Below are 57,067 nucleotides of genomic sequence, written 5' to 3' on the forward strand. Positions count from 1 at the left end.
TGGCCCAGGGCTGGCATGTGGAGGCCGCGCTGAACAACGACATCGTGGGCAACACCCACGGCCAGAACGGCGCCCACATCGACGGCTATGTCCGGGTCTTCTCCGAGGGCGACAAGTCCATCCTGACCCCCAAGGAAGCGGCCGCGCGGCGCACCACCGGCGGCGAGGACGACAGCCCGTCCCGCGAGGTCGCCCGCTTCATCGAGGGCGTGGCCCAGATGGCGACGCCGGGCTTCAAGGCGAAGATGGTGTTTCGCACCGACCGCTACGGCCGCTCGGGCGACCAGGTGCCGATGCTCGACAAGGGCTTCCCGGCGGTGCGCTTCACCGAGGCCGCGGAGAACTGGGACCGCCAGCACCAGAACGTGCGCAACGAGAACGGCCGCGCCTATGGCGACGTGCTGGCCTGGGTGGACGTCCCCTACTTGGCGCGGGTGACGCGGGTGAACATCGCGGCGATGGCCCTGCTGGCCTCCGCCCCGCCGCCGCCCGAGGCGATCAAGGCTGACGGCGCGCTGAAGGACGACACGGCGGTGAGCTGGAAATCCGCGCCCGGCGCCGCCAGCTACCGGGTCTGGTGGCGCGACAGCACCGCGCCGCGCTGGGAGCACAGCCAGGATGCAACCGGGACCTCCACGGTGCTGAAGGACGTGCTGCTGGACGACTGGCTGGTGGGCGTGTCGTCGGTGTCGGCCGAGGGGTTTGTCAGTCCGGTGGAATATCCGGGCGCGACGGGGGCGTTCGCGGCGCCTGTTCCGGCGGCCAAGTAGTTGTGGGGCTGCGTCCTTCGAGACGCCCCTTTGGGGCTCCTCAGGATGACGTATGTGGATGGGCTGGAAAATCTTCGTCATGCTGAGGAGCGAGGCGTGAGCCTCGCGTCTCGAAGCACGCACTTTCCTTTCCCCACGCCAAAACTGCTGCGCTTAAGCTCAGGCGCGACTACATCGCTCTGATGCTCCGCCTGCCCACCACCGCCACCGCCCCCTTCTGCCCCAGCGAGGTCCAGGGGACCGTGCGCGTGCCGGCGGGCGTTCCGGCCTGGAAGCAGATGCTGCGGTTCCTGGGGCCGGGCCTGCTGATCTCGGTGGGCTACATGGACCCGGGCAACTGGGCCACCGACATCTCGGCCGGTTCGCACTTCGGCTACGCGCTGATGAGCGTGGTGGTGCTGTCCAGCCTGGCGGCCATCCTGCTGCAGGTGCTGAGCCTGAGGCTGGGCCTGGTGGCCGAGCGGGACCTGGCCCAGCTCTGCCGCGACCAGTACCGGCCCTGGGCGTCGCGCAGCCTGTGGGCTATGGCCGAGATCGCCATCGTCGCCTGCGACGTGGCCGAGGTGCTGGGCTCGGCCCTGGCGTTCAAGCTGCTGCTGCATGTGCCCCTGGCCTGGGGCGTGCTGCTGACCGGGCTGGACACCCTGTTCGTGCTGGGCCTGAAGGGGCAGGGCTTCCGCCAGCTCGAGGCCATCGTGCTGGGCCTGATCGCCACCATCGCCCTGTGCTTCGGGGTCGAGCTGGCCTTCGCCAGCCCCGACTGGATGGCGGCGGCCAGGGGGCTGGTCCCGACCTCGGCGATCTTCACCAACCACGAGATGCTCTACGTGGCGATCGGCATCCTGGGGGCCACGGTGATGCCCCACAACCTCTATCTGCACTCCTCCATCGTCCAGACGCGCAAGCCCGACGGCGGGCGCAAGGGTCTGCCCATGGCGCTGCGGATGGCGACGGCGGACACGGTGGTCTCCCTGTTGCTGGCCCTGTTGGTGAACGGAGCGATCCTGATGCTGGCGGCCGCCGCCTTCCACCGTGTGGGCGGCATGCGGGTGGACAGCATCGAGGACGCCTATCGCCTGCTGGCGCCGCTGACGGGCGTGGGGATTGCGGGCGTGCTGTTCGGCGTGGCGCTGTTCGCCTCGGGCCAGAGTTCCACCTTCACCGGCACCATCGCCGGGCAGGTGATCCTGGAAGGCTTCCTGGACCTGAAGATCCCCTGCTGGCAGCGACGCGCGATCACCCGGGTGCTGGCGATCGTCCCGGCGCTGGTGGGCGTGCTGATGCTGGGCGAGCACGCGGTGGGCAGGATGCTGGTGTTCACCCAGGTGGTGCTGAGCGCGCAACTGCCCTTCGCCATCTACCCGCTGGTGCGGTTCACCAGCAGCCTGAAGCTGATGGGCGTCTACGTCAATCCGCGCTGGTTGAGCCTGTCGGCCTGGGGACTGTTCGGGGTGATCACCGCGGCGAACCTCTGGCTGGTGGCCCAGGGCTTCGCCGGCTGAGGTCCGCCTAGTGCGTCCTTCGAGACGCCCCTCCGGGGCTCCTCAGGATGGCGAAACTAGTGGATTCTAAAAACTTTCGTCATGCTGAGGAGCGGCGAAAGCCGCGTCTCGAAGCACGCAGGCCTCGGTGCTCCGCTCGCCAACTCCAGATACGAATACGACGAAGAAAAAGGGCGGCCCTTTGGAGCCGCCCTTTCCAGTAGCGATGTTCTGGACGCTTAGAAGTCGGCGGTGATGCCGAAGAAGAAGGTCCGGCCCAGCGAGTCGTAGACGCCGGGGAAGGTGTTGCCGTTGCCGAGCGAGGGACCCGACGCCGGGAAGTTGTTGGAGTCCAGCACCGGCGGGTCCTTGTCCGCCAGGTTGTTGATCCCCATCCGCGCGGTCAGGCCGTCCTTGATCCGATAGGTCGCCGAGAAGTCGACGTAGTTGTAGGCCGGGATCTTGGCGTCTACCGCGTTGAAGTTGGTCTGGTGCAGGAAGTTGTTGGTCGAGTTGCCGTCGAATTCGGTGCTGCCGATGAAGCGCCACTGCAGCGACAGGGTGAACGGCATGGGCGGCGACCAGGTCAGGCGCGCACGGTGGCGCCAGTTGGGGATCGGGTCCCCGCAGTGGTCGCTGCCGTACAGGCCCGCGCAGTCGTAGGCTCCCCCGCCCGACACCGGCTGGCGGACGAACTCGGTGGTGTAGGTGCCCTGCATCGACAGGTCGAAGGCGCCCACGTTGGGGATGTTGAGCCAGTCGGTCGGCCGGAAGTGGTAGTTGGCGGCGACGTCGATACCCTCGGTGCGTTCGAAGCCGGTGTTCACCTTGGTGGCGGTGATGAAGCCGGAGTTGCCGAACAGGATGCCGGTGTTCGTATCGCGATGGATCAGGTTGCAGTAGATCGGCGTGCCGGTTTGCAGGCACTGGGTCAGCGTCACCGCCGCCCCGCCCACGCCGCTGACGATCAGGCCGTCGATCTTGATGTCGAACCAGTCGACGGTCAGGCTGAAGCCGCGCAGGAAGGTCGGCGTGAACACCGCGCCCAGCGTGATGGTGTCGGCCTTTTCCGGCTGCAGGTTCTTGTTGCCGCCGGTGAGCTGGCTGCACTGGCCGGCGGGGCAGGGGATGATGTTGCCGTACTCGGCCGCCGTGACCCCGGTGCGCTGGCACTGGGCCAGGGTGGCGGTGGGGGCCGAGCCGGCGCAGGGATCGGTGCCGGAGTAGTTGCCGATCGACTGGGCCGCGAACAGCTCGTTGACGTTCGGCGCGCGGACGGCGCGGGAATAGCCGCCACGGAAGCTCAGGTCGCTGGTCGGCGCATAGGTGAACTGACCCTCGTAGGTGTCTGTGCGGCCGGCGGTGGAGTACTGCGAGAAGCGGTACGCGCCGTCGAGCGACAGGTTCTTGATGAAGGGCTTGTCCTGCACCAGCGGCAGGCGGCCTTCGCCGAACAGTTCATAGACGTCGAAGGTGCCGGAGTTGCCGATACGCGGGCCGCCCTGGCCGGCGAGATCGCCGGAGGTGAACTCCTGGTCGGTGTTCAGCGACAGGTTCTCGCGACGGTATTCCGTACCGAACGCCACGCCCAGGCCGTCGGTGGCGAAGGGGCTCTTGACCCCGTACTGGCCGAGGTCGCCGGTGATCGAGGCGCTGGCCACCTGCTCGACGGTGTCGCCTTCCTGGAAGCCGGGGGTGGCCACATAGCCCACAGCGCCCGGCGTCAGGCCGTTGACGTTGAAGATGTTGAGCGGGACGCAGGTCCCGCCGGAGGTGCAGGCCCCCGTGGTGGGGTTCACCAGCAGGGAGTTCTGCGCCTTGGCCAGCGAGACGTCGCCGCGGTATTCCTCGCTGTAGATCGAGGTGCCGTACTGCAGGTAGGCGTCATAGCTCCAGCCCGGAGCCAGGTCGCCCTTGGAGCCGATGTCGATCTTGTAGTCGGTGTGGCGCAGGTCGTTGATGCGCGGGGCGCCGCCGTTGGCGAAGCGGTAGGCGGCGTTCAGGTTGGCGATGTTGCTAGTGCCCGCGAGGTTTCCGCACAGCGCGGCGGCCTGGCTGGCCGACAGCAGCGGGTTGTTGCAGTTCACGCCCACCGTGCTGGCGCCGTTGGCGCCGACGCCCTGGAACAGGCCGCTGGGGGCGATGGCGCTGACGGTGTGGTCGTCGGCGAACATGAAGTCCGAGTACAGGTCGAAGTGCTCGTTCACCCGGTAATGGGCGAAGTAGCCGGCGGTGTAGCGGTCGTCTTCGCGCTGGATGTAGTTGTAGGGGCCGAAGTTGAACGCCAGGGCGCTGGTGTAGGGCACGAAGGTGTTGGTGCCGTTCGGGTTGTCCGACAGCGTGCCGGTGTTGACGCCCCGGCCCGCGAGGGTCGCGGTGGTGTTGGCGATGTTCGTGCCGGTGGGGCTGGTCAGCGAGGTCACGACGAAGTGGCCGAACTGGGTGTTGGAGGAGCCCGCGCAGATGTGGGTGTCGGCCACCTTGGGGGTGGTGCTGACCGCGCTGGAGATCGAGCAGGCGCTGAACGAGCGGGTGTCCTGGGTGATCGGCTGCATGTTGCGGTATTCGGCGTAGGCGGTGACGTTGCCCTTGTCGTCGGGCGTGTTGGCGCCGAACATCGCCGTCACGTCCAAGGTGCGGCCGTCCACCACGCTGCTGGGCACGTGCACCGCGCTTTGCGGGTTGGACACGTTGAAGGCGGCGATGGCGCTGTCGACCGAGCTGTTGGGGCCGTTGGTGTGCTGGGCGAAGCCGCCCTGGGCGTCGATCTGCACGCCCTGGAAGTCATGCTTCATGATGAAGTTGACCACGCCGGCGACCGCGTCCGAACCATAGATGGCCGAGGCGCCGCCGGTGGTGACTTCGACCCGGTCGACCAGTTGGGCGGGGATGTTGTTCAGGTCGGCCGAGGGGGTGCCGGGGTCGCCGGGCATCAGCCGGCGACCGTCGACCAGCACCAGGGTATGGGTCGAGCCGAGGTCGCGCAGGTTGACTGTGGCGGTCCCGGTCGAGCCGTTGGACAACTGCGAGGTCTGGGCGGCGTAGGCCTGGGGCAGGTTGTTGATCAGGCTTTCGACGTTGGTCGTGCCTTCGAGCTTGATCTCCTGGCTGTTGACCACAGCCAGCGGGCTCGGGCTGGTGAGGCCCTTTTGGGCGATGCGCGAACCGGTCACCACCACTTCCTTCACGGAGGTGGCCTGCGAGGCGTCGGGCGCGCCGACGATCGGGGCGGCCGCTTCGGCGGCGCTGGGCGCGGCTGTGGTGTTCTGCGCGGTCTGGACCGTCTGACCGGAGGCGGCGCCGGCGGTCATCGACAGGGCGGCGGCCCCGAACATGACCGTCGAAGCGAGCAGCCGCTCGCGGGTGGTGTTCGCCCTCATAGATCTATCCCCTTCTTCATCCACTCGACTTGGCCGGTGTGGATTCCCCAAAACTGATTTATCGCTGACGCCGATTTTTGGGCGCCGTATTATCTTGAGATGTCAGTATCCAATCGCGTGCACGAAGCAGATTGGCCCGTAGATATTTTTGTTTTGTTCTGTCGCTTGCGGAGTGCGCCCTATATTCAAGTCGGCAAGGTCACTCAGGAATAGATATCGCAGGAGGTGCGGCTAAGGGCGCCTGCGATCGGACAAAGAGGTAACGTCCTGGCGCAAGCTTCCCCGCGAGCGCCGTGAAAACGTATATTCCGGAGTACGGGCCCCGGCGTTTGATTGGCTGGTATACAGTTACACTACAGATGTTTGGCCGTCGAAGGCCACGCTACAACGTTTCGAATCTACGCGAACCAATGCGTATACGATTCATATTCTACCACGCCAGGAAGATTGCAAACCCGCAATATGGGGTGCGACAACAAGGCGAAGTTGGGGTCGTCAGGGCGCCTTGAAGACCAGCCCCGGAACAGCTTGAGCACTATGAGGTAGAGGTTCGCATTGCAGCCGCGCGCTCAAGTTGCGCACCCAGGCACGGGGCGTTCGCCGCGCGTATCGATCGGCGAGGGGGCGGATGCATCGCGCGTGGGCGTCCGTGCGATCCTGTGCATGGTCGCGCCGCCGCTCGGCTTGTGGATCGCGGCCGGTATTCTTCCAGCGTGTTATCGAAGCCCACGCCGGGATCGGGCGTGGGCTTCGGCGCAGGCTCAGGGACGGGCGAAGATGGACTTGGGCACCATCACATGGACGCCCTTGTTGCGGTCGACCAGTTCGGTGATGTCGATGTCGCCGCTGACGCTGATCAGCATGTAGGCGTCGTCGCGGGTCATGTGCTTGTGCTCGACCAGGAAGTCGATCATCCCGGCGACCGCCTTGTGGGTCGCCACCGTCAGGTCGTCGTCGAAGCCCATGCTGATGAAGTGGGTCGGCGTCTCGGCGCGCGGATAGGGGCCGGTCTTGACGCCCTTGTGGACGATGAACTCCAGCGTGCCCGTCAGCGAGGTCTCCATGGCGGTGATGTCCACCTCGCCATTGCCCTGGCCGGCGTGGCCGTCGCCGATCTGGAACAGGGCGCCGGGGACGAACACCGGGTAGAAGACGGTCGAGCCCTCCACCAGTTCTTTGTTGTCCATGTTGCCGCCGATGATGGTCGGCGGCGCGCTGTCGTAGCGACCGAAGGTGGGCGGCGGGGCCACGCCCATGCTGCCGAAGAAGGGATGCAGCGGGATGTCGATCCCCGGTCCGAAGTGGGCGGTGCGGGTGGCGCGATCCAGCGGAATGATCTTCAGCCGCGCATAGGGGAAGTCGTCGGTCTGGAAGCCCGCGCCGTAGCGGAAGGCGTTGTAGGCGTAGGGGATGGCCAGATCGATCTTCCTGACCCGCACTTCCAGCGTGTCGCCGGGCTCGGCGCCTTCGATATAGACCGGGCCGGTTAGCACGTGGCCACCGGGGCCGCGATCCTTGGCCGCCACGTTCTGGTAGATCTCGCGCAGGCTGTCCTGGACGTCGGCGGGCTTCACGCCAGCCTTCTCCAGGCCGGTGGGGTTGTTGGTCAGCACGGTGTCGAACACCACCGTATCGCCGGATTTGACCCGCAGCACCGGGGGCGTGGTCGCATCGTAGTGGCCGAAGGCGACGGTCTTGGAGCTTGCGGGCAGCGTGTAGGTCTTGCCGGGGCCTGGGGCCGCTTCCTGGGCCTGGGCGGCGAGCGGGCCCATCAGCAGGCAGGCGGCGAGCGCGCCTGTGGAAACCGCGCGCAGGATCGATTGCATTCGAGACGCCGACATTTTTTAGTAATCCTCGTTGCCGCACGACCAAGCCGTTGCGCGGCGCAATGTTCGAATATTCGGCAGGATCAAGGCAAGGCCTTTGAGACCGCTTGCGCTTGAGGGCCCGCCGGCGCCACAAATGCTATCGTATAAAATAAACGGTCGGGAAGGGCTCAGGAATGAATACGAAAACCAAGTGGCGCGTGGCGATGTTCGCGGCGTCCGCCATGCTGACGGCGATGTCGGCGCCCACGGTTTGGGCGCAGCCGATAGCGGTCCCGCCGACCCATGCGGCCACCGCCTACACCCGCTACGAGCTGCTGGCCCCGGAAACGGGCAAGTTCTTCATCCTGTACGACATCACCGAGTACAAATCCGGCGCGACGGCCCTGTTCAACCCGATCCGCAAGGGCAGCGTCGCCACCGGCGAGAGCGTGACCGACATGGCCACCGGCAAGCCGCTGCACTTCGAGGTAGTGACCGGCGAGAAGGCGCGCACGACCGGCTATCCCAAGGCGGACCTGGCGTCCGACTATATCCGCGTCACCCTGGCCCGTCCGGTGCCCGCCGATGGCGGCGAGGGCCGGGTGCGCATCCTGAAGACCTACGAGGACAAGCCCAGCTATCACCTGGACGGACGCGACATCGTGTTCGACCGCCCGCTCGGCAACAAGCGCAACGCGGTGGTCCTGCCGGTGGGCTACACGCTGACGGCCTGCAACGTGCCGTCCCAGGTGACCCAGGAGGCGGACGGTCGCCTGCGGATCAGCTTCCTCAACAACACCCCGGCCGAGGCGCCGCTGAAGATCCGCGCCACGCCGACGCCCGGCTTTACCGGCGGCAAGTCCAGCCTGGCCAAGAAGTTCGGCGAGCGGGCGATCCAGACGCGCGACATCGTCTACTTCCTGCGCCCGCCGGAGACCCACACCTTCGACCTCTACCACGACTATACCGAGGACAAGGAAGGCGTCGGCCAGTACGTCAACGTGGTGCGTCCGGGCAGCGAGGCGTCCAATCCCTCGGCGCGTAACCTGGACACCGGCGAGACCATCCCCGCTCAGATCCTCAAGGGCGCCCAGATCACCGCCGCCGGGGTCCACGACCACGAGCTGGAAACGATCACCCCCGACACCGAGATCGTGCTGTTCAAGTTCAAGCCGCTGCAGGCGGGCGAATCGATCCGCCTGCGCTTCTCGGAGACCTATACCGATCCGGGCCGCTACAAGGTGGTGGGCGACGAGATGGTGTTCGACCGCAGTTTCGGCCGGGCGATCAATTCGATCGTGCTGCCGGCGGGATGGAAGCTGACCAACTCGGCCGCGCCGGTGGAAGTCAGCCAGATCGCCGATGGGCGCACCCGGCTGGACTTCCTCAACCCGCGTCCCGACGAGACGGGCGTGCTGTTCACCGCGCGCCGGGTTCCCTGATCGCCTAAGCGCCGTTCCCCTCCCCTTAAAGGGGAGGGGGCTAGACCCTACTCCGCGCCGTTGGCCGCTTCGTCGTAGAAGTGGGCCAGGTCGCGCTTCATCACCTTCAGCGCGTCCGGGTTCAGATAGACCATGTGCCCGGACGGATAGTATTCGTAGTGCAGGTTCTGCTGCAGCGCCTTGCTGATCTGCATGTGGGCGAGATCGTACTCGGTGCCGCCAAAGGGCGTGGCGAAGTCGTAGTAGCCGTTCAGCGACAGCACCTTCAGGTGCGGGTTCTGCCGCATGGCGGTGCCCAGGTCCAAGGCCATGTCGGCCACCGCCGAAGCGCGACGACCGCCCGGCGGGTGGTGCTTCCAGTCCCAGGCCGGGGCGATGGCCGAGTAGTAGTTCGGCCGGTAGGTCAGCTTGGTGTCGTAGTTCAGCTCGCCGCGCAGATAGCTGTTCAGCAGGCCGACATAGGGGCCGCCCACCTGGACGTCGGCGGGATCGTAGCTGGCGCCCTCGTTGCCGGTGTCGGCCTCGGTGCCGGTGAAGCGCGAGTCCAGCCGGCCGATGATCACCCCCTGGTCGCGCATCAGCTCGGCGCGGAAGCGGTTGAGACCCACCCGCAGGTCGGAGCGCTTGAGGAAGGCCGGGGACAGGCCGGTGAAGTAGCTCATCTTCGAGGCCACCTGGTCCATCTCCTCCGGCGAGATGGTGTCGCCCTTGCCCAGCGCCAGAGCGTAGGGGCCGCGGGCGAAGTCGCGGGCCTGCTGCACGAAGGCGCCGAGGTCGGCCGGCTTGTTGGGCACCTTGTCGTGGTACCAGGCCGCCGCCGCGTAGCTGGGGAAGAAGTTGATCTCGTTCTGGTCGTAGCCCGCCTCGCGCGTGCCGAAGTTCAGGATCGAGGACAGCAGGATGATCCCGTTCAACTGCATGCCCTGCTCCTGCAGGGTGTAGGCCAGGCCCGAGGCGCGGGGCGTGCCGTAGCTTTCGCCGAAGATGAACTTGGGCGAGTTCCAGCGGTTGTTCATGTCGACGTAGCGGGTGATGCCGCGCGCGAAGGCGTCGATGTCCTGGTCCACGCCCCAGAACTTCTCGCCCTTGACGTCGCCGAGCGGGCGCGACAGCCCGGTGCCGACCGCGTCGATGAACACCAGGTCGCTCTTGTCGAGCAGGCTGCTGTCGTTGGGGACCAGGTGGTAAGGCGCGCCCTGGCTCGGCTGGGGCGCTTCGGTCTGGACCCGGACGGGCCCCAGCGAACCCATGTGCAGCCACATGCTGGACGAGCCGGGGCCGCCGTTGAACATGAAGGTGATCGGCCGGGTGGCCGTACCGTGATGCTCGGCCACGTAAGCGACGTAGAACATGGAGGCGGTCGGCTTGCCGTCGTCGTCGCGCAGAGTCAGCGTGCCGGCGGTGGCCTCGTAGGCGATGGTGCGGCCGCCGATGGTGGTGGTGTGGTGGGTGGTGCGCGCCACCTCCTTGACCGGGGCGGAGACGTAGTCGGCGGGCGAGATCTTGGCCTCGGCCGCATCCATCCCGCTGGGGCCGCCATGACCGTCGCCCATGTCGTGGCTGGCGGCGGAAGCGTCGTCCGATGCGGCGGCTGCATGGGCGCCGCGGGCGGGCTTGTCGGCGGCCAACGCGCTGCTCGCGAGCGCCAGGGCCAGGACATTGGTGACGATGAAACGTGCCGTGGCGCGCATTCGTTTTCCTTCTTGTTTAGATGCCGTCGCACCGCTCGAAGCGGCGAGCTTGGCCTTATGACGAACCTCAACGCAACAGGGCGGCGGCCCTTCCGAACCGCCGCCCTGCCTTATTCACATTTACTAGGCGCCTAGAAGTCGGCGGTGATGCCGAAGAAGAAGGTCCGGCCCAAGGAGTCGTACACGCCGGGGAAGGTGTTGGCGTTGCCCAGCGACGCCGAAGAGGCCGGGAACAGGTTGGAGTCCACCACCGGCGGGTCCTTGTCGGCGAGGTTGTTGATCCCCATCCGTGCGGTCAGGCCGTCCTTGATGCGATAGGTGGCCGAGAAGTCCACGTAGTTGTAGTTCGGCAGACGACCGTCGATCTCGTTGAAGTTGGTGCTGTGGAGGAACGGGTTGGCGGAGTTGCCGTCGAACCCGGTGCCGCCGATGTAGCGCCACTGCAGCGACAGGGTGAACGGATAGGGCGGCGACCAGGTCAGACGCGCCTTGTGCCTCCAGCGCGGGGTCGGCAGGCCGCAGGTGTCGCTGCCGTACAGGCCCGCGCAGTTGTAGGTCCCGCCGCCCGACACCGGCTGGTTGATGAACTCGTAGGTGTAGGTGCCCGCGAAGTTCAGGTCGAAGCTGCCGATGTTGCCGATGTTGAAGTAGTCGGTCGGCCGGAAGCGGTAGTCGGAGGCGACGTCGATGCCTTCGGTGCGCAGGAAGCCGGTGTTGGTGTTTGACGCGTTGACGAAGCCGGAGTTGCCGAACAGCACGCCGGTGTTCGCATCGCGGTGGATCAGGTCGCAGTAGACCGGGCTGCCGCTGGCGAGGCACTGCTGCTCCGTCACGTTGGCCCCGCCGACGCCCGCCTGGATCAGGCCGTTCACCTGGATGTCGAACCAGTCGACGGTCAGGCTGAACCCACGCAGGAAGGTGGGGGTGAACACGAAGCCGGCCGTGTAGGTGTCCGACTTTTCCGGCTGCAGGTCGGGGTTGCCGCCGCTGAGCTGGCTGCACTGACCCGCCGGGCAGGGGATGATGTGGCCGTACTGGGCCGCCGTGACCCCGGTGCGCTCGCACTGGGCCAAGGTGGCGGTCGGGGCCGAGCCGGCGCAGTTGTCGGTGCCGGCGTAGTTGCCGAGCGCCTGGGCCGAGAACAGTTCGTTGACGTTCGGCGCCCGGACGGCTCGGCTGTAGCCGCCGCGGAAGCCGATGTTCTTGTCCATGTTGTAGGTGAAGGTGCCTTCGTAGGTGTCGGTGCGGCCGGCGGTGGAGTACTGCGAGAAGCGGTAGGCGCCGTCGAACGACAGGTTCTTGATGAAGGGCCGGTCCTGCACGATCGGCACCCGGACTTCGCCGAACAGTTCATAGACGTCGAACGAACCGGAGTTGCCGATGTGGGGCCCGCCCTGGCCGGCGAGGTCGCCTGAGCTGAACTCTTCGTCGGTGTTCAGCACCAGGTTCTCACGACGGTATTCCGTACCGAACGCCACGCCGACGCCGTCGGTGGCGAAGGGGCTCTTGACCCCGTACTGGCCGAGATCGCCGGTGACCGAGGCGCTGGCCACCTGCTCCGTCGTCGAGCCCGATTCAAAGCCCGGAGTGGCGACATAGCCCACCGAGCTCGGGGTCAGGCCGTTGACGTTGAAGATGTTCAGCGGCACGCAGCCCGCGGCGCCACCCATGCAGGTCCCGTTGGGGTTCACCAGCAGGGCGTTCTGCGATTTGCTGATCGAGACGTCGCCGGTGTATTCGCTCTGGAAGATGGCGATGCCGTATTGCAGGTAGGCGTCGTAGTTCCAGCCCGGCGCGAGTTCGCCCTTGGAGCCGATATCGATCTTGTAGTCGGTGTGTCGCAGGTCGTTGATCCGCGGGGCCCCGCCGTTGAGGAAGCGATAGGCGGCGGTGAGGTTGGAGGTCGCGCCGGTCCCGGCAAGGCTGCCGCAGAGCGCGGTCGCTTGACTGGCCGACAGCAGCGGGTTGTTGCAGTTCACCGCCACCGTGCTGGACCCGTTGGCGCCCACGCCTTGGAACAGGCCGCTGGGGGCGATCTGGCTGACGGTGTGGTCGTCGGCGAACATGAAGTCCGAATACAGGTCGGCGTGGTCGTTCACCCGGTAGTGGGCGAAGTAGCCGGCGGTATAGCGGTCGTCTTCGCGCTGTAGGTAGTTGAAGGGACCAAAGTTGAACGCCAGGGCGCCGTTGTAGGGAACGAAGGTGCCGGTCCCGTTCGGATTGTCCGACAGCGTGCCGGTGTTGACCCCGAGCCCCGTCAGGCCCGTGCCCGTAATGGCGGCTCCGCCCCCGGCGGGATTGACCGAGCCGACGTTGAAGTGGCCGAACTGGGTGTTGCTGGAGCCCTGGCAGACGTGGCTGTCGGCGATGCCGGGCCGGGTGGTGGCGACGCTGGAGATCGAGCAGGCGCTGTAGGAATAGTCGTTCTGGGTCACCGGCTGCATGTTGCGGTATTCGACGTAGGCGGTGACGTTGCCCTTGTCGTCGGGGGTGTTGGCGCCGAAGATCGCCGTCACGTCCATGGTGCGGCCGTCGACCACGCCGCCGGGCACGTGGATGGCGCTGGCGGGGTTGGAGGCGTTGAACGCGGCCAGCGCTCCGTCGACGGAGCTGTTGGAGCCGTTGGTGTGCTGGTCGAAGCCGCCCTGGGCGTCGATCCGCACACCCTGGAAGTCATGCTTCATGACGAAGTTGACCACGCCGGCGACCGCGTCGGAGCCGTAGACGGCCGAGGCGCCGCCGGTGGTGACTTCCACCCGGTCCACCAGTTGGGCGGGGATGTTGTTCAGGTCGGCTTCGGGTGCGGTCGGGTCGCCCGGCATCAGCCGGCGACCGTCGATCAGCACCAGGCTGCGGTTGGAGCCCAGGTTGCGCAGGTTGACCGTGGCGGTCCCGGTCGAGCCGTTGGAAAGCTGGGAGGACTGCCCGGCGTAGGCCTGGGGCAGGTTGTTGATCAGGCTTTCGACGTTGGTCGTGCCTTCGAGCTTGATTTCCTGGTCGTTGATCACCGCCAGGGGGCTGGCGCTGGTCAAGCCCTTCTGGGCGATGCGTGAACCGGTGACCACCACCTCCTTCACTGCGCTCGCCGGCGCGGCGTCGGCCGCCGGCGCGATCGGCGCGGCCGCTTCGGCGCCGCCGGGCGCGGGTGTGGCGTTCTGCGCGGTCTGGATCGCCTGCGCGGAGGCGTTGCTGGCGGTCATCGCCAGGGCCGCCGCCCCGAACATGATGGTGGAGGCGAGCAGACGCTCGCGTGCCGTGGTGCCCTTCAAAATCAGTCCCCTTTTTTACAATCCGTCGGACGGCTGCCAATGCGGCTACCGCCTTCTTTACGACAGCTCGGCAATCACGCCTTCGCGGCAGACCCTAGTCTTCCCCGCAACGGCGCCGAGTCTCGAATGACGTTTCCGTTTCCCAAAGTGGAATAAGCACAAAACTTCAGCCGATGCGCAAGTAAAATGTGCATATATGGCGAGTTTCGACGCAAAGTTGACGCAATATTTTGATGGATGTATTTGGAAAATGGCGCAAAATACACGTCACGTGGTGTTCACGTGGAAAGTAATGTTTGCAGTGCCGAAACATTTGCTGGCGATAATCCGCCAGGTGCGGATTCGTCAGCGATTGCTCCATATTCGTATACGGTAGACGGTGTTCGATCGGATGTCTGTCGCAATTTTGCTACAGTTGCCTAATTGGAGCTCAATTCGACGCTGTTTCGCCGCGCGATGGACGCAAGTTGGCCGAATTGGACGCAAATCTGCGTGCGCCAGGCGAGTTGCGCGTGGCCTCAGGGCGCGTTTTGGCGCCGGGCGTCAGTTTTTGCTGACGGGTCGCTGGCCGCTCGCCCGAACGCCGTCCGGCCTTAGGCCGTGCGGTTCTCGCCGCCGCCCTCGCCCAGGCACAGGACGCCGAACGCTGGCCCGGCGGTGTGGTCGGGATCGGGATCGAAGCGCACCAGCACCGAGGTCTTGCCGGCGGTGAGCGCGGGCGGGATCGGATAGTCCTGATCGAAGAAAACGCCGGGGTGTTCGCCGTCCAGGGTCTGGTGGGCGATGGAGGTCCCGTCGACGAGGATGCGGAAGGCGCGGTTGCGTTCCTCGCCCCAATAGGTGGCGCGCAGGGTCATCGGGCCGGGACGCACCTTCATGTGGAACTGGAAGTAGCCGCCTGAACGCGCGTCGCGTCCATTCCGGCCGCGATAGATCACCGGGTACGAGATCTTGGATTCCAGGTCGTGGTCGTGCTCCGCCTGCATTTCGCCCAGGTGCATGACGTCGGTGGAGCGGGCCTGGATTTCCCGGCGCTTGGCGTCCTCGATGCGGAACGCCGCCTGTTCCTGCGCCCAGGCCGCCTCGGTGAAGTGGGGGAAGTAGACGGCGGTGCGGCGCTCATGCTGGGCGGCGAAGGATCGCAGCACCAGGTCCTGGGGCCGTCCTAGGCCGACGGTCTTCCAGGCGCCGGGCTCGCCGTCCACGGGCTTGAGCCCTGCGAGCACCGAGGCGCCGACCAGGGCGGGTGCGGGGCCGTCGTAGGGCGTCTTGCCGGCGGGGCCGAGGTCGGCGGCCAGCACCACGGGGCCGTGCAGCAGGGCGATGACCTTGGGATCGTCCGCCGTCGGCTCCATGCGCAGGTCGAGCGGCAGGTTCAGCGTCAGGCGATCACCCGTGCGCCAGCGCCGGCGCACCCGCAGATAGCCGTCCGCATCCGCCATAACCGCCGTGGGCGCGCCGTTGACCGCGACCGTCGCCGTCCGCGCCCAACCGGGCTTGCGTAGAGCGATGGTCAGTTCGCCCGGATGCTCGCGCTTGAGCACCTCGAACGCGATCTCGCCCGAGCGGGGATAGTCGGTGGACAGGCGGAAACGCGATCCGTCCTCCGCCCAAGCCAGGGTCGAGGGGATGAACAGGTTGACCAGCAGGTTGTCGCGGCCCTGGCGCCAGTAGATGGAGTCCCCGTGCTTGGCGTGGCTCTCCATCCCCGTGCCCACGCAGCACCAGAAAGTGTCGAACGGCTTGGAATAGACGCGCGAGGTCCCCGACATCAGCGGCGACATGTAGGCGAACATGCCGGTCTTGGGGTTCTGCTGCGCCAGGATGTGGTTCAGGTGCGCGCGCTCGTAATAGTCGAAATAGGCCGCGCGCGGCTGCTGGGTGTAGAGCTGCCGCGTCAGCTTGAGCATGTTGTAGGTGTTGCAGCTCTCACAGGTCTGCTCGGTGATGTGAGCGGCGGTGGCGTCGGCGGTCTGGAAGTACTCGCGGTCGGCGTTGCCGCCGATGACGTAGCTGTGGTGCTCCACCACCGCGTGCCAGAAGGTGTCGCGCGCCACGCCGTACCTGGACTCGCCGGTCAGCTCGTACAGGCGCGCCAGCCCGATGATCTTGGGGATCTGGGTGTTGGCGTGCAGGTTGGCGAGATCGTCCTGGCCCCGGGTCAGCGGGTCCAGCACCTTGTTGTCGTAGAACAGCTTTGCCGCGCGCAGCCAGCGCCGGTCGCCGGTGCGGGCGTACAGCTCCGCGTAGCTCTCGTTCAGGCCGCCGTATTCGCAGCCGAGCGCGTCCTGCACCTGGGCCGGGGTGAGCGGGGCGAACACGCCGTCGATATAGCCGCCGAGCTTGACCGCCACCGCCAGCGCCTGCCGGTTGCCGCAATAGCGGTGGGCGTCGAGCAGCCCCGCCATCAGCTTGTGCACGGTGTAGAGCGGCGACCAGGCGCCGTTCAGGTCGAAGCCGGTGGAGTGGATCTTGCCGGCCCGCACGTCCTCGAACATCTGGTGACCGGGGGCGAAACCGCCCTCGTGCTTGTAGGTCAGGGCGCCGACATAGCCGTCCGGGAACCTGGACTGGCACAGAGCCAGCTCCGAGACGATGTAGTCCAGCCGCTTGCAGGGTTCGGTCTCGCCGGTCTGGGCGTGGAGCAGGGCCAGCGCGCTCATGTAGTGGCCGAGCGAATGGCCGGCGATGCTGTCGCCCTCCCAACCGCCATAGGCCTCGCCCTTGGGCTTGAGGCCGGCCTGCTGGCGGAAGTTGTGCAGGAAGCGGTCGGGCTCCAGGCTGTAGAGATAGGCCGTGTTGGCCTGGAGCGCGGTCAGGAAGTCGGACGGCTCCAGCCGCACCGCCTCCATGGGGAAGGGCTCCACCGTTCCCGCCTTGGCCCCGAGTACGGGTGCGGCCAGGGCGACGCCGCTGAGGGCGCCGGCCGCGATGGTCGCCGGGGCCGCCGCCTGCAACAGGCGGCGGCGGGAAACGGTGGAGCGGATCATCGTCGATCCTCCCTAGTTGGTTCCGGGGCTGATGGGCGAGGCCAGCAGGCTCTTGTGCCGGCCGTAGCTGAGATAGACCCCCATCCCGATCACGTTCCAGATCACGAAGCGGATCAGCGTCGCCGCCGGCAGGCTGATCAGCAGGTACAGGCAGCCCAGGATCGCCAGGGGGGCGATGACCCAGGCGATCGGGCAGCGGAACACCCGCTCCAGGTCCGGCCGCCGCACGCGGAGCACCAGCACGCAGACGCAGACGCAGACGAAGGCCAGCAAGGTGCCGGCGTTGGACAGCTCGGCGATCTCGTCCAGGCGGAAGAAGCCGGCGATCACCGCCACGAACAGGCCGACGAACAGGGTCAGCTTGACCGGCGCGCCACGGCCCGGCGCGATGCGGCTGAGCCCGCGCGGAAGCAGGCCGTCGCGAGCCATGACGAAGAACACCCGCGTCTGGCCGTACATCATCACCATGATCACACTGGGCAGCGCGATCACCGCCGCCCCGGCGACCAAGGTCGCGGCCAGCGGATGGTTCAGGGCGCGCAGCACGAAGGCCAGGGGCTCGCTGTCATGGGCGAAGGCCTGGAACGGCTGGGCGCCCACCGCGCAGGCGGCGACCAGCATGTAGAAGGCGGTGCAGATCGCCATCGAACCGAGGATGCCGATCACCAGGTCGCGCTTGGGGTTCTTGACCTCTTCCGCCGAGGTCGACACCGCGTCGAAGCCGAAGAAGGCGAAGAAGACCAGGGCGGCGGCCGCCATCACCCCGCGCACCTTGCCGTCCACGGTGTGGGACGGGAAGCCGTAGGGCATGAAGGGGTGGTAGTTGCCGGCCTTCACCGCCGGCAGGGTCAGGATCACGAAGGCCGCGAGCGCGACCAGCTTGATCGCCACCAGGGCGATGTTGATCGTGGCGCTTTCCTTCACGCCCTTGATCAGCATGCCCATCACCGCCAGCGAGATCAGCACCGCCGGCAGGTTGACCAGCCCGCCCTCGTGCGGCCCGGTGAGCAGCCAGGCCGGGAAGTCGATGTGGTAGGTCTTGAGCACCCCCACGACATAGGCCGACCAGCCCACCGCCACCGCGCTGCAGGTGACGGAGTATTCGAGCACCAGGCTCCAGCCGACGATCCAGGCCAGGCCCTCGCCCAGCACCGTATAGGCGTAGGTGTAGGCGCTGCCCGAGGCCGGGATCATGGTCGCCAGTTCCGCATAGGCCAGCGCGGCGCAGGCGCACACGCCCCCGGCGATGGCGAAGGCCAGGATCACCGCCGGCCCGGCCCGATCCGCGCCTACGCCCGTCAGGGTGTAGATGCCAGTGCCGATGATGGCGCCGATGCCCAGGGCCACCAGGTGGGGCCAGCTCAGGGTTTTGGCGAGGCGGCGGTCGGCCTCGACATGGGTGGCCGAGTCGAAGGATTTCCGGCGCGCCCAGAAGGCTGCGGCGGGAATGCCGGGGGGTACGATGCTCATGCTGTCCTGTGTTTCCTCAGCGCGCGTTGGGTCTGGGCGCTTTTTTGAGCGGCGATCGGGGAATCGCGGCGCCGCTCTATTATGGTCGAGCTTCGGACCCTCGCGTCCAGGGGCGCGTGATGAAAGATGCGGCGTTGTCGCGCCCGGACGCCTAGCCGGTGGGCGCCCATCAGGCGGCCTTCTCGGCGGCGACCTTGGCGATCCAGGCGTCCATGTGCGCTTGCAGCAGGTCCAGCGGCAGGGCGCCTTCGCTGAGCAGGGCGTCGTGGAAGGCGCGGATGTCGAACCGCGGTCCCAGCGCCTTCTCCGCCTTGGCGCGGATCGCCTCGATCCTCAGCTCGCCGATCTTGTAGGCCAGGGCCTGGGCCGGCCAGCCGATGTAGCGGTCGGTCTCGCGGTAGATCTCCTCGTCGGACATGGCGGTATTGTCCTTCATGCACTGGGCCGCCTGATCCCGCGTCCAGCCCATGGCGTGCAGGCCGGTGTCCATCTGCAGCCGGCAGGCGCGCCACGCCTCCATCGACAGCTTGCCGAACCGCTCGTAGGCGGTCTGGTAGACGCCCATCTCGCCGGCCAGCCGCTCGGAATACAGCGCCCAGCCCTCGACGAAGGCGGTGACGTCGTCCTTGCGCCGGTACTCGGGCAGGGCTGTGTTCTCCTGGGCCAGCGCGATCTGCAGGTGATGGCCGGGCACGCCCTCGTGCGCCAGCCAGGACGGCAGGTCGTACAGCGGGGTGCGGGTCGCGGTCCCCGCGCTCCAGGTCACGGCCCCGGCCACGCCCTTGGCCGGGTCGCCGGGATTGTAGCCGCCCGAGGTGCTTTCCAGCGCCGCCGGCTTGGCCACCACCCCGTAGGTCAGGCGCGGCAGGCGGCCGAAATAGCGCGGCAGCAGGTAGTCGATCCGCTTGGCGATCTCGTCGGCGGTCTGGACGTAGCGCAACGGGCTGGTCGCATAGAACTGCGGGTCGGCCTTGATCTGGGCCATGAAGCTCTTCAGGTCGCCGTGGAAGCCGGTCTCGGCCACGATGGCTAGCATCTCGCCATGGATGCGGGCGATCTCCGACACGCCAAGCTGGTGGATCTGCTGCGGGGTCAGCTCGGTGGTGGTCTCGCGCTTGATCTCGTAGGCGTAGTAGCGGTCGCCGTCCGGCACGGTGTGGGCGCCCAGCGCCGGGCGCGCCTTGGGCAGGTACTCGTCGCGGAAGAAGGCGGCGAGCCTGGCCTGGGCCGGACGCACCTTGTCGGCGATGATCTGCACCGCCTGCGCCTTCAGCGCCGCGCGCCGCTCGGCCGGGATGGTGGTCGGCAGGGTGGCGAAGGGCAGCAGCAGCGGGCTCTGGTCGGCCGGCTGGGCGGCGGCGATGTCCATCACCTTGACCGCATCCTTCACCACCAGGGCCGGCTGGGTGAAGCCGGTGGCGATCCCGCGCCGCAGATTGACTGTCTCGGTCGCGTAGAAGTCGGGCAGGGCGGCGATGCGGGCGATCCAGTCCTGCGCCTCGTCCTCGTTGTGCAGGTTGACCGCGCCCGAATGCTCCTCGGGCATGGTGTAGAAGCCCTCGCCGTCCTCGAACGGGATGCGATCGAGGTCCAGCGCCAGCCCCTCCAGCGCGATGTCGACCTGACGGCTCAGCACCGCCCGGCTCAGCGCGTCCTCGCTGGACAGGCTGGCGGCGGGGATGGCCTTCAGCCGCGCCTTGAAGCCTTCCAGCGCCTGCTTGCGGGTCGCCTCGACGGCGGGCGAATGGTCGGGCCAGCGCCGTTGCGCCGCCTTGCTGGCGCCGGGTTCGGTCGGGTCCACGCCGTGGGTGAAGGCGACGTAGTCCTTGGACAGCTGCGGCCAGCTGTCGGCGTGGGCGAGGGCCGGGACGGCGAGCAGGGCCAGGGCGGCGGCGAGGGCGCGGGCGATAGGCGCTGCGTGCTTCGAGACGCCCCTGCGGGGCTCCTCAGCATGACGAATGGGGGTGACGTGCAAAAGACCTTCGTCATGCTGAGGAGCGGCGCAAGCCGCGTCTCGAAGCACGCACGTCGGTTCCGCTCGCTTTCGGCCGTCGACGAAAAGTGTCCGATTCCGCATCGTCATCTCCCCCAATCCCCGATCAGCCGAACGGCTGGTCGATCGAGGGCGATGGCTCGGTGAACCAGGCCCCGCCATTCTCGGTGACGTAGAAGTGGTCCTCCAGCCGCACGCCGAAGCGATCCGGGATCACGATCATCGGCTCGTTGGAAAAGCACATGCCGGGCGCGAGCGGGGTCTTGTCGCCGCGCACCAGATAGGCCGGCTCGTGGATCGACAGGCCGACCCCGTGGCCGGTGCGGTGCGGCAGACCCGGCAGGCGGTAGTCGGGCCCGAGGTCGTGGCTCTGCAGCACCTCGCGCGCGACCTGGTCGATGTGCTCGCAGGCCACGCCCGGACGCACGGCATCGAACGCCGCCGCCTGGGCCGCGTGCTCGATGTCCCAGATGCGGCGCTGATCGTCGTTTGGCTGGCCGAACACGTAGGTGCGGGTGATGTCGGAGTTGTAGCCCTGCACCAGGCAACCGGTGTCGATCAGCACCAGGTCGCCCTCGCGCAGTTCCTGGTCGCCCGGAATACCGTGCGGAAAGGCGGTGGCCTGCTCGAACTGCACCGCGCAGAAGCTCGACCCGTTGTCGCCGCCGATAGCGCGGTGGGCGCTGTCGATGAAGCGGCGCACCTCGCTGGCCTTGATCCCGGGTTGCAGCATGGCGGCGGCGCGGCGGTGCACCTCCAGCGTCATCGCCTTGGCCTGGGACAGCAGGGCCAGCTCGGCGGCCGACTTGATCTTGCGGCAGCCGTCGATCACCGGGGCGCCGTCGACGATGCGCAGGGCCGGGGCCGCCTGGCGCACCCCGCCGAACGCGGAGAAGGGCAGGGCGGGGTCGAAGGCCAGGGTCCCGCCGAACTCGCCCGCGGCCTTGGCGGCCAGGACGAAGGGGCTCTCGTCCTCCTCCCACAGGCGGATGTCGGCGTCGACCAGCAGGCTGGCCAGCATGGAGCCGATCTCAAACGCGGGACAGATCATGATCGGGCGGCCGGTGCGCGGCAGGATCAGGGCCACCAGCCGCTCGGTCGCGCCCCAGGCGACGCCGGTGAAGTAGCGCAGGCTGTGGCCCGCGCCCACGATCAGGCTGTCGGCGCCGACCTTGTCGAGCAGGGCGCGGGCGGCTTCCTGGCGGGCGACATACTCCTCGCGCGCGATGACGGGCGCGCGGTGCGCCCAGGGGCGGATCTGGGCCAGTTCGTGTTGCGCGGTCGAACCGCCGACGCCCTTGGTCATGGCTGTGCTTCCTGAGGCTGGGAGGTCTGGATTTGAGGGATGGCCGCCGTCTGGCGCATGGCCGGCGAGGCGAAACGGTCGAGATCGAAAGGGGCCAGCGCCACGGCCGGCGCGCGACCCTCCGCCAGCGCCGCCACCAGCTCGCCGGTGATCGGGGCCAGGGTCAGGCCCAGGTGTTGGTGGCCGAAGGCGTAGATCAGGTTGGCCGCCCGCCGGCTGACGCCGATGGCCGGCAGGTAGTCGGGCAGGGTCGGGCGCGCGCCCATCCATTCCGAGATCGGGCCGTTCATCGGCACGCCCAGCTCGGCCACGTTGCGCTTCAGATAGGCCCACTTGCGCGGATCGCCGGGCGAGGTCTCGCGCCCGAACTCCACGAAGCTGGAGGCGCGGATACGCTCGCCGAACCGGGTGACGATCATCGAGCGATCCTCGAACACCACCGGCGGCAGCGCGTCCCAATCGCCCACCGGGCCTTCGATATGATAGCCGCGCTCGGCGATCACCGGGGCCGCGTGGCCGACGCCGCGCATCAGCGCGCCGGAGCCGACGCCGCCGGCCATGACCACCTTGTCCGGCGACAGCCGGGTCCCGTCTTCCAGCTGGACATGGACGCGGCCGTCCACCTGCTCCAGACCCACGACCCGCGCGCGGCGGCGCTCGCCCCCGGCCTCCAGATGCGCCTGTTCGAGCGCCTGCATCAGCAGCACCGGATCGCGCACCTGGCCGGTGTTGTCGAAGGCCACGCCGTCGGCGATGTCCACGTGCAGGCGCTGCTTCAGCCCTCCGCGTTCCCCCTCGGTCAGTTCGCGCAGCCGGGCCTCGCCGATGTCGGCGCCGGTCCAGGCCTTGCGCCCGGCGGCGGCGGCCCGCGCGCCTTCCCAGACGACGATGTGGCCGCCCTCGATCAGCAGGGCGGGCGAGGGCAGGTCCGCCGACAGCCGCCGCCAGGCCGGGCCGGCGGCCTTGAGCAGGCTGGACAACGCCACGCGTCCCCGCTCGGCGTGGGCGGCGGAGGAGCGGCCTATATATAGCCTCGCCCACGGACCCCAGACAGCGATGTCGCTCAGCCGGAAGTCCAGCGCGCCGCCGAAGGCGAACAGCCGCCGTGGCGCGCTACGAAGCGCCGCAGGAGACGCGAGCGGCGACACCTGTTCAATGGCGATGTGGCCCGCGTTTCCATAGGAGGCGGGGCGACGGTCGGAGGGCGCGTCGAGCAGCAGGGTGGGAAGTCCCGCCCGGGCCATGCGCAACGCGCATACGGAGCCAACGACTCCACCGCCGATCACCACAATCTGTGCGTTAGATTGCATGGCCAAGCGCCACGGCCCTCTTTCCTAAGTTGGAATTTCGTATACGGTAGACGAACTCAGAAAGGGTTCAAGTATAATGACTTCGATGACGTGGACGGGCGTCTTCCCCGCAGCCACCACCCAATTCAACGCCGATCTTTCCATAGACATGCCCGCCACCCAAGGGGTGCTGGACGCGCTGGTGCGCGACGGCGTGCACGGCCTGGTGGTCATGGGAACCTGCGGCGAGAACAACTCGCTGGAGCCCGACGAGAAGCGTCAGGTGCTGGCCGCCGCCGTCGAGGCCGTCGCGGGCCGGGTGCCGATCATCGTCGGCGTCTCCGAGTTCACCACCCCCCGCGCGGTCGCCTTCGCCAAGGACGCGGAAAAGATCGGCGCCACCGCGCTGATGGTCCTGCCGGCCATGGTCTACGTGCCGACCGAGAACGAGCTGGCCCACCATTTCCGTCTGATCGCACAGGCCTGCAGCCTGCCGATCATGCTGTACAACAATCCCCCGGCCTACCGGGTGAACATCGGCCTCTCGACCCTGGCCGCCTTGCAGGACGTGCCCAATATCGTGGCCGTCAAGGAGAGCGCGCCCGATCCGCGCCGCTTCACCGATATCGCCAATGCTTTCGGCGACCGCTTCATCACCATGGCGGGCCTGGACGACGTGGCGCTCGAGGGCCTGATCCTGGGCGCCGCCGGCTGGATTTCCGGCCTGACCAGCGCCTTCCCGCAGGAGTCGGTGGCGCTCGTCGCCGCCGTCGACCGTGGCGACCTGGAGACCGCGCGCCGCATCTATCGCTGGTTCATGCCCTTGCTGCATCTGGATGCGGAGCACGACTTGGTGCAGTCGATCAAGCTGGCCGAGCAGATCATGGGCCGGGGGTCCGAGCGGGTCCGTCTACCGCGCCTGCCGCTGGAAGGCGCCCGTCGCGCCGAAGTGACCAAGATGGTGGAGACCTGCGCCGCCACCCGTCCCGCACTGTCGAATGCGAAGGCAGCCTGAGCCTTTAGGTCCAAGCCTCTAGGCCCACGGCCCAATCGCGTTATCCTTGTGTCCACCGCTCCGCGCCTGCCCGCCTCAAGGGGCGGGGTGGTGGACGTCTCCATTTCCCATTGTCTTCAGTGCGCCGAGTGAACCCCCATGCGCCATACCTTCTTCTGCATCGACGGGCATACCGCCGGAAATCCCGTGAGGCTGATCGCGGGGGGCGCGCCGCTGCTGCAGGGCGGCTCGATGAGCGAGCGGCGGCAGGACTTCCTCAAGCGCTTCGACTGGATACGCACCGGGCTGATGTTCGAGCCGCGCGGCCACGACATGATGTCGGGCGGCTTCCTCTATCCGCCGACCCGGCCGGATGCGGACGTCGGCATCCTGTTCGTCGAGACCAGCGGTTGCCTGCCCATGTGCGGGCATGGGACCATCGGCATGGTCACCTTCGGGCTGGAGCACGGGCTGATCCAGCCGCGTGAGCCCGGCAAGCTGCGGCTCGAGGTCCCGGCCGGCATCGTCGACGTGGAGTATAAGGTCGAGGGCGGCCGCGTGACCTCGGTCAAGCTGTTCATTGTGGCCAGCTATCTCGCCGCCGAGGGGATCAAGATCGAGGTGCCCGGTTTCGGGCCGCTGGTCGTCGACGTGGCCTATGGCGGCAACTACTACGCCATCGTCGAGCCCCAAGGCGCTTACACCGGCCTGGATGCGCTCGGCGCCCAGCGCATCCTGCAACTGAGCCCGGTGATCCGCCAGCTGATGCGCGAGGCGATCGAGCCGGTGCACCCGCTGGACGACACCATCCGGGGGATCAACCATGTGATGTGGACTGACGTCCCCAAGACCGAGGGCGCAAACGGCCGCAACGCGGTGTTCTACGGCGAGCGCGCCATCGACCGCAGCCCCTGCGGCACCGGCACCTCCGCGCGGCTGGCCCACCTGCACGCCAAGGGCAGGCTCAAGGTCGGCGAGACGTTCGTCAACGAAAGCTTCATCTGCAGCCGCTTCGTCGGCGTGGTGGAAGCAGAAACCGAGCTCGCGGGCCAGCCGGCGATCGTCCCGTCGGTCCAGGGTTCGGCGATCTCGACCGGGTTCAACACCATCTGGATCGATCGCGACGATGTTTTCTGGCAGGGCTTCCAGGTCGTCTGACGGCCTGATCGTATAAAATTATACGAACCTACTCTGGATTGTTGCGGATTCCGGCTATGGTGCATGCGCAAAGTTGGACACAGGGTCCGACCGATTCTCGCAGCAAGGCGACGTCACACGACATGAGCATCGTCGTCCGCACCATTTCGGATCAAGCTTACGAGCTGATGCGCGAGCGCATCCTGACCGGCTCGCTGCCCGGCGGTTCGCCCGTGCGCCAGGACGCCATCGCCGGCGAGCTGGGGGTCAGTAAGATCCCTTTGCGCGAGGCGCTCAGCCGCCTGGAACAGGACGGGCTGCTGAGCTCGTTCCCCAACCGCGGTTTCGTGGTGCGTTCGCTGTCGGCCGGGGAGGCGGAGGAGGTCTACCAGCTTCGCCTCAAGATCGAGCCCGACGCCGCCGCCGACGCCTGCCTCAAGGTCAGCGAGGCGGACCACGTCGCCGCTCGCGAGGCCCTGACCATGCTGGAGCGGGAGCTGGAGCGCGGCGGCGGGGATCACATGTTCCTCAACCGCGCCTTCCACATGGCCATCATTCGTCCGGGCGTGGGCCTGGTCACCTCCCAGATCGTCGAGCGGCTGAACGTGCTGGCCGAGCGCTATGTGCGCGTCCACTTGGAGCCGGTGGGCCGCGACCTGCGCGCCAACGCCGAGCACCGCGAGCTGCTCAACGCCTGGATCGCCCGCGATCCCGACCTGGTCCGCACCCTGCTGTCGGATCACATCCGCGCCACGCTGCACGACGTGCGCGAACAGCTCGCCGTCTAGTCATGCAAGTCTAGGCGGAGCGGTTGGGGGCGCTGCTTCTGGTCACCATCGTGGTGGCCATCCTCGTCACCGTCTGCACCGGCGCGCCGGTGGCGGCCCAGCTCCGCGGGCATCCGCGCGGGCTCTATGTCCTGTTCGGCATCGAGATGTGGGAGCGGTTCTCCTACTACGGCCTGCGCACCCTGCTGATCCTGTATCTGACCCGCCACTTCCTGCTCGACGATCAGGCGGCGGGCGGGCTGTACGGCGGCTACACCACGCTGGTTTACCTGACCCCGGTGATCGGCGGCGTGCTGGCCGACCGGCTGGTGGGGGCGAGACGTGCGGTGGCCTTCGGCGCCCTGCTGCTGGTCGCGGGCCACGGCCTGATGACGGTGGAGGGCCGGCCCGCCGAACAGGCGCTGAGCTATCAGGGCGTCCACTATCCGATCCGCGCGCAGAGCGGCGCGGGGGCCGGCGCGGTCCCCAGCGTCAGCATCGCCGGCCATCTCCATGCGCTGCACGGCCTGCCTGACGGCGGTCTGGCCATCGCCGACATCCATCCCGGCGATCCGCTCCCGGCCAATATCGCCAAGGGCGGTTATCGCTTCGAGGTGGTGCATCGCGACGGCGTGGCGCTGGGCTGCCTCTACGCCGCCCTGTCCATGGTCGCCATGGGCGTGGGCCTGTTGAAGCCGAACATCTCCGCCCTGGTTGGCCGGCTCTACGGGACCGACGATCCTCGCCGGGATTCGGGCTTCACCCTCTACTATTACGGCATCAACCTGGGCTCGTTCTGGGCCACGCTGCTGTGCGCGGTGGTGGGCGAGACGGTCGGCTGGTGGGCGGGCTTCGGCCTCGCCGCCCTGGGCATGACGCTCGGGCTGGTGATCTTCCTGCTGGGCCAGCGATGGTTACCGCCCTCCGCGCCGGTCGAGGCCGCCTCGCGTCCGGGCCGGGGGCGCAGCATCTGGGGCTATGTCGGCGTGCTCGCCTGTATCCCGCTGTTCTGGGTGCTGTTGCAGCACAGTCCCCTGATCGGCTTCCTGCTGGGGGCCGGTGCGATCGCGGTGCTCGGCTACGTCGCCGTCCACGCCCAGCGCAACTGCACGCCCAAAGAACGTCGCAACCTGCTCGTGGCCCTGATCCTGGTGCTGGGGGCGGTGGTCTACTTCACCCTGGAGGAGCAGGCGGGCAGTTCGATGAACCTGTTCGCCGCGCGCAGCGTCAGGATGCCGACCTTCCACCTGCCCTGGATCGGGGCTGTGACCATGACGCCCGGCATGGCCCAGTCGTTCGCCCCCGGCTCGGTGATGATCCTCGCCCCCGTCGTTGCGGCCCTGTGGGTCTGGCTGGAGCGGCGCGGTCGCCACCTGGGCGTCGGGACCAAGTTCGCGCTCGGACTGGGACAGGCGGGTCTGGGCTTCCTGGTCCTGGCGGCCAGCGGGGCGATGCACAACGCCGGGTTCCAGGTCTCGATCCTGTTCCTGGCCGCCTCCTACATGCTGATTTCGGGCGGCGAGCTTTGCCTGTCGCCGGTCGGCATGGCCGAGATCACCCGCCTGTCGCCGCCGCTGCTGACCTCGACCCTGATGTCGGTTTGGTTTCTGGGCACGGCCTCTGCGGAATATCTCGGCGGCTTCGTGGCCCAGGCGGCGGGGGCGGAGACGGTCGGCGGCATGGCGCTCGATCCAGCCGGGGCGCTTGCGGGCTCGACCCACGTGTTCGGCGCGCTCGGCTGGATGGGGGTCGGCGCGGGCGCGGTGTTCCTGGTCGGGGCGTGGCTGGCGGGGGAACGCGTCGGGACGAAGCCATTGGCGGGGTGATGGCCTGCGTGCTTCGAGACGCCCCTTCAGGGCTCCTCAGCATGACGGACCTTGGTGGATTGCAAAAACCTTCGTCATGCTGAGGAGCGCGTAAGCGCGTCTCGAAGCACGTAGCGCCGTTCCCGCGCCTACGACCGCCATAATCCCACCCCACCGTGCTAAGAGGCGGCGATGCGTCGTAAAATGATCCGCCCGGCCGCCCCGCGTCCGCCCACGCCCCGCCCGTCCCCGCGCCCGGCCGCGGTCGCCCCGCCGCCCCAGGACCTGGAGCTGCTGATCGAGCGCGTCGCGCCCCAGGGCGAGGGTCTGGCCGAGGGGCCGATCTACGCCCCCATCACCCTGCCGGGCGAGCGCATCGCCGCCCGCGTCGTCGGCGAACGGGCCGAGGTGTTGAGCCTGCTGCAGGCCAGCCCCGATCGGATCGAGCCGCCATGCCCTCACTTCGGCGCCTGTGGCGGCTGCGCCCTGCAGCACTGGGCCCACGAACCCTACCTGGCCTGGAAGGTCGAGCAAATCCGCTCGGTATTGGCGCGCGAGCGGATCGAGACCGAGTTCGCCGCCCCCTTCGCCGCCCCGCCCGGCACCCGCCGCCGCCTCGCCCTGCATGCGCGCAAGCGCGGCGGCCGCACCATCCTGGGCTTCAAGACCCGCCGGGCCTGGGACGTGGTCGAGGTGGTGGAGTGCCCGATCTCCGACCCGCGTCTGGTCGCGGCCCTGCCGCTGCTGGCCGCCTTCGCCGCTCCCCTGTTCCAGCACCCCAAGTCTGCGCCCACCCTGCACGTCACCTGGAGCGACGACGGGCTGGACGTCGACGTCACCGGGGTCGAGGCCAAGAGCGGCGGCCTGGACGCCGACACCCGCGTGCGGCTGGCCGATGCGGCGGTGGCCGGTCGCTTCGCCCGCGCCACGCTCGGCGGCGAGATCATCTACCAGGCGCGCCGCCCCACTGTGCGCTTCGGCGTCGCCCGCGTGGCCTACCCGCCCGGCGGCTTCCTACAGGCGGTCGAGGCGGCCGAGCAGGCCATGGTCGCCTTCGCGGTCGAGGCGACAGCCGGCGCGGATCGGGTGGCGGACCTGTTCTGCGGCTCGGGCGCCTTCACCTTCCGGTTGGCCGAGCACGCCAGCGTCACCGCCCTGGATTCCGGCGCGCCCGCGATCGCGGCGATCCGCGAGGCGGTGGCCGCCGCCCCCGGCCTCAAGCAGATCGACGCCCAGGCTCGCGACCTCGACCGCCGCCCCCTGCTGGCCATGGAGATGAAGAAGCTGGACGCGGTGGTGTTCGACCCGCCCCGCGCCGGCGCAGTGGAGCAGGCCCGCCAGATCGCCGAGTCCAAGGTCGCGCGCGTGGTCGGCGTGTCGTGCAACCCAGCCACCTTCGCCCGCGACGCCCGCGTGCTGGTGGACGCCGGCTTCGTCCTGAAACGCGTGCTGCCGGTGGATCAATTCCTCTGGTCGCCCCATATCGAACTGGTCGGCGTCTTCGAGCGGTGAGCATGGACCAGGACCAGGCGGGCGAACCCCGCGCGTTTTCCAAGGCGTCGGATGGCCCCAAGGCCTTCCAGGGCGACGTTCGGACCTATCGCGCCCTGTCCACCGTCAAGGCCGCCTGGTGGAGCGCCAACAAGGCGTTGGGCCGCGCTGTGACCCGCCGCGACGAAGGCGAGGTCGAGGTCCCCGCCTTCACCGCCCCGCCGCCGCCCTCGGGCGTGGTGCGCGAGGCCTGGCTGGAGGCGTTCCGCAAGGAGGCTCGCGACGTCGCCGCCGGCCTCTATCCGGTGGACGAGGGAGCCGCCGACGACCATCCCCTACGCGCGGTGCGCCGGGCCGCCGACGTGCTCGCCGACGCCCGCCGGGTCAGCGCACGCCGCAAGCGCGGTGGGGCGACCGAGGCGCGCGAGCATGCCGACTCGCCGGCCTATCCGACCTATTACCGCCAGAACTTCCACTTCCAGTCCGGCGGCTGGTTCACCGCCGATAGCGCGCGCCGCTACGAGGCCCAGGTCGAGTCGCTGTTCTCCGGCGCCGCCGGGCCGATGCGCCGACGCGCCCTGGCGCTGCTGGCCCGGGCGTGGCGCGAGCGCGACCAGCGCGGCCTGCGGATCGCCGACGTGGCCTGCGGCTCGGGCGCCTTCCTGCGCGACCTGACCACCGCCTTCCCGCGCGCCGAGATCGGCGGGGTCGACCTGTCCCACGCCTATCTGTGCGAGGCGCGCCGCCGCGCCGGGACCGGGGTGATCCAGGCCTCGGCCGAGCGGCTGCCTTTCGCCGACGCCAGCCTGGACGCTGTCACCTGCATCTACCTGTTCCACGAACTGCCGCCCAAGGTGCGGCCCAGGGTGGCGGCCGAACTCGCGCGCGTGCTCAAGCCTGGCGGCCTGCTGGCCTTCGCCGACTCCCTCCAGACGGTGGACGAACCGCGCGTCGGCCGCCTGATCGAAGCCTTCCCCGCCTTCTTCCACGAACCCTACTACGCCAGCTACCAGACCACTGACCTCGACGCCCTGTTCGGGAAGGCGGGGCTGGAGGCGGTGGACCGGGATGCGGCGTTCCTGACCAAGGCGGTGCTGTTCCGGCGGGGGTGAGGATGGCTTGGCCCAGCCGAAAGCGGACTGACAGAAGGGCGGCTGAGGATGGGGAGCACGCCTTGGCCTAGCGCCGACAACTCGCCGTTTTCGGCCTCGGCGCGGCGCCCTCCCTTCCGCGCCCAAGGCGATTTCTCGCAAACTCATGCGGCGGTTCGAATGCCGGTCACTCCGGCGCGGAAGCGCTCGACAATGGCCAGGCAGGGCCAGAGCCAACGATCGGGCGCTTCGTTTACTTCGCCTACTTCGTGGCCGCGGGCGCCTTCGTTGCCTTTGCCTTTGCCTTTGCCTTCGCCAGCTTCTTCACCTTCGCCGCCTTCGCCGGCTTCGCCGGCTTCGCCGGCTTCGCCGGCTTCGCCGACGCATCTGACGACGGCGCCGCGGGCGCCGAGGCCGCGGGCGCATCTGACCGGGCCATCGCGGCCATGGGCGCGAGAACGATCGCGGTGAATCCGACCGAGGCGGCGAGGCCGATGGCGGCGAGTTTCTTCAACATGGCAGGGGATCCTTGTGATGGTGGGCTGGCGGGCCCAGGATGATCCCTCACCGCCCTCCAGGCTCCCTTAAATCTAGACCGCTTTTCGTCTCCATCGGGGGTGATTTCGGGTAGGGTGGAAGAGTTCGTGGGGCAGCATGAGGAATAGAGACGGGTAGGGTCCGCTTATTTTTGCGTAGAATACGGCTGATTGACCCTATCCGGCGACCGAAAACGACCCCGCTAGCCGTGCAGACGAGCGATTTGCTCTTATCTCCACTTGTTTTAACGGCGACGGTAGCTGAGGAAGAAGTGTTGGTGGCGGAATTTCCTGTACTCTTGGAAGCCAACGCTGGAGCCGATTCCTCCGCGAGCGTGATCTATCGTTTGGCCGGAGAACTCGCGCCCGTCCTTGCCGTGGGTGTGAGCCAGCGCCGGGTCTTCTTCGAACAGCACATCCCGTTTTGGAAGTATCCTGATATGCAGACCTTACGAACGTCGCCTTAGGGTCGTTAGCGGCCATTGCTTTCCACCGCTCATCCCGGCATTCGCCGGGATGAGCCGAAGTAGGGAGGGCGATCAGATTTTCCCAACCCCCGCACAGCAAAAAAGGGGCGGCGCATGACACGCCGCCCCTCCTGCGCCCGCGTCTAGGGAGCGATCAGCGGGCGAACAGTTTTCTCGGCCTTACGCCGCCTGGGCGTGGGCCGGGGCGTCGATCAACTCGGCGGTCGCGGTCGGGGCGGGACGCGCGCCAGCGGCGATCTCGATGCGGCGGGGTTTCAGGCTCTCGGGCAGCTCGCGCTTGAGCGAGATGGAGAGCAGGCCGTCGGCGAGCTGGGCGTCGATCACCGCCACATGGTCGGCGAGCTGGAACCGGCGGTCGAAGTTGCGCTCGGCCAGGCCGCGATGCAGGTAGCGGCGGCCCTCGTCGGAGGCGGCCTTGCGGCCGGCGACGGTGAGCACGTTCTCCTTCACGTCCACGGTCAGCTCGTCGGGATGGAAGCCCGCCACCGCGATCTCGATCCGATAGGCGTCTTCGCCCACGGTTTCGATGTTGTAGGGGGGATAGCCGGAGCTGGTTTCGGCCTTGGCGGCGGCTTCGAGCAGCGTCGCCAGACGATCGAAGCCCACGGCGGAGCGGTAAAGCGGGGCGAAATCCAAGGTTCGCATTGTGTTGTTCCTTCTCATCAAGCAAGGACGTCCGTGGAGACCATCCACGGTCGCGACGTTCAAGGTCCGGACGAGCAAAAAGCCTCGCCTGGACTGGAGACCCGAGATCGGCGTCTCCGTCAGCATAGATGGGATGGCTCCGACGTCGTGCAAGCGAGCCGAATGCGAAATAAATGCTGTTTTGACGTTGAGTGATGCGGTGTGCGTCCTTCGAGACGCCCTTCGGGCTCCTCAGGATGACGGGCCTTGGTGGATCGCAGAAACCTTCGTCATGCTGAGGAGCGGCGAAAGCCGCGTCTCGAAGCACGCGGGTCTCCACCCCCTTGCGCGCTGCGACGCCTAGGCGATATCGCTTAGGGTCTGAAAACAAAGGACGACCCATGGCCACGCTCGAACAGATCACCGATCGCTTCCGCACGGCGGTGGGCGAGGACTCCGGGCTGGGCTGCAAGGTGAAGTTCGCGCTGAAGGGCGAGGGTGTGGTGCTGATCGACGGCGGCGAGGTCAGCAACGCCGACGACCCGGCCGACCTGGTCATGACCCTGTCGCTGTCCGACCTGGAGGCGCTGGGCGAAAAGCGGCTCGACCCGATGATGGCCTTCATGACCGGCCGGCTGAAGGTGTCGGACATGAACCTGGCCATGCAGCTCCAGCCCAAGATGCAGGCCCTGTTCAACCGGGCCAAGTAGGGTGGACCCCGCGCCGCTGCTGGACCTGCCGCAGGCCCCGATCCCGAAGGGCGGCCGGGCGGAGTGGTTCCTCGGCGCGGACGGGGCCCGGTTGCGCGCGGCCCTGTTCCCGCCGACCGCGCCTGCGCGCGGCTCGGTGGTGCTCAGCCCCGGCCGCACCGAGCCGCTGGAGAAGTATTTCGAGGTGATCGGCGAGTTGCAGGCGCGCGGCTTCACCGTGCTGGTGCACGACTGGCGTGGGCAGGGGCTGTCGGCGCGCTGGCTGGCCGACCGGCAAAAGAGCCACGCGCGCGGCTGGCGGCCCTTCCTGTCCGACTTCCGCCGTCTGCTGGATGGGTTCGAGGCGCGCCTGCCCAAGCCGTGGATCGCGTTGGCCCACTCGATGGGCGGCGGCCTGACCCTGCTGGCCCTGGCCGAGGGCGAGCGGCGGTTTTCCGCTTGTGTGCTGTCCTCGCCCATGCTCGGCGTGCAGCTGGACGGTTTCCCCGAGCCGCTGGTGCGCAGTCTGTCGTGGTTCATGACCCTGATCGGGCGCGCCGGCGCCTATGTCTATCCCGAACCGATCCGTCGGGCCGAGGTGATCGAGAAAGGGCCGCTCTTGACCCACGACACCGCGCGCCGCGCCCGCTACATGGCCCAGCTGGCGGCGGAGCCGGACCTGAAGGTCGACGGTGTCACCTGGGGCTGGCTGAGCTTCGCGCTCGCCCTGACCCTGCGGATCGAGAAGCTGCCCGGCATGGAGCGGATCGACATCCCGGTGATCTGCGTCGCCGCCGAGGACGACCACTTCTGCACCACCCCTCCCCAACGCGCCGCCATCGCCCGCGCGCCGCAGGGCCGCTATGTGCCGGTGGAGGGGGCCTATCACGAGGTGATGATGGAGGTGGATGCGCGGCGCGCGGTGTTCTGGGCGGCGTTCGATGAGGTGGTAGGGGAGGTGGGGTAGGGCGAACGCTCACGCCCCCAATGATCCACTTTATTTTCAACCGCTCATCCCGGCGAATGCCGGGACCCAGATCGTATGGCTCCACGCAAGCATGGCGTTCTACGTCTACATCGTCGCCAGCGCTCGCAACGGCACGATCTATATCGGCAGCACCGATGATCTCGCCCAACGCGCCTGGCAGCACAAATCGAAAGGGATCGCGGGTTTCGCCGCCCAGCACGGCTGCACCGATCTGGTCTGGTACGAAGTCCACGACAGCCGAGAAACCGCCTTCCGCCGCGAGCGCCAACTCAAGGAATGGCGCCGAAGCTGGAAGCTTCTGCTGATCGAACAGGCCAACCCGACCTGGGCCGATCTATACGAGACCCTAAACAACTGAGGTCGCGCCTTATGATCTGGGTCCCGGCATTCGCCGGGATGAGCGGAGTGGGGTTGGAGAGGACCGCTCTCAACCCCGGGGCGGACGCTCGGTCGATCAAATCGGCTCGATCAACAGCGACTCCAGCCTAGCCGCGCGTCCTCGGGGAAGTGACTTAAGGCAGGCTATAATGCCCTCGGCTCTAGAATCTGTGAGCACTTCATCTGCTTTGGTTAGGTCGCGAAGGTGACCAGAGAGCCGATGAATGTCCTCGTTAATTTCGCGCATCTGGCGCTCAGTATCCGGAAGGCCATAAGCACCGCGTGCTTTGACGGTAAATTCATTGATAATAGATGCGAGGAAGCAAAGCGCCTTCATCCGAGGCGCGGAGACGAGTCGGTCGATTTCTTCCTTCATCTTGCCATCCTGCCGAACATATGACCGCTGTCACTCATAGCTGGCTCAACCCTCGCCCATAAGAGCGAGGAAAGCGTCCTACTTAACCGCCGCCATCGCCTTGGCGATCTCCGCATCCAGCGTGGTCAGCGGCTGGTAGCCCGCCTGCAGCACCTTGCCGTTGATGACGAAGGTGGGCGTGGCGTTGACGTTGTCGCGCTTGGAGTTGGCGTCGACGCGCTTGGCCAGGGCCTGCAGTGCGGCGTCGTTCTTCACGCAGGCGTCGAACTGGGCCTGGTTGAACCCGGCGCTGGCGGCGATGTTGAGCAGCACCTGGCGGGGCTGGTCGAACAGGCCGGGCTGGCTGCGGTAGATCGCGTCCACCACCGAGAAGTACTTGTCCTTGCCCGCGCACCGCGCCAGCAGGAAGCCGGAGGCGGCCACCGTCACCTCGTCGCTGTTGCCGACCAGCATCTCGCGATAGACGAAGTGGACCTTGCCGGTGTCGATATACTTGGCCTTGAAGTCCGGATAGACCTCGCGGAACCAGCGGCCGCAGATCGGGCAGGCGACCGAGGCGTACTCCACCACCGTGACCTTGGCGTTCGGATCGCCCTGGGTCATGTCCTCCGGCATCAGGGCGGCGTAGGACGCGCCGTGGGAGCCGCATCCGGCCAGCAGGGCGGGGGCCATCAGGCCGAGGACGGCTGTGCGCCGGTTGAGGATCGACACCGACATGCTGATCGCGCTCCTGGCCTCATCGCGAGAGGCATGGCCAACTCAAACGGCGTAGTTAGCGTCTTCGCCCGGAACGGTACAGGGGTGTCGGCGGAGGCGGCTCAGTCCGCCGCCGGGGCCAACAGGGCCAGCGCCTGATCGAGGCAGCGGCGGTCGCCGGCCAGCAGCACCTGGCCGCCCTTGGCCCCGACCGGTTCGCCGCGCCAGTTGGTCATGAAGCCGCCCGCGCCCTGCATCAGCGGGATGGCGGGCTCCACGTCCCAGGCCTTGCAGGCGGCGGGCTCGACCACGACGTCCATGGTCCCCAGCGCCGCCATGGCGAAATAGTAGCCGTCGCCGCCCATGCGGGTCAGCTTGGCGGCGTCGCGCACGCCCTGGAACACGCGCTGCTCGTCGGGGCGGAAATAGGCCTGCGGGTCGGTGACGCCGACGATGGCGTCGGCCAGCCCCGCGCACGGCTTGACGGCCAGCGGGCGGACAGTGTCGCGATGGATCAGGCGCGAACCGAGCGCCGTGCCCACGAACATCTCGTCCATATAGGGCTGGGCGATCAGGCCGACCACAGGCGCGCCCTGCCAGCGCAGCGCGATCAGGGTGGTCCAGAGCGGGACGCCGGCGATGAAGCCGCGCGTGCCGTCGACGGGGTCGAGCACCCAGACGAACTCGGCGTCCGGCTTATCCTCGCCGTACTCCTCGCCGATCACGCCGTGGTCGGGGAAGCGCTTGGCGATGGCCTGGCGCATGGCCGCCTCCGCCCCCCGGTCGGCGGCGGTGACGGGATCGAAGGCCAGCCCCTGCGGGCCGCCCTTGTCCTCAAGTCCGTTCTCGTTGCGGAACAGCGGCAGGATGGCGGCGCCGGCGGCGCGCGCCAGCTCCACGGCGAAATTCTCGAAGCCTGAGAGCTGGGTCGGGGACAGGTCTGTCGACATCTGGGCGAGATAGCCGGGATGGGCCGGCGGGGGAAGCGTGTACGCCCCGCCGCCGGCCGGTTTCGTCTACCTGCCGCCCGTGTCTACAGCGGCGGTTCGGTGTTGAGCTGCTTGGCCATGTCCAGCAGGCGCTGGCGGGGCCGTTCGCCGAGCTGGGCGTAGGCGTGGATCAGGTCGCGGGTTTCCTTGCGGGCCAGCATGTCCTTGCCACGGGCTTCGGGCTGCTCGCGGTCGCGGCGCGGCTGGTAGTCCTCCAGACCGTCGTAGAAGTAGCTCACCGGCACGTCGAGCGCCTGGGCCAGCTGCCATAGGCGAGCGGCGGAGATGCGGTTGGCGCCGCACTCGTATTTCTGGATCTGTTGAAAGCGGATGCCCACCACCTCGGCCACCTGCTGCTGGGTCAGGCCCAGCAGACGGCGACGACGGCGGAGGCGCTTGCCGAGGTGCAGGTCGATGTCGGCGCCCATGCCCAGGTCTCCCAAAGCTTGCCGTCCCGAAGTGGGACGTATGCGCCTCTCCCGCGCAAGCCCCATGCCGATTTTCGCCGCAGGGGGGAGTCGTTCGCGTTTGGGGGGAGGGGGCTTGCGTTCGGGGCGGGGGATATGGGGTGGGCGGTGGTTATGCGTGCTTCGAGACGCCCCTGCGGGGCTCCTCAGCATGACGAAGGGTATGGGCGGCTTGTCGTCTACCCCACGCCCGTCATGCTGAGGAGCCCCGCAGGGGCGTCTCGAAGCACGCAGTACGGTTCCACAAACGAAAACGGCGGCGCTCGTAAGCGCCGCCGCAATAAACTCAGGTGAAGGACGCGGAACCTAGTCCTCTTTGACCTTACGCTTGCGCATCGAGGGGTTCAGCACCTGCTTGCGCAGGCGGATGGCCTTGGGCGTGACCTCGACCAGCTCGTCGTCGTCGATATAGGCGATGGCCTGTTCCAGGCTCATGCGGCGCGGTGGGGTCAGGCGGATCGCCTCGTCCTTGCCGGAGGCGCGCACGTTGGTGAGCTGCTTGGCCTTCATCGGGTTGACGTCCAGGTCGTCCCAGCGCGCGTTCTCGCCGATGATCATGCCCTGATAGGTCTTTTCGCCGGCGCCGACGAACATCACGCCGCGCTCTTCCAGGTTCCACAGCGCGTAGGACGCCGTCTCGCCGTCGGAGTTGGAGATCAGCACGCCCTTCTGGCGGCCCTCGATGGCGCCGCGGTGCGGTTCATAATGGGAAAACACCCGGTTCAGCACGCCCGAGCCGCGCGTGTCGGTCAGGAACTCGCCCTGGTAGCCGATCAGCGAGCGCGAGGGGCTTTCCAGGGTGATACGGGTCTTGCCGCTGCCGGAGGGACGCATGTCCTTCAGGTCGGCCTTGCGGGCGGACAGCTTCTCGATCACCACGCCGGAGAACTCGTCATCCACGTCGATGACCACTTCCTCGATCGGCTCCAGGCGCTGCTTGGTCTCCTCGTCGATGCGGTAGACCACGCGCGGACGCGAGATCGACAGCTCGAAGCCTTCGCGGCGCATGTTCTCGATCAGCACGCCGAGCTGCAGTTCGCCGCGGCCCGACACCTCGAACGCGTCCTTCTCGGCGGTTTCGGCCACCTTGATGGCGACGTTGGATTCGGCCTCCTTGAGCAGGCGGTCGCGGATCACGCGGCTCTGCACCTTGGAGCCGTCCTTGCCGGCCAGCGGGCTGTCGTTGACCGTGACGGTCATGGAGATGGTCGGCGGGTCGATCGGCTGGGCGGGCAGGGCCTCGCTCAGGGTCAGGTCGCACAGGGTGTCGGCCACCGTCGCCTTGGACAGGCCCGCCACCGCCACGATGTCGCCGGCCTCGGCCATCTCGATCGGCTGGCGCTTCAGGCCCCGGAAGGCGAGCAGCTTGGTGATGCGGCCACGCTCGATCTCGACCCCGTCGCGGTTCAGCGCCTTGATCGCCATGCCCGGCGTCAGCGTGCCGGCCTCGACCCGGCCGGTCAGCAGGCGGCCCAGGAACGGGTCGCTTTCGATCAGCACCGCCAGCACCTGGCCGGGCTCGTCCTTGCGGGCGACGGCCTTAGGCTCGGGCACGTGGTCGACGATCAGGTCGTACAGGGGCGCCAGGCTGTCGCGCGCGCCGTCCATGGTCAGCGAGGCCCAGCCCTCCTTGCCCGAGGCGTAGACGTGGGGGAAGTCGAGCTGCTCGTCGGTGGCGCCGATGCTGGCGAACAGGTCGAAGGTCTCGTTCAGCACCCGGTCCGGATCGGCGTGGGGGCGGTCGACCTTGTTCAGCACCAGGATCGGACGCAGGCCGAGCTTCAGCGCCTTGCCGAGCACGAACTTGGTCTGGGGCATGACGCCCTCTTCGGCGTCCACCAGCAGCAGGCAGCCGTCCACCATGCCCAGGATGCGTTCCACCTCGCCGCCGAAGTCGGCGTGGCCGGGGGTGTCGATGATGTTGATGCGGGTCTCGCCCACCTTGCCGTGCCACAGCACGCTGGTGCACTTGGCCAGGATGGTGATGCCCCGCTCGCGCTCCTGGTCGTTGGAGTCCATGGCGCGTTCGACATGGGCCTCGTTGGCTCGGAACACGCCGGACTGGGCGAGCAGCTGGTCCACCAGCGTGGTTTTGCCGTGGTCGACGTGGGCGATGATGGCGATGTTGCGAAGCGACATGGGGTGTAACGGCGTCCGTAAGGGCGCGATCAGCGGGCTGATGCGGGAAGGAGTTGCGGGGCGCTTTTACGCAAGTGCGAGAGTTCGCGCCAGGGCGATGACACCGCAGGCGCATGCAAGGCGCGTAAAAACGTGTCGGCGAAGCGCGCGACCCGGAGCTTTCGGGGGGATTCCAGGCCGTCCGCACACCTTGGGCCGCGGCTTGCGGCGGTCGGCCTTGCCGCGTTCGGACGGGCATGGTTCGTTGTCGGCCGAGATGCGCCGCCGGCTCCGGCCCAGGCGTAAAGAGGGGAAAAGCAGATGAACGGTCGCCTGTCCTTAACCGCCGCCGCCGCGCTGAGCCTTGCGCTCGTCACCGGGGCCGCCGCCCAGGGGGACGCGCCGGTCGACCTCTCGACCCAGATCGCCGTCTTCGTCCTGCCGGCCAACAGCGGCAAGACGCTGAAGGTCAGCTCGCCTGCCTTCGCCCCCGGCGGGGACATCCCGTTCGTCAACACCCAGTACCGCGGCAACGTGTTTCCCGGCCTGGCCTGGACGGCGGGGCCCAAGGGCACGCGCGCCTACGCCATCATCATGCAGGACCCTGATAGTCCCTACCATGGCGGGCCGCTGGTGCACTGGACCATGTTCGACATCCCGGCCGGCATGACCCGGCTCCCGGCCGCCATGACCGTCCCGCCCGAGGGCTCGCAATACGGACCCAATCCCCACGGCTCGAGCCAGCCCTACCATGGGCCGCGCACCCCGCCGGGTCCCAAGCACCACTACCACTTCCAGGTGTTCGCTCTGGATGCGGCGCTCCCGCTGAACCCGGACGTCGACTACGAGACCCTGGCCTCGGAGATGAAGGGCCACATCCTGGCCAGCGGCGACCTGGTCGGCCTCAGCTTCGCCGACCCCGACGCGCCCCCGCCCAAGCCCAAGGGCTGATTAAGCTGGTTATCGGGGCTTCGTCCCCGGGAACGTCCCACTTCCGCTCATCCCCGCCTTCGCGGAGATGAGCGGATCAGAGGCGATCCGATCTTGGCCCCGTCCTTAGAACGGGCCGCCCGGCGCGCTGCCGTCCAGGTCCTCGACGTCGATCACGCCGCGCCGTACGTTGCTCCTCCAGAAGCCATAGCTGAAGTACAGCGCCAGGCCGATGGCGCTCCAGATCGGGAACAGCAGCTTGGCCTCGATCGGCAGGCTGATGAACAGGACCACGCAGCCCACGATCGACATCGGCGCCACCACGAACAGCAGCGGCGCCTTGAACGGGCGATGCCGGTCCTTGGCCGTGAAGCGCAGGATCATCACCGCCAGCGAGACCACGCCGAATGCGAACAGGGTGCCGGAGTTCGAATAGTCCGCCAGCTTGCCGACCGGCAACAGGCCCGCCGCGATGGCCACGCCGACGCCGGTGATCATGGTCACGACGTGCGGCGTCTTGAAGCGCGGATGCACCGAGCTGAGCACCTTGGGCAGCAGGCCGTCGCGCGCCATCACGAAGAAGATCCGGGTCTGGCCGAACATCATCAGCAGGATCACCGAGGGCAGGGCGAAACCCGCCGCCAGACCCAGGATGTTGCCGATCAGCGGATGGCCGACCTGGCGCAGCACGTGGGCCAGCGCCTCGCGCGAGCAGACCAGCGGCAGGTGGGCGCCGAGCTGGGCGCAGCGCTCGGTCAGGGCGCGCGAACCGGCGGCGATGGTCTCGCCGTGCGGGCCGTAGACGGGCTGGGCTCCATAGGCGCCGACCGCGCCACCGGCCACCAGCAGGTAGAAGATGGTGCAGATGACCAGCGAACCGATCAGTCCGATGGGTACGTTGCGCTGCGGGTTCTTGGTCTCTTCCGCGGCGGTGGAGACCGCGTCGAAGCCGACATAGGCGAAGAAGATCGAGGCGGCCGCCCCCAGCACCCCGGTCCCGCCCGAGCCGAGCGGATTGCCCCACCCCTTCGGCGCGAAGGGATGGAAGTTATGCAGGTGCATGATCGGCAGCGTGCAGGCGACGAAGGCGGTCAGTGCGATCACCTTGATCGCCACCAGCACAGCGTTGGCCGTGGCGCTCTCCTTGGTGCCGACCACCAGCAGGGCCGTCACCAGGGCGGTGATGATCACGGCCGGCAGGTTGAAGATCCCGCCGCCGTCCGGCCCCGCGGCCAGGGCCGCCGGGATGGTGATGCCGGCGAAGCTGTGCAGCAGGCCGGTGATGTAGCCCGACCATCCCACCGCCACCGCGCTCGCGCCCAGGGCGTACTCCATGATCAGCGCCCAGCCGACCAGCCAGGCGACGATCTCGCCCAGCACGGCGTAGGAGTAGGTGTAGGCCGAGCCCGCCACCGGCACCATCGAGGCCAGTTCCGAATAGCAGAGCGCCGCCACCGCGCAGACCGCGCCGGCGATGATGAACGAGACCATCATGCCGGGGCCGGCCTTCTGGGCCGCCTCGGCGGTCAGCACGAAGATGCCGGTGCCGATCACCGCGCCTATCCCCAGCAGGGTGAGCTGGATCGCGCCCAAAGAGCGATGCAGCGATTTCTTTTCGGCCGTGGCCAGGATTTGGTCGAGCGGCTTAACGCGCCACATGGTTTCCCCTATCGGCTCGGTTTGTCCGAATCTGCCTTTGCAACAGGGGCATACGGCCGCCTCCCGTCAAGCGCCAAGCTTCATCCGCCGGTCGCAACGATCCCGCCTGCGCGCGAGGCCGCGGTCGATGACCAATCCTGAGGCGGCGTGTCGCCAGGGTCGGCGCCAGCACTGTTGGCCCTCAGGTCCGGCGAAGGATCGCAACGGATTGACCGAGCGATCCGCCCACGCCGGCGTCGCCAGGGCCCACGAACTGTTCGCGCTCGAAGCCCAGTTGCGAGCACCACAGGTCGATCACCGACCGCTCGATGAACATGTCCAGGTGGACGCGCCGGGATTCGCTGACGGCATGGACGGCGTTGCGAAACACCAGCCAGTGCTCCGGCGCCCGGAATTCGAGGAATGAGAAGACCAGCCGGCCGCCGGGACGGATCACCCGCGCCAGTTCGCTGAGATAGAGGAAGGTCTCTTCGTGCTGGAGATGGGTGAAGACGCTGAACGCGCAGGCCATGTCGAACCGCTCATCGGTCACCGGCAAGGTCAGCTTGGTGTTCAGCACGAACCTGTAGGACGGCGGCGCGCGCGTGCGGGCGTAGGCGAGCAGTTCGGGGATGATGTCCAGGCCCAGGTATTCGACGGCGACCCGGTCCTTCAACGTATTCGCCAGCCGGCCGCTGCCGCAGCCAAGGTCCAGCAGCCGGTCGCCGTCCGCCAATCCGGCATCGATCAGCACCTGGGTCTGGAGCTGTCCCATCTCGGCGTAGAGCCCGCCCACAGCCCGGCTCATGGCCTCGTCCAGCGGATATTGAGCGATGAGGCTCTGAACCAGGCGACGATAGTCCCGCGTATAGTGCGTGCGGTCGTCGCCGCTCAGGCGGAGCAAGGCGTAGCGCGCCATGCCCCTCATGCGCCGGACCGTGTCCGGAAGCCTATTACTCATGCTGTATCGCTGCTTGCCTGGAACGTCGTGACGGTCGGGTTGAAAACCAGATCGTCTCTACGAGTTCGCGAAGCGGGAGGCTAGCCCGCCGCGTCCCGCCTCGACGTCGGGGCCGCCCCCCGGTAGCCCCGACGTCGCGCGGCGTTCAGCTCTTGTCGTAGACCGCGACCGTCTTCTCGGCCTCCTTCTCCGGGACCCAGGAGGTGTCGGTCAGCATCTTGCCGCCCGCCGACACGGTCATGACGCCCTTCACATAGGCCTTGCCCTTGAGCGTGATGGAGTACTCCCACTTCTCCGGGGCGAGCGCCTTGTAGCTGGCCATCGCGCCGGGCGGGATAGTCGGGCCCTTGATCTCCACCGGCGTCCCATCGGTCGGTCCGGAAATCGTCTGCTTGTAGCTGGGGACGCTGAGTTCGAACTGGCCGGCCGAGGGGGTCGTGATGGTCATGACGTCGGTGGCCGCCTGCACCTTGACGTCCTTCCACTTGCCCGCGAGGCCGTGCGATCCCGAGACCCGGTCGTAGACGTCGCTCTCGGTGACGGTCTTACCGTCGGGCCGATACTCGACATAGGAGGAGATCATCTTCTTGCCGTCGGCGGAAATCTCGCGGTGGGTCTTGCTCAGCACCTTGTCCTCGTTCTTGGCCACCACCTCCCAGGCATGGTCGCCCACCTTGGTCCAGGCCATGGTGCGGCCGGGAAGGATTGTGTAGTCCTTTCCATCCATCGCGAAATCGTAGGAAATGGTGCTGCCGTTCGAGTAGTGGAAACCTTTCGCCGACTCCGTATAGGTGAAGGTGTCGCCGGTGAACTTGCTCATCTTGACGTTCAGCTTCCACGTTCCGGCGAACGGGCTGCTGTAGGCCAGCGCGGAACCCGCGCTGACGCCGATCAGCATGATTGCGATTGCAAGGCGTTTCATAATCGTCCTCCCGACGAGCTATTGTTTGAACAGGCTGGAAAGCAACTGTCGAAGCTGTACTTTAAGAGGAAAGCGTTGGAGCTGAAGGCGTCAGCTCGGCAGGCGCGCGCAGCGCATGCATCCGTACTGATAGAGAATACTGTGTAGGAGCCAATACCTGAGCGTATTCCGCATTAACTGGTTTGGCAATCCACTAGGACGGCGTACATAGAATACGTGGCTAGTTGACGCCCGGACAATGCATCTTGGCGGCCTCGCCCGCGCCGAACTTCATCGTGCACTTATAGTGGATGGAGACGTCCATGCCGTGGGTGTGCACCGTCATCTTGTCCTTGGGCAGCAGGGCCGCAGCCGCCCCGCTTTCGACATAGGCCCGACGCGCGTCGGCGACCGCCTGCTGGGTGCGCATCTGGGTGGGGACGACGTCGATCTGTTCTTCCCGATGCACGGCGAGCTGGCGGGCGCATTCCGCCCTGTCCTCGCCGCCGCCCGGCGCGCCCAGACGCGAACAGGCCGACATCGCCCGCAGCGCCGCCCCCGTGCGCGCCCGGTCGGCGGCGGCTTCGTCCGGCGCGGGCGGGGCCGGGTTCGCCGGGCCGGGCGCCGAAATCGGGGCGGGCGGGACGGGGCGCTCGACCACCGGCTGGGCGGGTATCGGCGGGGTCAGCGGAGTCGGCCGCGCGCGGTCGGGCTTGGAGGCGATGGGCTGGACGATCCGGGGCGCGCTCGCTAGCGGGGCCGGCGGCGCTCGGAGGCGGTCGGGGAAAAGGTCCAGGCGGATCGCGGTCTCGGGCGCGGCAGGCGGCGACCACAGGGCTGGCCGTCCGGTCAGCAGCAACAGGGCCAACAGGGCGGCGTTGAGCCCGATCCCGACCAGCAGGGCGCCGGCCGCCCGTCGCAGCCGCTGCCGGCCGGGCGTCCCGAGCCCCCGCGCGCCCAGCGCCGCTATCGACATGATCCACCGCCCCACCCGCGAGGCGCGCGGATCGGCGCCGTTCAACCTATAGCGATCCTCCCGGATGGCGTTTTTGCGGCGCGGCCCAGCTCCGGATCGCCGTCAGTATCGCGCGGCGCTGCGGGTCAGCACTGGCATGGCCTTGGTCGCCAGCCCGTCGATGGTGGCCCCGGCGAAGGCCAGGCTCGGCGCCCGGTCCCGGTTCAGGTCCGCCGGGAAGTTGAGCGTCGGCTTGGAAACCTGGTCCAGGGCGGCGACCTGCGCCTCGCTCAGCCGGACATCCAGCGCGGTCAAGTTGTCGTGGAGCTGCTCCTGCCGCCGCGCGCCGATCAGGGTCGAGGTCACGCCTGGCCGGCCCTGCACCCAGGCCAGGGCCACCGCCGCCGGGGTGGCGTTGAGTTCCTCGGCGATCGGCTTCAGCACGTCGACGATCTGATAGGCCTTCTCGGTCGGGCCGCCGCCCATCGAGGCGCGGTCGGACGTCTTGGAATCGGCGTTCTCGCGGGTGTACTTGCCCGACAGCCAGCCGCCCTTGAGCGGACCCCACGGCATGGCGCCCAGGCCCAGCTCCCGCGCCATCGGCGTCAGCTCGCCCTCCACTGTCCGCTCCAGCAGCGAATACTCGATCTGCAGAGCGATCAGCGGCGCCCAGCCGCGGAAGTGGGCGATGGTCTGGGCCTGCGCCACCTTCCAGGCCGGCAGGTCGGAGACGCCCAGGTAGCGGACCTTGCCGGCGCTCACCAGGTCGTCCATGGCGCGCAGGGTCTCCTCGATGGGCGTCCCGGCGTCCCAGTTATGCAGCCAATACAGGTCGATATAGTCGGTCTGCAGCCGGCGCAGCGACGCCTCGCACTGCTCCACCATCGCCTTGCGTCCGCCGCCGCCGCCGTTGGGATCGCCGGCGTGCAGGTTGCAGAAGAACTTGGTGGCGATCACCGTGCGGTTCCGGCGCGCCCGATTACCCGCGAAGAAGTCGCCGATGATCTTCTCGGAATGGCCGTTGGTGTAGATGTTGGCGGTGTCGACGAAGTTGCCGCCCCGATCGAGATAGTCGGCCAGGATGGTCTGGGACTCCTCGGGGCTGGAGCCCCAGCCCCAGTCGTCGCCGAAGGTCATGGTCCCCAGGCAGAACGGGCTGACGCGCAGGCCAGAGCGGCCGAGGGTGACGTAGGAATCGAGCGGCATGCTGTTTCTCTTCCAGGTTCGCGAAAGATAAGGCCCTAGCTGGCGTAGTCCCCATCGGCGCTCACCGATAGAGCCCGCCAGCGGTCGAACTCGGCCAGCATCGCGGCCAGCTTCGCCTCGGCGGCGTCCAGGGCGATCGAGCCGGCGAGGAAGCGCATGGGCGGGGCGGGATCGTTGGCCAGCTTCACCATGGCGTCCGCCAGCTTCACCGGATCGCCCGGCTGCTGGCCGTCGCGCTGTTCGAACCCGGCCCGCAACTGTCCCCGCCGCGCGTCGTAGTCCGCCACCGGGTGGCCGCCGAAGCGGATCGAGGCGGGCGTGAGGAAGTCGGTGCGAAAGGGGCCGGGCTCGACGATGGTCACGAACAGCCCGAACGGCGCGACCTCCTTGGCCAGGGCCTCGGAGAAGCCCTCCAGCGCGAACTTGCTCGCGCAGTAGAGCGAGGCCAGCTCCGCCCCCAGCAGGCCGCCGAGCGAGGAGATGTTGAAGATGCGCCCCGTGCGCGCCGCGCGCATCGCCGGCAGGGCCGCCCAGGTGGTGCTGAACACGCCGAACAGGTTGGTGGCGAACTGGGCCTGGACGTCGTGGGCGTCCATCTCCTCGAAGAACCCCAGGTGGCCATAGCCGGCGTTGTTCACCAGCACGTCGATCCCGCCGAACCGCGAGACAGCGGTCGCCACCGCCGCCTTGGCCTGGTCCGCATCGATCACGTCCAGCTCGACCGACAGCAACGTCTCGCCGTCCGGGCCAAGGGCTTCGCTGAGGCTCGCGCGCTGGCGGCCCGTGGCCACGACCCGGTCGCCGGCGCGCAGGGCGGCCTTGGCGATCTCGAGCCCGAGCCCGCGGCTGGCGCCGGTGATGAACCAGGTCTTCTGCATCGTGAGCACTCCCTATCGACCGACCCCAGGGGAGCATGCATGGCGGATCGGCCGGTAGATCGATGGTCCCGGCTTCTTGCACGATCCTGCCAATTGCGAGGGGTTTGTGCGATCGCGCTTGCCTTATCCGCCGGCGGCGGCATGGGATGGGCGCCATGGAGCCGCTCGCCGAACTGCGCACGCTGATCGCCCACCACGCCCAGCCCGGCCAAAGGGCGTGCGAGGTTGCCGGCGTGCGGTTGCTGGCCAGCGATGCTCCGACCGAGCCGGTGCTCAACATTTCCGAGCCCACCTTCGCCGTGGTCGCCCAGGGCGGCAAGCGGGCGGTGCTGGCCGAGCGGGTGTTCGACTACGGCGAGGGCCAGTATCTGGTGGTGGGTCTCGACCTGCCGATCGTCAGCAACGTGGTCCGGGCCAGCGCCGAGCAGCCCTATCTAGCCGTCGGCGTGGCCCTGAAACCGGCGGCCATCGCCACCCTGCTGCTGGAGACCGCCTCGGCCGGCAGCCCCGCCGCCCATCCCCTGGGCATGGCGGTCAGCGACGCGACCCCCGAGCTGCTGGAGCCGGTGGTGCGCCTGCTGCGCCTGCTGGACCGTCCGGGCGACATCGCCGTGCTGCGCCCGATGATCGAACGCGAGATCCTCTGGCGGCTGCTGGCCGGGGACCAGGGTCCGATGGTGCGTCAGATCGGCCTGGCCGACAGCCGGCTGTCCCAGATCGGCCACGCCGTGCGCTGGATTCGCGACCACTACGCCGAGCTTTTGCGCATCGAGGACCTGGCGCGGCTGTCGGCCATGAGCCCCTCGTCGTTTCACCGCCACTTCCGCGCCGTCACCGCCATGAGCCCGCTGCAATACCAGAAGCAGGTCCGTCTGCAGGAGGCCCGCACCCGCCTGCTCGCCCAGTCGCGCGACGTGGCGGCGGTGGGCTACGACGTCGGCTACGACAGCCCCTCCCAGTTCACCCGCGAGTACAGCCGTCTGTTCGGCGCCCCGCCGCGTCGGGACGTGGCGCGCTTGCGCAAACTCTCGGCGCTGGAACGAAGCGTCTAGGACCGGGCTTGGGGGCGGATGACGCCTATGCCGTCTTCACGGATGATCTTGGTGCCGAAGGGCTCCGACAACCTGGCCAGACGATCGAGGATGACGCCGCCGACCTGCGCGTTCGCCCGGATCGGCATGCCGCGTTCGGCGCGCGGCAAGTCCCGCTGCAGATCGATGGGGATCAACCGCAGTTCGGAAAGATCGCCGTCGACGAACTCCGCCTGGGCGATCACGGATTGCCAATAGACCTCCTCGTGGAAGCCCTGCATAGCCCGGTCGAAGAAGTCGGAGGGGTCGGCGCCGGCGATCTGGCAGCTATCGTACATCCCCTGCGGGACCTGCCGCATGCTTTCGGCTTCGAAGATGAAGTTCCCCAGGCTGTAGAAGATCGGCTTTCCCTTGTAGATCTCGATCCCGCGCAGGACATGCGGGCCGTGACCCATGAAGGCGTGGGCGCCGGCGTCGATGCAGGCGTGGGCGAATTCTGGAAGGAAGGTGGCCGGAATCTCCCGTTCGCCATGGGCCTCGTGCGAATGGATGCTGACCATGACCAGGTCGGCGTTGCGGCGGGCCCGGCGGATGCTGGCGACGATACCGGCGAGGTCGCGCGGATCGGACGTGGTGACCACGTCCGGCTGGCCCTCGGCGACGAACTGGTTGTCGAGGAAGCTTACACCGGCTCCGGTCGGGGCCTGGAGCGGCCCCTGCCTGGTGTCGGGAAACAGCTGCTGCTTGATGGCCTGGAGCGTGGAGAGCTGGCTCGCGCTCACATGATACTTGGTGTCGATGTGAAGGGGGTTGAGCCCCGGGCGGCCGGGGATTTCCCCGTTCCCGTCCGCCGCCTGGGACCCCGGACGATACGACGATGCGCAGGCGATCAGCGCGCCCCGCCCGCCCGGCGAATCGTAGAAGGCCGGCGCGCGCGCCTCCGCCAGGTTGCGCCCGGTTCCCGCGTGGGCGATCCCCGTCGCCCCGATCTTGCGCGCGGTGGCGAACATGCCGTCGACGCCGTAGTCGAGCATATGGTTGTTCGGCAGGCCCATGATCTTGAACCCGGCCCAGCGCAGCTCTTCCGGCATGGGCCCTTCGGCGCTGTTGTTCAGGTCGCCGCAGACGCCGGTCGAAGCCGGATACATCTCGGGGTCCGGCAGGGTCATCTCGAAATTGCCGAAGGTCAGGTCCGCGTCGCGCAGCACGCCCAGCAGCGGCTGCAGGCCGGGAGACTGGCGATCGAAGGGGCGGGTGATCATGCAATCGCCGACCGCGGCCAGCGTGATCGACTTGTACGGCGCGCCGGAAGCGGGTTTCCCCAATGCCGAAATCGGATTCGACAGCGTTATTGAAACGGCGCTGCAAAGAAACTCACGTCTCTTCATCCTGGCATCCTCCGAAGCGGGTTTGTCGTCTTACGGGTTACGCGTACGCCTTCGTTATTGACGCCTTTTGCGGCAGTCTGGGCCCCGGCAAGACTCAACGCACCGGAACGTCCACGTGAACTTGACGGTGGACTCGCCATCGGCATAGATGCAAAATCATATTAAGTTGAGAATGTTTAAACATGAAGCGTTTGGCGCGCCCCGAGGCGCGCCGAACCGGGCTGGGGGCTAAGACATGAGCTTTTTCCGTTGGTCCCTGTTGGCGCGGGTGCTTCCCGCCATCGCCGCCGCCGGCATGGTCCATGGCCACGCCCTGGCCGAGGTCTCGTCCACCCCCTCCATCGTCCATGCCGGCCAGCTGCTGGAGACGCCCGGCCATGCGCCGTTGAAGAATGTCAGCGTGGTGATCGTCGACGGCAAGGTCCAGTCGGTGCGCGAGGGCTTCATCGGTCCGGACGCCGCCGGCCTGCCGGCCGGGACCAAGGTGGTGGACCTGTCCAACATGTTCGTCATGCCGGGCTTCATCGACCTGCACGTCCATCTGGCCGGCGCGGGACCCGGCGACGCGGCCGTGCGCAAGCCCGACACCTACTTCGCCCTGCTGGGCGCCAAGAACGCCAACACCACGCTGATGGCCGGCTTCACCAGCGTGCGCGACCTGGGCTCGATCGGCTACACCGTGTTCGGCCTGCGCGACGCGATCAAGGACGGCCTGGTGCCGGGTCCCAAGATCACCGCCTCCGGCGACCCGATCAGCCCCACCGACGGCCACGCCGACAACCACGGCTATCGCGAGGAGGTGATGGCCGCCATGCCGCGCCGGGGTGTCTGCGATGGTCCCGAGGACTGCCGCCGCGCGGTGCGGGCCGCGGTCAAGCGCGGCGCCGACGTGATCAAGGTGATGGCCAGCGGCGGCACGCTGGACGAATCCGACGCGCCCACCGACCAGCAGTTCACCGACGAAGAGCTGAAGGCCATCGCCGACACCGCCCATGCGCTGGGCCGCAAGGTCACCGCCCACGCCCACGGCAAGGGCGCCATCGACGCCTGCATCCGCGCCAACTTCGACTCCATCGAGCACGGCATGTGGGCCGACAAGCAGACGCTGCAGGCCATGAAGGACAAGGGGATCTGGCTGGTGCCGACCGTGTGGCCGATCGACTATGTCGGCGACACCGACGAGAAGAAGCGCCACGGCCCGTTCAAGGACCTGCCGCCGGTTTCCTTCGCCAAGGTGCTGGCGCTGAAGGACCAGCCCAAGGTGCTGGCCAAGATGGCCCATGCCATGGGCGTCAAGATCGCGCTGGGCACCGACGCCGGGGTCTATCCCCATGGCCAGAACGCCCACGAGTTCATCGAGTACGTCACCGCCGGCATGACCCCGATGCAGGCGCTCACCGCCGGCACCTCCGACGCAGCGCTGGCCGGCGGGATCAAGCACGTCGGCTCGCTGGAGCCGGGCATGGCCGCCGACATGGTGGGCCTCGCGGTCAGCCCGCTGGAGGACATCAATTCGGTGCTGAACGTGCCGTTCGTCATGCGCGACGGCATCGTGTTCAAGTCGTCCGGGGTCGAGGTCGCGCGTCAGCAGGCGCTGATCCAGGAAACCGACGTCCAAGACGCTTTCTGATCTATCATCCAAGAGTTCGGGTCTAAGGGGATCGCCTCATGAAGCTTCGCGCCAAACTCTGCGCCGCCGTGTTCGCCCTGGTGGGCGCCGGCGGGGCCAACGCCGCGACCTATACCTTCCAGCACGTCACCCTGATCGACGGCACCGGGCGCGCGCCCCGTCCCGACATGTCGGTGACGGTGACCGACGGCCGCTTCGTCTCGATCGAGCCGAGCGCCATCACCGGGCCGCCCAGGGGCAAGGTGATCGAGGCGCGGGGCAAGTATCTGATCCCCGGCCTGATGGACATCCACATCCACCTCCAGGGCTTCTCGCGCGGCGGCAAGGCCTTCACCACCGCCACCCGCCCGCCGCCCATCGGCGAGTGGACGGTGGACCGCAAGCTGGGCGAGGAGGCGCTGGGCAGCTTCCTCTATTCCGGCGTGACCACGGTGCTGGACGTCGGCAACATCCCGCAGAACATCCTGCCGCTGCGCGCCGACGAGCGCGCCGGCAAGCTCCTGGCGCCCCACATCTTCGCCACCGGCCAGCTGGTCACCTATCCGGGCAGCCACGGCACCGACATCGCCGTCAACGTCTCCACCTGGCCCGAGGCCAAGGCCCTGCTCGAGGCCCAGGTCGAAAGCCAGCACCCCGACGTGCAGAAGATCACCTATGACGACGAGGGCTGGGGCGCGCGGCCGCTGATCCCGATCCTGCCCAAGGACCTGCTGCAGCACATCATCGAGTTCTACAACGACCACGGCGTGCGCACGACCGTGCACATCTCCAACGAAAGCCGGGCGCGCGAGGCGATCTATTCCGGCGTCGACAGCCTGGCCCACACCCCGGTCCAGGGCCCGCTGACCGAAGAGTTCGTCAAGCTGGCCGCCGCCAAGCAGATCCCGATGGCCTCGACCATGACCATCGGCGACAACTACAGCCGCGTCCACGACCATCCCGAATACCTGGATCAACCGCTCTACGTCGCCACCATGACCGCAGCGGAGCGCGCGCGGCTGAAGAAGATCGCCGCCGAGGGCGGGGAGACCGCGCTGAAGTCCAGCCCGGCCCTGTACCAGCGCACCTGGCGCAAGTGGATGCAGACCCAGGGCCCGATCCTGCAGGACAACCTGCGCCGGGTCGACGCGGCCGGCGGCGTGGTCGCCGCCGGCACCGACACCAGCAACGGCGCCAGCCTCCAGCGCGAGCTGGAACTGCTGTCGGAAGCCGGCATCCCCAACCTGGAAGTGATCAAGATCGCCACCTTCAACGGCGCCCGCCTGCTCGGCAAGCAGGAGCAGATGGGCAGCGTCGAGGACGGCAAGATCGCCGACGCGGTGCTGCTCAACGCCGATCCCGTCGCCGACATCAACAACACCAAGAACATCGCCCTGGTGATGAAGGCCGGCGAGATCATCGACGAAAGCAAGCTGCCGCTGGCCGGCGGCCCGCAGAAGCGCCGCTGGCCGGCGAGCTGAGGCGCTCGCTAGGCTGGCCGCCGCCTAGCGTGGGTCGCCGTCGCCGGGCAGGTGGACATCCGTAGCTGGATGGCTGAAAAATTCTGGCATAGCCGGGATTGGAAGTCCGCCTGGAACGCGGCCTTGGCCGAGGGCGCGTTCGCCAGCACCTGCTTGCTGTAGCCCACCGACACCTGGACCAACCGGATCATCGCCGGATGATCCAGGGTGAATTGACCCGCCTGTTGACGTTCTTCCTGCGTCACGGTCAGCGGTTGTTCACGCATCCGGTGGCCGATGTCGCTGTCGTTCCAGGCGATGACCGTCTTCAGGTCGTCCTCCGACAGCCGGCTGGCGAAATAGGTCGCCATCCCGTCCAGGGTGATCCGTATCCGCGCCGCCTCGGCGCTCTCGAAGGCGGTGGAGAACGCTGTGAGCGCCTGGGCCTGTTGGCGCGCCGGCAGGGCGGCGGCCTTGGTCTTGAACTGCTCCAGGGTCTGGGAATAGGCGGCCTGGCCAACCGCCTTCATGGCCGCCTCCGCCTTGTACTGCACCAGATATTGGTGGACGAGCCGGAGCCGCTCCGGTGTCGGAGGCGTGGCCGTCGTTTCCGCGGACGTCGAAAACGCTTGGCCGAGCTGCGCGAAAGCGGAGGCGGTCTTGTTCGACATCGCAGGGTCGTCTTGCGCGTGCGCCGGGTATGCCAACATCAACGCCAGCCCGGCCTGGACCAGGGCGATCATGCGCAGTGTCTTGCGTTTTGCCTGCGTGGCTCCGCCGCGCGGTGCCAGTCTTCCAAGTTGCATGTGTTCCCCCAGAGCGGTCGGCTTCTATGGCCCGTCGCGCCATGGACGATTTCCGCGATGACACACGGCTTGCCTGTAGCGTCGTACAGGCCGCCAGCGCGTTTTCAGATGAGTGGATGCAGACCGAGTGGAGAGGCGGTTGCAGCATGCATCGACAGCGCCAACCCGTCCGCGCCGACCCTGACGGCGAGGCCTTCGTAGCCGGTCAGGACGGGATGGCGCGTGGCCAGTGGATGCGTATGCGTAGCGGTGATCACCACCACGCTGGCGCCCGCCGCCTCGGCGGCGGCGATCCCGGCGGGCGCATCCTCGAACACCAGGCAGTCCTCGGCCCGGACGCCCAGCCGCTGGGCGGCGAGCCGGAAACAGTCGGGCGCGGGCTTGCCGTGGGCCACATCCTCGGCCGTGATCAGCAGCGGCGGCGAGGGCAGACCGGCCGCCTGCAACCGGCGCATCGCCAGCGCGCGCGAGGCCGAAGTGACCACCGCCCAGCGCTCCGCCGGCAGCGACGCCAGGAAGGCGCCGGCGCCGGCTATGGCCTCGACGCCTTCGACGTCCTCCAGCTCCGCGCGGTTGATCGCGGCGCCCTCCGTCTCGGGATCGACCCCGGCCAGCCCCTGGCGGCGCACCGTCTCCACCGCCCGCACCCCATGGATGGTCGGCGGGAAGGCGGCGACGTCGAGCCCGTGGCTCCGCGCCCAGGCCGCCCACACCCGCTCGGCCGCCGCGATGGAGTTCAGGATGGTCCCGTCCATGTCGAACAGGAAGGCGGCGAAGCTTCGGTCGGGAAAGGGCGCTTGGGTCATGGGGCGCAGCTTCTGCCCCGTTGGGCGGGGGGATGTCGATGGTGGCTGCGCTCTCCAGCCTTTTCGGCGACCGCGCGAGCACCGAGTGGGGATACTTTGCAGATCGGCTCGGCTAATATCGGTGTCACGTCGCTCAAGAGCGTCGAGTTGGGAGTTGAATCTATGAGCCGTGCTTTCGAAGCAGGGCCGCAACCTGAGCCTTTCGGTAGTCTTTCGATGGAAATCGACGCCCTGGGTTCGGCGGAGTTCGGAGCCTTGCTTGCTAAGGAGGTGCTGGCCGCAGTACCTGCTAAATTTATGTCGGCCTTCTATATGGACAGCACCGGCTTCATCCGCTTTTTGTTTGCCGAAGGTGACGCCGACCAAGCTCAAACTCTCTGGAATCAGCTTTCGTCCAAAGCGGATGTCGGCACGCCGTTCCAGAGCGCCTTCTTCGAGACAGTCGCCGGGCCCAGCAATCTTCGTCTGCGCCCGTGGACGACCGGGGCGGATCGAGTCGACAATGCCGATCCATTGAGCAATGGTTTTTTCGTATTCAGAAGTTTCAAAGAGGACGCAGTTGTATTGGCGCTGCATTGTAGCGACAATGGGGTGTCTATAATGCAAGAATACTCGAGTTATTTTGAGCGTATGGGCGGTGTGATCCTGGGCTTGATTCGCCAGCACGTGCATTTGATCGACGCCAGGAGTGCGCTTCTGTTTAAGCCGGTGTTTAAAGATTTGGTGGCGCAAATGAACGCCGTGTTGCCGCAACTCAGTATCCGAGAGGTTGAGGTCTGCGCCTCGATGTTGCTGAACATGTCGATCAAGGAAATCGCTTTGCGCCTGGGTGTGGCTCCAACAAGTGTTGAAACCTTTCGTAAGCGCGCTTACCTGAAGCTAGGTGTTGGTTCTCGCGTAGAATTCTTGAAGTTGTATGAGCGGCTGCTTTACACGAACATCAGACGTCGAGGGCGTTTTTCTCCCGCTCATAGCGGCTTGCCGGGGTCGGCGGAGGGGTTCCTCGTCACGGACTAGCTACAAGGTGAGAGCTGCTCTTCACCGGCAAAGCACGCGATCGAGGCGACTGAGCCGGTGAAGGGATCGCCGGAGAACGGCGAACCCCCGCTCGCCTAGCCATCCCCCGCCTTGACGCCGAACACCTCCGCCGCCCGCGCGAAGCCCGTGGCCACTATGTCGATGTCGTTGGCGGCGACCACCACCTTGTAGCCGCTGTCCAGCCGCGTGCGGGCGAGCTCGGCGGAGAAGGTGAACAGCCCGCAGGCCAGCCCCGCCGCGTCGCAGGCCTCCAGCACCGCCTGGCACGCCGCCTGGTGGCGCGCGTCCGGCTCGGGGAAGCAGCCGATCGACAGGGCCAGGTCGCCCGGCCCGATGAACACGAAGTCCAGGCCGGGCGTGCGCGCGATCTCGGCGGCGTTGCGCACCCCTTCCACGGTCTCGATCATCACCGCCACCAGCGGGTCGGCGTTGCGGGCGTGATAGGCCGCGAAGCCTTCGCCGATCGGGCGCACCCCGCCGCCGGAACGTCCGCCATGGGGCGGGAAGCGCGCCGCCGCCACGGCCCGCCGCGCCTGGGCGGCCGTGGCGATCATCGGCACGATCACGCCGCGCGCGCCGCTGTCCAACGCCTCGCCGATGGCGCTGTCGCTGTCGTTGAGGGTGCGCATCAGCACCGGCGTCGCGCCCAGAGCGCTGACCGCTAGGTGCGCGCTCATCCGGTCCCACAGGCCGTGCTGCAGATCGATCACCGCCGCGTCGAAGCCCGGCCGCGCGCCGAGTTCGGCCAGCGGGACCGAGCCCATCGAGAACCAGGACAGCACCAGTCCGGACCCGCGAAGCTTGTCGCGTAGCGGCTGGGCGGCGGAGGTCGTGTCGGTGTGGTCCATATCGGTCATCCTAGCCCCTGTCGCTGTGTCGAATCCGTGGTCGGCTGCAATGCCAGGAAGCTTTCCTGCGCGCGGGCGACGAAGCGCGCCATCACGTCCTGCACGCCCAGCGCGTCGCGGCGGCGGAAGTCCGCGATCAGCTCGTCCAGCAGCCGCATCGCCACCTCGCGGGTGGCGGGGTCGTACAGGGTGGCGTTGCGGGTGATCTGCACATGGTCGACGAAGCGGAACAGGGTGGCCGCCAGCCGCCGGTTGGGCGCCGCCTCCAGCCAGGCCTGGCGGAAGCGGCGGTTGGCCTCGATGAAGCCCGTGGCGTCGTCCTGCGCCATCGCCGTGCGCGCCGCCGCGTACGCGACCTCCAGCCCCGCCAGCCCGGCCGCGTCGAGCGCCGCCGCCGCGGTCGCCGCCGCGCGCGGTTCCAGCAGCCGGCGGATCTCGAAGATGTCGGCCATGTCCTGGGGGGTCAGCCGGGGCAGCACGAAGCCGCGGGTGGTGCCGACCAGATAGCCCTCGTGCACCAGCCGCAGCAGCGCCTCGCGCACCGGCATGCGCGAGACCTCCATCTCCTCGGCCAGCACCGTGTCGACCAGCCGCTCGTCCGCGCCCACCGCGCCGCGCCGGATGCGGTCCAGTAGTTCGAGGTAGATGCGCGTGCCCCGCTCCCCACGCTCCAGCCGCGTCGCCGCCGCCTTGCCGGCCATCAGCGGCGGCTCGCACGAGGGCGAACAGAATACGGAAGCATGCCGTGTATCTCAGCAGGGTTGAGGTCTACTGCTATCAGATACGAGTATAGCGCCTTGACAAGCGGAAAATCGCGAGGGCCAATGATGGAGAACAGTATACGGAACTTTCCGCCAATGGCGGACAGAAGGAGAGGCGGCTGGCCATGATCCGCGCCCCGGCGACACCTTGAACGACCTCGTGAGCGCCTCGGGGAACGACGCGGTGAAGGCGCTGCTGGCGGCGCTCGGCCCCGATGTCGTCACCCTGCCGGACGCGCTCGGCGAGCGGCGGCTCAGCGACTGGAGCCGCGTCCCCGCCGGCCATCCCGTCGCCCTGCTGCGTCCGCGCACCACCGAACAGGTCTCCCAGGCCCTGGCCATCTGCAACGCCCATCGCCAGCCCGTCGCCGTCCAGGGCGGGCTGACGGGTCTGGCCGGCTCGGCCACCGCCTATGACGGCGAGGTCGCGCTGAGCCTGGAGCGGATGCGCGCCATCGTCGAGGTCGACCCCGTCTCGGCCACCATGACCGTGGAGGCGGGCGTGGTGCTGCAACAGGTGCAGGAGGCGGCGCTGGAGGCCGGCTACTATTTCCCGCTCGACCTCGGCGCGCGCGGCAGCTGCACCATCGGCGGGGTGGTGGGCACCAACGCCGGCGGCAACCGGGTGATCAAGTACGGCATGATGCGCGAGCAGGTGCTGGGGATCGAGGCGGTGCTCGCCGATGGCGGCATCGTCGGCGGCCTGCACAAGATGCTCAAGAACAACACCGGCTACGACCTGAAGAACCTGCTGATCGGGGCCGAGGGCACGCTGGGCGTGGTCACCCGTGTGGTGCTGCGGCTGCGCCCGCGCCCGACCGGGGTCTCGACCGCCTGGTGCGGGCTGGGCGACTTCGCGGCGGTGACAACGCTGCTGCGCCGCGCCCAGGCGGGCCTGATCGGCGGCGTCTCGGCGTTCGAGGTGATGTGGCCGAGCTATTACGACTTCGTGCTCGGCAATGTGGCGGACCTACGCCGTCCGCTGGAGGGCCGCCACGCCTACAACGTCCTGCTGGAGACCGACGGCCCCGAAGCCGAAGCCCAGGCCGAGCAGTTCCAGGGCTTCCTCGCCACCCTGCTGGAAGAAGGCGTGATCGAAGACGCCGCCATCGCCATGTCCGAGCGCGACGCCGCCGAGTTCTGGCGTATCCGCGACGCGCCGGGCGAGTTCATGAGCCTGATGCCCGACATGGTCGCCTTCGACATCAGCTTCGCCGTGCGCGACCTGGCCGAGGCGGCGGGCCGGCTGACCGAGCTGATGGCCAGCCGCTATCCCGGTTCGCTGGCCCTGGTCTACGGGCATCTGGGCGACGGCAACATCCACCTGC

Annotated in this window: 47 protein-coding genes (2 of these 47 cut by a window edge); 20 read left to right on the forward strand and 27 right to left on the reverse strand. The window is 67.9% G+C overall.

What is annotated here, in order from left to right:
• Positions 1-770, forward strand: the 3' portion of a protein-coding gene (locus tag GSQ87_RS04970) for a M20/M25/M40 family metallo-hydrolase (protein ID WP_158913864.1). The gene continues 586 nt to the left of window position 1, outside the view; 770 of the gene's 1,356 nt are visible here — the last part of the coding sequence; its start codon lies off the left edge, out of view; the stop codon is at positions 768-770.
• Positions 771-952: 182 nt separating this feature from the next.
• Positions 953-2,272, forward strand: a complete 1,320-nt coding sequence (locus GSQ87_RS04975; protein WP_158913866.1) for an Nramp family divalent metal transporter — start codon at positions 953-955, stop codon at positions 2,270-2,272.
• Positions 2,273-2,490: 218 nt separating this feature from the next.
• On the opposite strand, the gene GSQ87_RS04980 is transcribed toward GSQ87_RS04975, so the two are convergent.
• On the reverse strand, positions 2,491-5,631 hold the full coding sequence (locus GSQ87_RS04980) for a TonB-dependent receptor domain-containing protein (RefSeq protein ID WP_158913869.1): 3,141 nt from the start codon (positions 5,629-5,631) through the stop codon (positions 2,491-2,493).
• Positions 5,632-6,392: 761 nt separating this feature from the next.
• On the reverse strand, positions 6,393-7,472 hold the full coding sequence (locus GSQ87_RS04985; protein WP_216839012.1) for an acetamidase/formamidase family protein: 1,080 nt from the start codon (positions 7,470-7,472) through the stop codon (positions 6,393-6,395).
• Positions 7,473-7,633: 161 nt separating this feature from the next.
• On the opposite strand from GSQ87_RS04985, the gene GSQ87_RS04990 reads away from it, so the two are divergent.
• Positions 7,634-8,881, forward strand: coding sequence for a hypothetical protein (locus GSQ87_RS04990; RefSeq protein WP_158913871.1), 1,248 nt, complete (start codon positions 7,634-7,636; stop codon positions 8,879-8,881).
• Between the two features lie 47 nt (positions 8,882-8,928).
• Here the strand turns inward: GSQ87_RS04990 and GSQ87_RS04995 are convergent, their stop codons facing one another.
• From GSQ87_RS04995 to GSQ87_RS05025, 7 genes are all read right to left on the reverse strand, one after another.
• The gene (locus GSQ87_RS04995; protein WP_158913874.1) at positions 8,929-10,572 is read right to left on the reverse strand and encodes a S10 family peptidase; all 1,644 of its coding nucleotides are present in this window, start codon (positions 10,570-10,572) and stop codon (positions 8,929-8,931) included.
• Positions 10,573-10,703: 131 nt separating this feature from the next.
• Positions 10,704-13,841: a TonB-dependent siderophore receptor gene (locus GSQ87_RS05000; protein ID WP_158913877.1), complete on the reverse strand. Its 3,138-nt coding sequence runs from the start codon at positions 13,839-13,841 to the stop codon at positions 10,704-10,706.
• 593 nt (positions 13,842-14,434) lie between these two features.
• Positions 14,435-16,831, reverse strand: a complete 2,397-nt coding sequence (locus tag GSQ87_RS05005; RefSeq protein WP_158913880.1) for a glycoside hydrolase family 127 protein — start codon at positions 16,829-16,831, stop codon at positions 14,435-14,437.
• A 12-nt stretch (positions 16,832-16,843) separates the two neighbouring features.
• Positions 16,844-18,301, reverse strand: coding sequence for an amino acid permease (locus GSQ87_RS05010; RefSeq protein ID WP_158913883.1), 1,458 nt, complete (start codon positions 18,299-18,301; stop codon positions 16,844-16,846).
• Positions 18,302-18,470: 169 nt separating this feature from the next.
• Entirely contained in the window at positions 18,471-20,276 is a 1,806-nt protein-coding gene (locus GSQ87_RS05015; protein ID WP_158913886.1) for a DUF885 family protein, read from the reverse strand.
• A 124-nt stretch (positions 20,277-20,400) separates the two neighbouring features.
• Positions 20,401-21,600 (reverse strand): Xaa-Pro peptidase family protein, encoded by a 1,200-nt coding sequence (locus tag GSQ87_RS05020; RefSeq protein ID WP_158913889.1) that lies wholly within the window; start codon positions 21,598-21,600, stop codon positions 20,401-20,403.
• The gene (locus tag GSQ87_RS05025) at positions 21,597-22,910 is read right to left on the reverse strand and encodes an FAD-binding oxidoreductase (RefSeq protein ID WP_158913892.1); all 1,314 of its coding nucleotides are present in this window, start codon (positions 22,908-22,910) and stop codon (positions 21,597-21,599) included. The genes GSQ87_RS05020 and GSQ87_RS05025 overlap by 4 nt, the downstream gene beginning before the upstream one ends.
• 76 nt (positions 22,911-22,986) lie before the next feature.
• On the opposite strand from GSQ87_RS05025, the gene GSQ87_RS05030 reads away from it, so the two are divergent.
• The 6 genes from GSQ87_RS05030 to GSQ87_RS05055 all read left to right on the forward strand — a co-directional run bounded on the left by GSQ87_RS05030 (position 22,987) and on the right by GSQ87_RS05055 (position 30,195).
• Positions 22,987-23,904, forward strand: coding sequence for a dihydrodipicolinate synthase family protein (locus GSQ87_RS05030; RefSeq protein ID WP_158913895.1), 918 nt, complete (start codon positions 22,987-22,989; stop codon positions 23,902-23,904).
• A 138-nt stretch (positions 23,905-24,042) separates the two neighbouring features.
• A complete protein-coding gene (locus GSQ87_RS05035) occupies positions 24,043-25,041 on the forward strand; it encodes a 4-hydroxyproline epimerase (RefSeq protein ID WP_158913898.1) in 999 nt (332 codons plus the stop codon).
• A gap of 122 nt (positions 25,042-25,163) precedes the next feature.
• Positions 25,164-25,808, forward strand: a complete 645-nt coding sequence (locus GSQ87_RS05040; RefSeq protein WP_158913901.1) for a GntR family transcriptional regulator — start codon at positions 25,164-25,166, stop codon at positions 25,806-25,808.
• A 23-nt stretch (positions 25,809-25,831) separates the two neighbouring features.
• Positions 25,832-27,613: a peptide MFS transporter gene (locus tag GSQ87_RS05045; RefSeq protein WP_158913904.1), complete on the forward strand. Its 1,782-nt coding sequence runs from the start codon at positions 25,832-25,834 to the stop codon at positions 27,611-27,613.
• A gap of 171 nt (positions 27,614-27,784) precedes the next feature.
• A complete protein-coding gene (locus GSQ87_RS05050) occupies positions 27,785-29,104 on the forward strand; it encodes a class I SAM-dependent RNA methyltransferase (RefSeq protein ID WP_254062747.1) in 1,320 nt (439 codons plus the stop codon).
• Between the two features lie 2 nt (positions 29,105-29,106).
• On the forward strand, positions 29,107-30,195 hold the full coding sequence (locus tag GSQ87_RS05055; protein WP_158913906.1) for a class I SAM-dependent methyltransferase: 1,089 nt from the start codon (positions 29,107-29,109) through the stop codon (positions 30,193-30,195).
• A gap of 241 nt (positions 30,196-30,436) precedes the next feature.
• On the opposite strand, the gene GSQ87_RS05060 is transcribed toward GSQ87_RS05055, so the two are convergent.
• Positions 30,437-30,691 (reverse strand): hypothetical protein, encoded by a 255-nt coding sequence (locus GSQ87_RS05060; protein ID WP_158913907.1) that lies wholly within the window; start codon positions 30,689-30,691, stop codon positions 30,437-30,439.
• Positions 30,692-30,919: 228 nt separating this feature from the next.
• Between GSQ87_RS05060 and GSQ87_RS05065 the strand changes: the two genes are divergently transcribed.
• Positions 30,920-31,177 (forward strand): hypothetical protein, encoded by a 258-nt coding sequence (locus tag GSQ87_RS05065; RefSeq protein WP_158913908.1) that lies wholly within the window; start codon positions 30,920-30,922, stop codon positions 31,175-31,177.
• A 180-nt stretch (positions 31,178-31,357) separates the two neighbouring features.
• Here the strand turns inward: GSQ87_RS05065 and GSQ87_RS05070 are convergent, their stop codons facing one another.
• The gene (locus GSQ87_RS05070) at positions 31,358-31,843 is read right to left on the reverse strand and encodes an Hsp20 family protein (protein ID WP_158913910.1); all 486 of its coding nucleotides are present in this window, start codon (positions 31,841-31,843) and stop codon (positions 31,358-31,360) included.
• 380 nt (positions 31,844-32,223) lie between these two features.
• On the opposite strand from GSQ87_RS05070, the gene GSQ87_RS05075 reads away from it, so the two are divergent.
• The 3 genes from GSQ87_RS05075 (at position 32,224) to GSQ87_RS05085 (ending at position 33,857) form a co-directional block, all read left to right on the forward strand.
• The gene (locus GSQ87_RS05075) at positions 32,224-32,532 is read left to right on the forward strand and encodes an SCP2 sterol-binding domain-containing protein (RefSeq protein WP_158913911.1); all 309 of its coding nucleotides are present in this window, start codon (positions 32,224-32,226) and stop codon (positions 32,530-32,532) included.
• A gap of 1 nt (position 32,533) precedes the next feature.
• Positions 32,534-33,478 carry an alpha/beta fold hydrolase gene (locus GSQ87_RS05080; protein ID WP_158913913.1) on the forward strand — a complete coding sequence of 315 codons (945 nt, stop codon included), beginning with the start codon at positions 32,534-32,536 and terminating at the stop codon, positions 33,476-33,478.
• A gap of 91 nt (positions 33,479-33,569) precedes the next feature.
• On the forward strand, positions 33,570-33,857 hold the full coding sequence (locus GSQ87_RS05085) for a GIY-YIG nuclease family protein (protein ID WP_158913916.1): 288 nt from the start codon (positions 33,570-33,572) through the stop codon (positions 33,855-33,857).
• A gap of 96 nt (positions 33,858-33,953) precedes the next feature.
• Here GSQ87_RS05085 and GSQ87_RS05090 read toward each other — a convergent pair whose 3' ends face one another.
• The 5 genes from GSQ87_RS05090 to typA form a co-directional block, all read right to left on the reverse strand.
• A complete protein-coding gene (locus GSQ87_RS05090; RefSeq protein ID WP_158913919.1) occupies positions 33,954-34,253 on the reverse strand; it encodes a hypothetical protein in 300 nt (99 codons plus the stop codon).
• Between the two features lie 78 nt (positions 34,254-34,331).
• Complete coding sequence (locus GSQ87_RS05095) at positions 34,332-34,970, reverse strand: DsbA family protein (protein WP_158913921.1); 639 nt, start codon at positions 34,968-34,970, stop codon at positions 34,332-34,334.
• Between the two features lie 101 nt (positions 34,971-35,071).
• Positions 35,072-35,899 (reverse strand): histidinol-phosphatase, encoded by an 828-nt coding sequence (gene hisN / locus GSQ87_RS05100; protein ID WP_158913924.1) that lies wholly within the window; start codon positions 35,897-35,899, stop codon positions 35,072-35,074.
• An 83-nt stretch (positions 35,900-35,982) separates the two neighbouring features.
• On the reverse strand, positions 35,983-36,366 hold the full coding sequence (locus tag GSQ87_RS05105) for a helix-turn-helix domain-containing protein (RefSeq protein ID WP_158913926.1): 384 nt from the start codon (positions 36,364-36,366) through the stop codon (positions 35,983-35,985).
• Positions 36,367-36,711: 345 nt separating this feature from the next.
• On the reverse strand, positions 36,712-38,544 hold the full coding sequence (typA, locus tag GSQ87_RS05110) for a translational GTPase TypA (protein ID WP_158913928.1): 1,833 nt from the start codon (positions 38,542-38,544) through the stop codon (positions 36,712-36,714).
• Positions 38,545-38,844: 300 nt separating this feature from the next.
• On the opposite strand from typA, the gene GSQ87_RS05115 reads away from it, so the two are divergent.
• Entirely contained in the window at positions 38,845-39,474 is a 630-nt protein-coding gene (locus GSQ87_RS05115; RefSeq protein WP_158913930.1) for a YbhB/YbcL family Raf kinase inhibitor-like protein, read from the forward strand.
• Positions 39,475-39,579: 105 nt separating this feature from the next.
• Here the strand turns inward: GSQ87_RS05115 and GSQ87_RS05120 are convergent, their stop codons facing one another.
• From GSQ87_RS05120 to GSQ87_RS05145, 6 genes are all read right to left on the reverse strand, one after another.
• A complete protein-coding gene (locus GSQ87_RS05120; RefSeq protein WP_158913932.1) occupies positions 39,580-41,112 on the reverse strand; it encodes an amino acid permease in 1,533 nt (510 codons plus the stop codon).
• 181 nt (positions 41,113-41,293) lie between these two features.
• A complete protein-coding gene (locus GSQ87_RS05125) occupies positions 41,294-42,052 on the reverse strand; it encodes a bifunctional 2-polyprenyl-6-hydroxyphenol methylase/3-demethylubiquinol 3-O-methyltransferase UbiG (protein WP_158913934.1) in 759 nt (252 codons plus the stop codon).
• 145 nt (positions 42,053-42,197) lie between these two features.
• Positions 42,198-42,974 (reverse strand): hypothetical protein, encoded by a 777-nt coding sequence (locus GSQ87_RS05130; protein ID WP_158913936.1) that lies wholly within the window; start codon positions 42,972-42,974, stop codon positions 42,198-42,200.
• Positions 42,975-43,194: 220 nt separating this feature from the next.
• The gene (locus GSQ87_RS05135) at positions 43,195-43,974 is read right to left on the reverse strand and encodes a hypothetical protein (protein WP_158913938.1); all 780 of its coding nucleotides are present in this window, start codon (positions 43,972-43,974) and stop codon (positions 43,195-43,197) included.
• Between the two features lie 57 nt (positions 43,975-44,031).
• Positions 44,032-45,114: an aldo/keto reductase gene (locus GSQ87_RS05140; protein ID WP_158913940.1), complete on the reverse strand. Its 1,083-nt coding sequence runs from the start codon at positions 45,112-45,114 to the stop codon at positions 44,032-44,034.
• A gap of 35 nt (positions 45,115-45,149) precedes the next feature.
• Positions 45,150-45,992: an oxidoreductase gene (locus GSQ87_RS05145; protein ID WP_158913942.1), complete on the reverse strand. Its 843-nt coding sequence runs from the start codon at positions 45,990-45,992 to the stop codon at positions 45,150-45,152.
• Between the two features lie 155 nt (positions 45,993-46,147).
• Here GSQ87_RS05145 and GSQ87_RS05150 point away from each other — a divergent pair, with 155 nt between their 5' ends.
• Complete coding sequence (locus tag GSQ87_RS05150) at positions 46,148-47,044, forward strand: AraC family transcriptional regulator (protein WP_158913944.1); 897 nt, start codon at positions 46,148-46,150, stop codon at positions 47,042-47,044.
• Here GSQ87_RS05150 and GSQ87_RS05155 read toward each other — a convergent pair.
• Positions 47,041-48,285: a CapA family protein gene (locus GSQ87_RS05155; RefSeq protein ID WP_158913946.1), complete on the reverse strand. Its 1,245-nt coding sequence runs from the start codon at positions 48,283-48,285 to the stop codon at positions 47,041-47,043. The two genes, GSQ87_RS05150 and GSQ87_RS05155, sit on opposite strands and share 4 nt — an antisense overlap.
• Between GSQ87_RS05155 and GSQ87_RS05160 the strand changes: the two genes are divergently transcribed.
• The 3 genes from GSQ87_RS05160 (at position 48,284) to GSQ87_RS05170 (ending at position 51,501) form a co-directional block, all read left to right on the forward strand.
• On the forward strand, positions 48,284-48,472 hold the full coding sequence (locus GSQ87_RS05160) for a hypothetical protein (protein ID WP_158913948.1): 189 nt from the start codon (positions 48,284-48,286) through the stop codon (positions 48,470-48,472). The two genes, GSQ87_RS05155 and GSQ87_RS05160, sit on opposite strands and share 2 nt — an antisense overlap.
• Before the next feature lie 174 nt (positions 48,473-48,646).
• A complete protein-coding gene (locus tag GSQ87_RS05165; RefSeq protein WP_158913950.1) occupies positions 48,647-50,041 on the forward strand; it encodes an amidohydrolase family protein in 1,395 nt (464 codons plus the stop codon).
• Positions 50,042-50,079: 38 nt separating this feature from the next.
• Positions 50,080-51,501 (forward strand): amidohydrolase family protein, encoded by a 1,422-nt coding sequence (locus tag GSQ87_RS05170; RefSeq protein ID WP_158913952.1) that lies wholly within the window; start codon positions 50,080-50,082, stop codon positions 51,499-51,501.
• Positions 51,502-51,509: 8 nt separating this feature from the next.
• Here the strand turns inward: GSQ87_RS05170 and GSQ87_RS05175 are convergent, their stop codons facing one another.
• Complete coding sequence (locus GSQ87_RS05175; protein WP_158913954.1) at positions 51,510-52,223, reverse strand: DUF2059 domain-containing protein; 714 nt, start codon at positions 52,221-52,223, stop codon at positions 51,510-51,512.
• A gap of 167 nt (positions 52,224-52,390) precedes the next feature.
• Positions 52,391-53,092, reverse strand: a complete 702-nt coding sequence (locus GSQ87_RS05180) for an HAD-IA family hydrolase (protein WP_158913956.1) — start codon at positions 53,090-53,092, stop codon at positions 52,391-52,393.
• Positions 53,093-53,188: 96 nt separating this feature from the next.
• Here GSQ87_RS05180 and GSQ87_RS05185 point away from each other — a divergent pair, with 96 nt between their 5' ends.
• Positions 53,189-54,109: a LuxR C-terminal-related transcriptional regulator gene (locus GSQ87_RS05185; RefSeq protein ID WP_158913958.1), complete on the forward strand. Its 921-nt coding sequence runs from the start codon at positions 53,189-53,191 to the stop codon at positions 54,107-54,109.
• 95 nt (positions 54,110-54,204) lie between these two features.
• Here the strand turns inward: GSQ87_RS05185 and GSQ87_RS05190 are convergent, their stop codons facing one another.
• Both GSQ87_RS05190 and GSQ87_RS05195 read right to left on the reverse strand, forming a co-directional pair.
• Complete coding sequence (locus GSQ87_RS05190) at positions 54,205-54,987, reverse strand: HpcH/HpaI aldolase/citrate lyase family protein (protein ID WP_158913960.1); 783 nt, start codon at positions 54,985-54,987, stop codon at positions 54,205-54,207.
• Complete coding sequence (locus GSQ87_RS05195) at positions 54,984-55,679, reverse strand: GntR family transcriptional regulator (RefSeq protein ID WP_158913962.1); 696 nt, start codon at positions 55,677-55,679, stop codon at positions 54,984-54,986. The genes GSQ87_RS05190 and GSQ87_RS05195 overlap by 4 nt, the downstream gene beginning before the upstream one ends.
• Positions 55,680-55,887: 208 nt before the next feature.
• On the opposite strand from GSQ87_RS05195, the gene GSQ87_RS05200 reads away from it, so the two are divergent.
• Positions 55,888-57,067 carry the 5' portion of an FAD-binding oxidoreductase gene (locus GSQ87_RS05200; RefSeq protein WP_158913964.1) on the forward strand. It continues 233 nt past the right edge of the window, so 1,180 of the gene's 1,413 nt are visible here — the first part of the coding sequence; it begins with the start codon at positions 55,888-55,890; its stop codon lies off the right edge, out of view.

Source organism: Caulobacter sp. S45 (assembly GCF_009765965.1).
Lineage (GTDB): Bacteria > Pseudomonadota > Alphaproteobacteria > Caulobacterales > Caulobacteraceae > CAHJWH01.

What these genes read in the sequence shown, in the direction of transcription:
- GSQ87_RS04975 (WP_158913866.1), top strand. Translation starts at nt 953, where the DNA reads ATGCTCCGCCTGCCCACCACCGCCACCGCCCCCTTCTGCCCCAGCGAG.
- GSQ87_RS04980 (WP_158913869.1), bottom strand. Translation starts at nt 5,631, where the DNA reads ATGAGGGCGAACACCACCCGCGAGCGGCTGCTCGCTTCGACGGTCATG.
- GSQ87_RS04985 (WP_216839012.1), bottom strand. Translation starts at nt 7,472, where the DNA reads ATGTCGGCGTCTCGAATGCAATCGATCCTGCGCGCGGTTTCCACAGGC.
- GSQ87_RS04990 (WP_158913871.1), top strand. Translation starts at nt 7,634, where the DNA reads ATGAATACGAAAACCAAGTGGCGCGTGGCGATGTTCGCGGCGTCCGCC.
- GSQ87_RS04995 (WP_158913874.1), bottom strand. Translation starts at nt 10,572, where the DNA reads ATGCGCGCCACGGCACGTTTCATCGTCACCAATGTCCTGGCCCTGGCG.
- GSQ87_RS05005 (WP_158913880.1), bottom strand. Translation starts at nt 16,831, where the DNA reads ATGATCCGCTCCACCGTTTCCCGCCGCCGCCTGTTGCAGGCGGCGGCC.
- GSQ87_RS05010 (WP_158913883.1), bottom strand. Translation starts at nt 18,301, where the DNA reads ATGAGCATCGTACCCCCCGGCATTCCCGCCGCAGCCTTCTGGGCGCGC.
- GSQ87_RS05020 (WP_158913889.1), bottom strand. Translation starts at nt 21,600, where the DNA reads ATGACCAAGGGCGTCGGCGGTTCGACCGCGCAACACGAACTGGCCCAG.
- GSQ87_RS05025 (WP_158913892.1), bottom strand. Translation starts at nt 22,910, where the DNA reads ATGCAATCTAACGCACAGATTGTGGTGATCGGCGGTGGAGTCGTTGGC.
- GSQ87_RS05030 (WP_158913895.1), top strand. Translation starts at nt 22,987, where the DNA reads ATGACTTCGATGACGTGGACGGGCGTCTTCCCCGCAGCCACCACCCAA.
- GSQ87_RS05035 (WP_158913898.1), top strand. Translation starts at nt 24,043, where the DNA reads ATGCGCCATACCTTCTTCTGCATCGACGGGCATACCGCCGGAAATCCC.
- GSQ87_RS05040 (WP_158913901.1), top strand. Translation starts at nt 25,164, where the DNA reads ATGAGCATCGTCGTCCGCACCATTTCGGATCAAGCTTACGAGCTGATG.
- GSQ87_RS05050 (WP_254062747.1), top strand. Translation starts at nt 27,785, where the DNA reads ATGCGTCGTAAAATGATCCGCCCGGCCGCCCCGCGTCCGCCCACGCCC.
- GSQ87_RS05055 (WP_158913906.1), top strand. Translation starts at nt 29,107, where the DNA reads ATGGACCAGGACCAGGCGGGCGAACCCCGCGCGTTTTCCAAGGCGTCG.
- GSQ87_RS05060 (WP_158913907.1), bottom strand. Translation starts at nt 30,691, where the DNA reads ATGTTGAAGAAACTCGCCGCCATCGGCCTCGCCGCCTCGGTCGGATTC.
- GSQ87_RS05070 (WP_158913910.1), bottom strand. Translation starts at nt 31,843, where the DNA reads ATGCGAACCTTGGATTTCGCCCCGCTTTACCGCTCCGCCGTGGGCTTC.
- GSQ87_RS05075 (WP_158913911.1), top strand. Translation starts at nt 32,224, where the DNA reads ATGGCCACGCTCGAACAGATCACCGATCGCTTCCGCACGGCGGTGGGC.
- GSQ87_RS05085 (WP_158913916.1), top strand. Translation starts at nt 33,570, where the DNA reads ATGGCGTTCTACGTCTACATCGTCGCCAGCGCTCGCAACGGCACGATC.
- GSQ87_RS05090 (WP_158913919.1), bottom strand. Translation starts at nt 34,253, where the DNA reads ATGAAGGAAGAAATCGACCGACTCGTCTCCGCGCCTCGGATGAAGGCG.
- GSQ87_RS05095 (WP_158913921.1), bottom strand. Translation starts at nt 34,970, where the DNA reads ATGTCGGTGTCGATCCTCAACCGGCGCACAGCCGTCCTCGGCCTGATG.
- hisN (WP_158913924.1), bottom strand. Translation starts at nt 35,899, where the DNA reads ATGTCGACAGACCTGTCCCCGACCCAGCTCTCAGGCTTCGAGAATTTC.
- GSQ87_RS05105 (WP_158913926.1), bottom strand. Translation starts at nt 36,366, where the DNA reads ATGGGCGCCGACATCGACCTGCACCTCGGCAAGCGCCTCCGCCGTCGT.
- typA (WP_158913928.1), bottom strand. Translation starts at nt 38,544, where the DNA reads ATGTCGCTTCGCAACATCGCCATCATCGCCCACGTCGACCACGGCAAA.
- GSQ87_RS05115 (WP_158913930.1), top strand. Translation starts at nt 38,845, where the DNA reads ATGAACGGTCGCCTGTCCTTAACCGCCGCCGCCGCGCTGAGCCTTGCG.
- GSQ87_RS05120 (WP_158913932.1), bottom strand. Translation starts at nt 41,112, where the DNA reads ATGTGGCGCGTTAAGCCGCTCGACCAAATCCTGGCCACGGCCGAAAAG.
- GSQ87_RS05125 (WP_158913934.1), bottom strand. Translation starts at nt 42,052, where the DNA reads ATGAGTAATAGGCTTCCGGACACGGTCCGGCGCATGAGGGGCATGGCG.
- GSQ87_RS05130 (WP_158913936.1), bottom strand. Translation starts at nt 42,974, where the DNA reads ATGAAACGCCTTGCAATCGCAATCATGCTGATCGGCGTCAGCGCGGGT.
- GSQ87_RS05140 (WP_158913940.1), bottom strand. Translation starts at nt 45,114, where the DNA reads ATGCCGCTCGATTCCTACGTCACCCTCGGCCGCTCTGGCCTGCGCGTC.
- GSQ87_RS05145 (WP_158913942.1), bottom strand. Translation starts at nt 45,992, where the DNA reads ATGCAGAAGACCTGGTTCATCACCGGCGCCAGCCGCGGGCTCGGGCTC.
- GSQ87_RS05150 (WP_158913944.1), top strand. Translation starts at nt 46,148, where the DNA reads ATGGAGCCGCTCGCCGAACTGCGCACGCTGATCGCCCACCACGCCCAG.
- GSQ87_RS05160 (WP_158913948.1), top strand. Translation starts at nt 48,284, where the DNA reads ATGCAATCGCCGACCGCGGCCAGCGTGATCGACTTGTACGGCGCGCCG.
- GSQ87_RS05155 (WP_158913946.1), bottom strand. Translation starts at nt 48,285, where the DNA reads ATGATCACCCGCCCCTTCGATCGCCAGTCTCCCGGCCTGCAGCCGCTG.
- GSQ87_RS05165 (WP_158913950.1), top strand. Translation starts at nt 48,647, where the DNA reads ATGAGCTTTTTCCGTTGGTCCCTGTTGGCGCGGGTGCTTCCCGCCATC.
- GSQ87_RS05170 (WP_158913952.1), top strand. Translation starts at nt 50,080, where the DNA reads ATGAAGCTTCGCGCCAAACTCTGCGCCGCCGTGTTCGCCCTGGTGGGC.
- GSQ87_RS05175 (WP_158913954.1), bottom strand. Translation starts at nt 52,223, where the DNA reads ATGATCGCCCTGGTCCAGGCCGGGCTGGCGTTGATGTTGGCATACCCG.
- GSQ87_RS05180 (WP_158913956.1), bottom strand. Translation starts at nt 53,092, where the DNA reads ATGACCCAAGCGCCCTTTCCCGACCGAAGCTTCGCCGCCTTCCTGTTC.
- GSQ87_RS05190 (WP_158913960.1), bottom strand. Translation starts at nt 54,987, where the DNA reads ATGACCGATATGGACCACACCGACACGACCTCCGCCGCCCAGCCGCTA.
- GSQ87_RS05195 (WP_158913962.1), bottom strand. Translation starts at nt 55,679, where the DNA reads ATGGCCGGCAAGGCGGCGGCGACGCGGCTGGAGCGTGGGGAGCGGGGC.